Origin of the sequence: Algoriphagus yeomjeoni (assembly GCF_049821175.1) — a bacterium.
Lineage (GTDB): Bacteria > Bacteroidota > Bacteroidia > Cytophagales > Cyclobacteriaceae > Algoriphagus > Algoriphagus yeomjeoni_A.
The window spans coordinates 4163720-4221390 of sequence record NZ_CP187512.1; the positions used below are offsets into that span (position 1 = coordinate 4163720).

The 57671-nt window shown below is 42.4% G+C and carries 56 protein-coding genes and 1 tRNA gene (1 of these 57 cut by a window edge); 29 read left to right on the forward strand and 28 right to left on the reverse strand.

The features are described 5' to 3' along the window. Together nirB and ACPUEN_RS16980 are read right to left on the reverse strand one after the other, a co-directional pair. Window positions 1-2461: the 5' portion of a nitrite reductase large subunit NirB gene (nirB, locus tag ACPUEN_RS16975; RefSeq protein ID WP_425637109.1), read on the reverse strand. It extends 50 nt beyond the left edge of the window; the window shows 2461 of its 2511 coding nt (coding positions 1-2461); its start codon is at window positions 2459-2461; its stop codon lies off the left edge, out of view. Window positions 2462-3002: 541 nt separating this feature from the next. Further along, window positions 3003-3425, reverse strand: coding sequence for a nucleoside-diphosphate kinase (locus tag ACPUEN_RS16980; RefSeq protein ID WP_425637111.1), 423 nt, complete (start codon window positions 3423-3425; stop codon window positions 3003-3005). Between the two features lie 184 nt (window positions 3426-3609). Between ACPUEN_RS16980 and ACPUEN_RS16985 the strand changes: the two genes are divergently transcribed. From ACPUEN_RS16985 to ACPUEN_RS17000, 4 genes are all read left to right on the forward strand, one after another. Beyond that, on the forward strand, window positions 3610-4644 hold the full coding sequence (locus ACPUEN_RS16985) for a DHH family phosphoesterase (RefSeq protein ID WP_425637113.1): 1035 nt from the start codon (window positions 3610-3612) through the stop codon (window positions 4642-4644). Window positions 4645-4807: 163 nt separating this feature from the next. Continuing rightward, window positions 4808-5731 (forward strand): FKBP-type peptidyl-prolyl cis-trans isomerase, encoded by a 924-nt coding sequence (locus ACPUEN_RS16990; RefSeq protein ID WP_111610049.1) that lies wholly within the window; start codon window positions 4808-4810, stop codon window positions 5729-5731. 49 nt (window positions 5732-5780) lie between these two features. Then, entirely contained in the window at window positions 5781-6332 is a 552-nt protein-coding gene (locus tag ACPUEN_RS16995; RefSeq protein WP_425637115.1) for an FKBP-type peptidyl-prolyl cis-trans isomerase, read from the forward strand. A 5-nt stretch (window positions 6333-6337) separates the two neighbouring features. Next, a complete protein-coding gene (locus ACPUEN_RS17000) occupies window positions 6338-6895 on the forward strand; it encodes an FKBP-type peptidyl-prolyl cis-trans isomerase (RefSeq protein ID WP_425637117.1) in 558 nt (185 codons plus the stop codon). Window positions 6896-7052: 157 nt separating this feature from the next. On the opposite strand, the gene ACPUEN_RS17005 is transcribed toward ACPUEN_RS17000, so the two are convergent. The 5 genes from ACPUEN_RS17005 to ACPUEN_RS17025 all read right to left on the reverse strand — a co-directional run bounded on the left by ACPUEN_RS17005 (window position 7053) and on the right by ACPUEN_RS17025 (window position 9896). Next, entirely contained in the window at window positions 7053-7367 is a 315-nt protein-coding gene (locus tag ACPUEN_RS17005) for a hypothetical protein (RefSeq protein ID WP_425637118.1), read from the reverse strand. 201 nt (window positions 7368-7568) lie between these two features. Further along, window positions 7569-7934 carry a 50S ribosomal protein L19 gene (gene rplS / locus ACPUEN_RS17010; RefSeq protein ID WP_091692379.1) on the reverse strand — a complete coding sequence of 122 codons (366 nt, stop codon included), beginning with the start codon at window positions 7932-7934 and terminating at the stop codon, window positions 7569-7571. A gap of 49 nt (window positions 7935-7983) precedes the next feature. Continuing rightward, window positions 7984-8700: a tRNA (guanosine(37)-N1)-methyltransferase TrmD gene (gene trmD, locus ACPUEN_RS17015; RefSeq protein WP_425637121.1), complete on the reverse strand. Its 717-nt coding sequence runs from the start codon at window positions 8698-8700 to the stop codon at window positions 7984-7986. A 3-nt stretch (window positions 8701-8703) separates the two neighbouring features. Continuing rightward, window positions 8704-9234 carry a ribosome maturation factor RimM gene (gene rimM, locus ACPUEN_RS17020; protein ID WP_091692377.1) on the reverse strand — a complete coding sequence of 177 codons (531 nt, stop codon included), beginning with the start codon at window positions 9232-9234 and terminating at the stop codon, window positions 8704-8706. An 11-nt stretch (window positions 9235-9245) separates the two neighbouring features. After that, on the reverse strand, window positions 9246-9896 hold the full coding sequence (locus tag ACPUEN_RS17025; RefSeq protein WP_425637123.1) for a 30S ribosomal protein S16: 651 nt from the start codon (window positions 9894-9896) through the stop codon (window positions 9246-9248). A gap of 150 nt (window positions 9897-10046) precedes the next feature. Between ACPUEN_RS17025 and ACPUEN_RS17030 the strand changes: the two genes are divergently transcribed. Next, window positions 10047-10118, forward strand: a tRNA-Arg gene (locus ACPUEN_RS17030). 116 nt (window positions 10119-10234) lie between these two features. On the opposite strand, the gene ACPUEN_RS17035 is transcribed toward ACPUEN_RS17030, so the two are convergent. From ACPUEN_RS17035 to ACPUEN_RS17085, 11 genes are all read right to left on the reverse strand, one after another. Then, window positions 10235-11113, reverse strand: a complete 879-nt coding sequence (locus ACPUEN_RS17035; protein WP_425637125.1) for an SMP-30/gluconolactonase/LRE family protein — start codon at window positions 11111-11113, stop codon at window positions 10235-10237. Between the two features lie 106 nt (window positions 11114-11219). Continuing rightward, complete coding sequence (locus ACPUEN_RS17040) at window positions 11220-12107, reverse strand: sugar phosphate isomerase/epimerase family protein (protein ID WP_425637126.1); 888 nt, start codon at window positions 12105-12107, stop codon at window positions 11220-11222. Between the two features lie 18 nt (window positions 12108-12125). Beyond that, the gene (locus ACPUEN_RS17045) at window positions 12126-12923 is read right to left on the reverse strand and encodes an SDR family NAD(P)-dependent oxidoreductase (protein ID WP_425637128.1); all 798 of its coding nucleotides are present in this window, start codon (window positions 12921-12923) and stop codon (window positions 12126-12128) included. A 1-nt stretch (window position 12924) separates the two neighbouring features. Then, the gene (locus ACPUEN_RS17050; RefSeq protein ID WP_425637129.1) at window positions 12925-13959 is read right to left on the reverse strand and encodes a zinc-binding dehydrogenase; all 1035 of its coding nucleotides are present in this window, start codon (window positions 13957-13959) and stop codon (window positions 12925-12927) included. 3 nt (window positions 13960-13962) lie between these two features. Continuing rightward, window positions 13963-14670, reverse strand: coding sequence for an orotidine 5'-phosphate decarboxylase / HUMPS family protein (locus ACPUEN_RS17055; RefSeq protein ID WP_111610059.1), 708 nt, complete (start codon window positions 14668-14670; stop codon window positions 13963-13965). 242 nt (window positions 14671-14912) lie between these two features. Then, entirely contained in the window at window positions 14913-16250 is a 1338-nt protein-coding gene (locus ACPUEN_RS17060; RefSeq protein WP_425637130.1) for a PEGA domain-containing protein, read from the reverse strand. Between the two features lie 93 nt (window positions 16251-16343). Continuing rightward, complete coding sequence (locus tag ACPUEN_RS17065) at window positions 16344-17414, reverse strand: dipeptidase (protein ID WP_425637132.1); 1071 nt, start codon at window positions 17412-17414, stop codon at window positions 16344-16346. Between the two features lie 3 nt (window positions 17415-17417). Then, window positions 17418-18128 carry an SAM-dependent methyltransferase gene (locus ACPUEN_RS17070; protein WP_425637133.1) on the reverse strand — a complete coding sequence of 237 codons (711 nt, stop codon included), beginning with the start codon at window positions 18126-18128 and terminating at the stop codon, window positions 17418-17420. 102 nt (window positions 18129-18230) lie between these two features. After that, the gene (locus tag ACPUEN_RS17075) at window positions 18231-18989 is read right to left on the reverse strand and encodes an alpha/beta fold hydrolase (protein WP_425637134.1); all 759 of its coding nucleotides are present in this window, start codon (window positions 18987-18989) and stop codon (window positions 18231-18233) included. A 68-nt stretch (window positions 18990-19057) separates the two neighbouring features. Continuing rightward, on the reverse strand, window positions 19058-19306 hold the full coding sequence (locus ACPUEN_RS17080; protein ID WP_425637136.1) for a four helix bundle protein: 249 nt from the start codon (window positions 19304-19306) through the stop codon (window positions 19058-19060). Window positions 19307-19494: 188 nt separating this feature from the next. Continuing rightward, window positions 19495-20211 (reverse strand): pyridoxine 5'-phosphate synthase, encoded by a 717-nt coding sequence (locus ACPUEN_RS17085; protein ID WP_425637137.1) that lies wholly within the window; start codon window positions 20209-20211, stop codon window positions 19495-19497. A gap of 62 nt (window positions 20212-20273) precedes the next feature. On the opposite strand from ACPUEN_RS17085, the gene ACPUEN_RS17090 reads away from it, so the two are divergent. From ACPUEN_RS17090 to ACPUEN_RS17130, 9 genes are all read left to right on the forward strand, one after another. Then, window positions 20274-20726, forward strand: a complete 453-nt coding sequence (locus ACPUEN_RS17090) for a GatB/YqeY domain-containing protein (RefSeq protein WP_425637138.1) — start codon at window positions 20274-20276, stop codon at window positions 20724-20726. 1 nt (window position 20727) lies between these two features. Further along, window positions 20728-21273: a CvpA family protein gene (locus ACPUEN_RS17095; protein WP_425637139.1), complete on the forward strand. Its 546-nt coding sequence runs from the start codon at window positions 20728-20730 to the stop codon at window positions 21271-21273. Beyond that, entirely contained in the window at window positions 21257-21844 is a 588-nt protein-coding gene (locus ACPUEN_RS17100) for an anthranilate synthase component II (RefSeq protein ID WP_425637141.1), read from the forward strand. The genes ACPUEN_RS17095 and ACPUEN_RS17100 overlap by 17 nt, the downstream gene beginning before the upstream one ends. Window positions 21845-22045: 201 nt before the next feature. Continuing rightward, window positions 22046-22780 (forward strand): RluA family pseudouridine synthase, encoded by a 735-nt coding sequence (locus tag ACPUEN_RS17105; protein WP_425637143.1) that lies wholly within the window; start codon window positions 22046-22048, stop codon window positions 22778-22780. A 51-nt stretch (window positions 22781-22831) separates the two neighbouring features. Continuing rightward, window positions 22832-23332: a SixA phosphatase family protein gene (locus tag ACPUEN_RS17110; protein ID WP_425637144.1), complete on the forward strand. Its 501-nt coding sequence runs from the start codon at window positions 22832-22834 to the stop codon at window positions 23330-23332. Window positions 23333-23418: 86 nt separating this feature from the next. Further along, entirely contained in the window at window positions 23419-24981 is a 1563-nt protein-coding gene (locus ACPUEN_RS17115) for an FAD-dependent oxidoreductase (RefSeq protein ID WP_425637145.1), read from the forward strand. Window positions 24982-25001: 20 nt separating this feature from the next. Then, window positions 25002-26501, forward strand: coding sequence for a glycerol kinase GlpK (glpK, locus tag ACPUEN_RS17120; protein ID WP_425637146.1), 1500 nt, complete (start codon window positions 25002-25004; stop codon window positions 26499-26501). Further along, on the forward strand, window positions 26501-27235 hold the full coding sequence (locus ACPUEN_RS17125) for an MIP/aquaporin family protein (protein WP_425637148.1): 735 nt from the start codon (window positions 26501-26503) through the stop codon (window positions 27233-27235). Before glpK ends, ACPUEN_RS17125 begins: the two co-directional genes overlap by 1 nt. A gap of 95 nt (window positions 27236-27330) precedes the next feature. Further along, on the forward strand, window positions 27331-28479 hold the full coding sequence (locus tag ACPUEN_RS17130; protein WP_425637149.1) for an ATP-binding protein: 1149 nt from the start codon (window positions 27331-27333) through the stop codon (window positions 28477-28479). A 64-nt stretch (window positions 28480-28543) separates the two neighbouring features. On the opposite strand, the gene ACPUEN_RS17135 is transcribed toward ACPUEN_RS17130, so the two are convergent. After that, complete coding sequence (locus ACPUEN_RS17135; protein ID WP_425637150.1) at window positions 28544-29686, reverse strand: acyl-CoA dehydrogenase family protein; 1143 nt, start codon at window positions 29684-29686, stop codon at window positions 28544-28546. Between the two features lie 238 nt (window positions 29687-29924). On the opposite strand from ACPUEN_RS17135, the gene ACPUEN_RS17140 reads away from it, so the two are divergent. Continuing rightward, window positions 29925-31868 carry a tetratricopeptide repeat-containing sensor histidine kinase gene (locus ACPUEN_RS17140; protein ID WP_425637151.1) on the forward strand — a complete coding sequence of 648 codons (1944 nt, stop codon included), beginning with the start codon at window positions 29925-29927 and terminating at the stop codon, window positions 31866-31868. Window positions 31869-31981: 113 nt separating this feature from the next. Beyond that, window positions 31982-32281, forward strand: coding sequence for a hypothetical protein (locus tag ACPUEN_RS17145; protein ID WP_425637152.1), 300 nt, complete (start codon window positions 31982-31984; stop codon window positions 32279-32281). A 55-nt stretch (window positions 32282-32336) separates the two neighbouring features. On the opposite strand, the gene ACPUEN_RS17150 is transcribed toward ACPUEN_RS17145, so the two are convergent. Then, window positions 32337-33155 carry an inositol oxygenase family protein gene (locus tag ACPUEN_RS17150; protein WP_425637153.1) on the reverse strand — a complete coding sequence of 273 codons (819 nt, stop codon included), beginning with the start codon at window positions 33153-33155 and terminating at the stop codon, window positions 32337-32339. A gap of 4 nt (window positions 33156-33159) precedes the next feature. Continuing rightward, entirely contained in the window at window positions 33160-34764 is a 1605-nt protein-coding gene (locus ACPUEN_RS17155) for a solute:sodium symporter family transporter (RefSeq protein ID WP_425637155.1), read from the reverse strand. 175 nt (window positions 34765-34939) lie between these two features. Between ACPUEN_RS17155 and ACPUEN_RS17160 the strand changes: the two genes are divergently transcribed. Continuing rightward, window positions 34940-36340: an alpha/beta hydrolase family protein gene (locus ACPUEN_RS17160; RefSeq protein WP_425637156.1), complete on the forward strand. Its 1401-nt coding sequence runs from the start codon at window positions 34940-34942 to the stop codon at window positions 36338-36340. Between the two features lie 4 nt (window positions 36341-36344). Here ACPUEN_RS17160 and ACPUEN_RS17165 read toward each other — a convergent pair whose 3' ends face one another. Further along, window positions 36345-39308, reverse strand: coding sequence for a DNA polymerase III subunit alpha (locus ACPUEN_RS17165; RefSeq protein ID WP_425637157.1), 2964 nt, complete (start codon window positions 39306-39308; stop codon window positions 36345-36347). 1 nt (window position 39309) lies between these two features. After that, window positions 39310-40458 carry a DNA polymerase IV gene (gene dinB / locus ACPUEN_RS17170; protein WP_425637159.1) on the reverse strand — a complete coding sequence of 383 codons (1149 nt, stop codon included), beginning with the start codon at window positions 40456-40458 and terminating at the stop codon, window positions 39310-39312. A gap of 69 nt (window positions 40459-40527) precedes the next feature. Here dinB and ACPUEN_RS17175 point away from each other — a divergent pair, with 69 nt between their 5' ends. The 4 genes from ACPUEN_RS17175 (at window position 40528) to ACPUEN_RS17190 (ending at window position 44491) form a co-directional block, all read left to right on the forward strand. Further along, a complete protein-coding gene (locus tag ACPUEN_RS17175; RefSeq protein ID WP_425637160.1) occupies window positions 40528-41337 on the forward strand; it encodes an XRE family transcriptional regulator in 810 nt (269 codons plus the stop codon). A 601-nt stretch (window positions 41338-41938) separates the two neighbouring features. Continuing rightward, window positions 41939-43105 (forward strand): CynX/NimT family MFS transporter, encoded by a 1167-nt coding sequence (locus ACPUEN_RS17180; protein ID WP_425637162.1) that lies wholly within the window; start codon window positions 41939-41941, stop codon window positions 43103-43105. 70 nt (window positions 43106-43175) lie between these two features. Further along, window positions 43176-43778 (forward strand): DUF2179 domain-containing protein, encoded by a 603-nt coding sequence (locus ACPUEN_RS17185; RefSeq protein ID WP_425637163.1) that lies wholly within the window; start codon window positions 43176-43178, stop codon window positions 43776-43778. Next, a complete protein-coding gene (locus ACPUEN_RS17190; protein WP_425637164.1) occupies window positions 43778-44491 on the forward strand; it encodes a tRNA1(Val) (adenine(37)-N6)-methyltransferase in 714 nt (237 codons plus the stop codon). Before ACPUEN_RS17185 ends, ACPUEN_RS17190 begins: the two co-directional genes overlap by 1 nt. On the opposite strand, the gene ACPUEN_RS17195 is transcribed toward ACPUEN_RS17190, so the two are convergent. Then, window positions 44488-45819, reverse strand: a complete 1332-nt coding sequence (locus tag ACPUEN_RS17195) for a saccharopine dehydrogenase family protein (RefSeq protein ID WP_425637165.1) — start codon at window positions 45817-45819, stop codon at window positions 44488-44490. The two genes, ACPUEN_RS17190 and ACPUEN_RS17195, sit on opposite strands and share 4 nt — an antisense overlap. A 120-nt stretch (window positions 45820-45939) precedes the next feature. Between ACPUEN_RS17195 and ACPUEN_RS17200 the strand changes: the two genes are divergently transcribed. From ACPUEN_RS17200 to ACPUEN_RS17225, 6 genes are all read left to right on the forward strand, one after another. Then, complete coding sequence (locus tag ACPUEN_RS17200) at window positions 45940-46422, forward strand: cytidine deaminase (RefSeq protein ID WP_425637166.1); 483 nt, start codon at window positions 45940-45942, stop codon at window positions 46420-46422. A 172-nt stretch (window positions 46423-46594) separates the two neighbouring features. Further along, window positions 46595-47242: an alpha/beta hydrolase gene (locus ACPUEN_RS17205; RefSeq protein ID WP_425637167.1), complete on the forward strand. Its 648-nt coding sequence runs from the start codon at window positions 46595-46597 to the stop codon at window positions 47240-47242. A gap of 95 nt (window positions 47243-47337) precedes the next feature. Then, the gene (locus ACPUEN_RS17210) at window positions 47338-47775 is read left to right on the forward strand and encodes a UPF0158 family protein (RefSeq protein ID WP_425637168.1); all 438 of its coding nucleotides are present in this window, start codon (window positions 47338-47340) and stop codon (window positions 47773-47775) included. A gap of 357 nt (window positions 47776-48132) precedes the next feature. Then, window positions 48133-48372 (forward strand): hypothetical protein, encoded by a 240-nt coding sequence (locus ACPUEN_RS17215; protein ID WP_425637169.1) that lies wholly within the window; start codon window positions 48133-48135, stop codon window positions 48370-48372. An 85-nt stretch (window positions 48373-48457) separates the two neighbouring features. Beyond that, entirely contained in the window at window positions 48458-49552 is a 1095-nt protein-coding gene (locus tag ACPUEN_RS17220; protein WP_425637170.1) for a BF3164 family lipoprotein, read from the forward strand. A 99-nt stretch (window positions 49553-49651) separates the two neighbouring features. Continuing rightward, window positions 49652-50158 (forward strand): GNAT family N-acetyltransferase, encoded by a 507-nt coding sequence (locus ACPUEN_RS17225; RefSeq protein WP_425637171.1) that lies wholly within the window; start codon window positions 49652-49654, stop codon window positions 50156-50158. A gap of 50 nt (window positions 50159-50208) precedes the next feature. Here ACPUEN_RS17225 and ACPUEN_RS17230 read toward each other — a convergent pair whose 3' ends face one another. Together ACPUEN_RS17230 and ACPUEN_RS17235 are read right to left on the reverse strand one after the other, a co-directional pair. Then, window positions 50209-50868 carry a bifunctional 4-hydroxy-2-oxoglutarate aldolase/2-dehydro-3-deoxy-phosphogluconate aldolase gene (locus tag ACPUEN_RS17230; protein WP_425637172.1) on the reverse strand — a complete coding sequence of 220 codons (660 nt, stop codon included), beginning with the start codon at window positions 50866-50868 and terminating at the stop codon, window positions 50209-50211. A 7-nt stretch (window positions 50869-50875) separates the two neighbouring features. After that, window positions 50876-51871, reverse strand: a complete 996-nt coding sequence (locus ACPUEN_RS17235; RefSeq protein WP_425637173.1) for a PfkB family carbohydrate kinase — start codon at window positions 51869-51871, stop codon at window positions 50876-50878. A gap of 280 nt (window positions 51872-52151) precedes the next feature. On the opposite strand from ACPUEN_RS17235, the gene carB reads away from it, so the two are divergent. After that, window positions 52152-54971, forward strand: coding sequence for a carbamoyl-phosphate synthase large subunit (gene carB / locus ACPUEN_RS17240; RefSeq protein ID WP_425637174.1), 2820 nt, complete (start codon window positions 52152-52154; stop codon window positions 54969-54971). A 25-nt stretch (window positions 54972-54996) separates the two neighbouring features. Beyond that, window positions 54997-55254, forward strand: a complete 258-nt coding sequence (locus ACPUEN_RS17245; protein ID WP_425637175.1) for a DUF4834 family protein — start codon at window positions 54997-54999, stop codon at window positions 55252-55254. 107 nt (window positions 55255-55361) lie between these two features. Here ACPUEN_RS17245 and ACPUEN_RS17250 read toward each other — a convergent pair whose 3' ends face one another. Then, window positions 55362-56555, reverse strand: a complete 1194-nt coding sequence (locus ACPUEN_RS17250; RefSeq protein ID WP_425637176.1) for a THUMP-like domain-containing protein — start codon at window positions 56553-56555, stop codon at window positions 55362-55364. Then, the gene (locus ACPUEN_RS17255) at window positions 56555-57544 is read right to left on the reverse strand and encodes an aspartate-semialdehyde dehydrogenase (RefSeq protein WP_425637177.1); all 990 of its coding nucleotides are present in this window, start codon (window positions 57542-57544) and stop codon (window positions 56555-56557) included. The genes ACPUEN_RS17250 and ACPUEN_RS17255 overlap by 1 nt, the downstream gene beginning before the upstream one ends. Window positions 57545-57671 lie beyond the last annotated feature (127 nt).

Here is a 57671-nt window from a genome sequence, read left to right on the forward strand (position 1 = left end):
TTTCGTCAGTCTCTTCAGAATTCACAAATGGCTTAAACCGCTTCATCATCTGTGGGTCTTCGATAGCTTCTTTCCACTCACATGCATAGCGCTGCACCAATTCTTCCATTTCAGCTTCCAGTTCTGCACCAATTCCTAAACTGTCTTCGACAATTACCTTTTTCAAATAGTCGATTCCGCCTTCTAGTTTGTCCAGCCAAGGAGCCGTGCGTTGCAAAGGAGCAGCAGTTCTGATGTAGTAAACCAAGAATCTATCGAGGTATTTGATGCAGGTTTCGTCGTCTAGCTTTTCTGCCAAAAGAATTGCGTGCTTCGGTGTCGCTCCACCGTTTCCACAGACGAAGAGGTTCCAGCCGCCTTCAACTGCGATCACTCCAAAGTCTTTTCCTCTGGCTTCAGCGCATTCACGGATACAGCCAGATACGCCACCTTTAAGTTTGTGAGGGGAGCGAAGACCTTTATATCTGTCTTCAATTCTGATTGCAAAACTTACACTGTCGTGGAGGCCGAATCGACACCAAGTCGATCCTACGCAGCTTTTTACGGTTCTTAGTGATTTGCCATAGGCGTGGCCACTTTCAAAACCCGCGTCGATTAACTCTTTCCAGATCATAGGGAGCTCATGAAGTTGGGCACCGAAAAGATCAATACGTTGACCGCCTGTGATTTTGGTATAGAGATCGTATTTCTTAGCGACCTGTCCCAGCACCATCAATTTCTCAGGGGTGATCTCACCGCCTGGTACTCTTGGTACCACCGAGTACGTACCGTTTCGCTGAATATTGGCAAGGAATCTATCATTTGAATCCTGGATAGGAGCCTGACGATTGGCTGTTTCCATATAGATACTTGCAAAAATCGAGGCCAAAACCGGCTTGCATGTTTCACATCCGTGTCCTTTGCCATGACGATCCAATGCTTCGTCAAAATCCATGATGCTGTGCAACTTCACTAAATCGTACATTTCTTGACGGCTGTACTCGAAGTGCTCGCAGATGGTTTCCTTCACTTCCTGACCCATAGACTTCAGTGTGGCAGTGACCAAATCAGTAACCATAGGCTTACATCCTCCACAGGAGCTAGAAGCTTTCGTGCTCTTTACTACATCGGAGAAAGTGCAGCAAGTCCCACTCGTAATGGAATCACAAATCTTGCCTTTGCTTACTGCTTCACAGGAGCAGATTTGAGCTGTGTCAGGCAAATCAAGTACAGAGCCCAAAGCACTTTTGCTTTCTCCTCCTCTTGAGCCCAAAATCAAATCCTCTGGATTTTCGGGCAGCTTCATCGCATTGATGTAAAGCTGGAAAAGCGTATTATAATCCGAAGAATCGCCAACCATAATTCCACCCAGGAGCTTCGAGCCATCTTTGGCGATGTTGATTCTTTTATAAACCCCGCGTTGCTTGTTTTCATAAGCGATTGCAGTTACCTCATCATTTTCGATAAACGGATCTCCGAAGGAAGCTACTTCCGTTCCCACCAACTTAAGCTGAGTGGACATGTCGATGGAAGGGCTCATGACTTTCTCACCGCCTGTGATTTGATCAACAGCGACACCTGCCATCTCGTATCCCGGTGCGACCAATCCGTAGATACCATTATTATAAAGTGCAACTTCCCCGATGGCGTAGATCGCTGGGTCGGAAGTTTCCATTTTGTTATTTACATAGACTCCACCACGTTCACCTGTTCTGAGGCCACATTTCACAGCCAATTCATCTCTTGGACGAATTCCTGCGGAAATGATCAGCATATCTATTGGTAGCGAAGTCTCATCAGTAAAGTCGATTTTCTCAATTGCTTCCTCGCCGACAATTTCCTTTGAGTTTTTTCCCAAGTGAACCTTAATGTCCAAGCTTTCGATTTTCGCTTGAAGCATATCGCTGGCTGCTTTGTCTAGCTGACGCGGCATCAATCTCGGAGCAAACTCGATCACGTGTGTTTCTAAACCGAGCTCTTTTGAAGCATTTGCAGCTTCTAGTCCAAGTAGTCCTCCGCCAAGAATTACAGACTGGATATTTCCACCTTGCTTTAGTTTCTGTGCGTAGTCTTTTATAGCGTCGAGATCTTCGATAGTCCGATAGATGAAAACACCTGGCTTGTCTACCCCTGGAATATTTGGTACAAAACAGGATGATCCCGTGGCCAAAATGAGGTAGTCATACTCAAAATAATCATGTTTATGGGTTAAAACTCGCTTGGTCTCAGTTTCGATATCCGTGATCATCTCACCTGTTCTAAGCGTGATGTTATTCTCAGCATACCAATCACGCGGTGCCAAAAGTAGCTTATCAGCATCCTCTGAGGAGAAATACTCACTCAGGTGAACCCGGTCGTAGGCTGGTCTTGCTTCCTCGCCAAAAACTAGGATCTCAAATTGATCTCTAAGTGGGTGATCGGCTAGTTTTTCGCAAAACTTATACCCTACCATTCCATTTCCTATGACAATAATTTTCTTCATGGCTACGTAATTTAGAGCTCAAATATAAGTATAAATACGTAATCAAAAATAGAAATGTAAAAAAATACTTACGTATAATAAGTATTGGTAAAGGCCTTGAAAAGATTCTAATCCTTGTTTTTTAGAATTAAACGAGGTTTTTTTTGTGTATATGTATCCAGGTACGTGTTTTTAGTTTTTCTAAGAGGTAGGGTGTACTTAAGTGATTACGTAAGAAAAGTTGGCGGTGTATAGGTTTGGGAGACTGCAATGGGAGGGATTCTAAGCTTTTCTGGTATCTCGCTCTTTCAGAGCTTTTTGATTTGTATAAATTAAAAATTCCCAGCCCTCTAGGCTGGGCTATGATATTTTGGGCTTTTAGCCCAATGCTTATTAATTTATTTCCAATAAGCTGATAGAATTTTTTTTGGATAATGAACATGAGTCTCTTTAACAACTGACTCGTGGCCTCCGTGTTAAACTCTGCGTTCTCCTGCGGTTAAATACAAACAAAAAAAGCACCCCAAATTGAGGTGCTTTCAAATTTATTTGTGAGATGGAATTAACCTACTCTTTCGGTTATTGAGAAGTAGAAAGCTCCTTCGATCGCTGCGTTCTCGTCAGAGTCAGAACCGTGAACCGCATTCGCTTCGATAGACTTAGCGAAGATCTTACGGATAGTTCCATCAGCAGCATCTGCAGGGTTGGTGGCACCGATCAATTTTCTGAAATCTTCTACTGCATTTTCTTTTTCCAAGATAGCCGCGATAATAGGGCCAGAGGACATATAAGCGCATAAGTCTGCGTAGAATGGTCTTGCTGAATGAACTTCGTAGAATTTACCCGCGATTTCTTTGGTCAATTGGGTAGCTTTCATGGCTACGATTTTGAAGCCTGCTTCTTCGATCATTTTCAAAATTGCTCCTGAGTTTCCTTCTGCAAAAGCATCAGGCTTGATCATGGTGAATGTTCTGTTAGTTGCCATGTTATTGGTATTTCATTGGTTTAAATCGGGCGCAAAAATAGGCTTTTTCGCTTCATTCTCCATAAAAACTTTTGTATTTATCCTTTACTTCCTTCATTATCAGTATGCTACTATAATTGGGAATTGTCAAAAAATTCCTGACCTTTGCGAACTACAAGAGCCAAAAAGCAGCTAAATGTATAAAATGGAAGCTTTAGCCTCGTTTAAGAGAGAGATATCTTCACCCAAAAAAATATTCATCACTACTCACGTCAAACCCGATGCCGATGCATTGGGTTCTTCATTGGGATTGGCTAACTACCTACTCAAGAAAGGACATGAAGTAACTGTGGTGACTCCATCGGATTATCCTTCATTTCTGAATTGGATGAAAGGCAATGATTCTGTGTTGGATTTTAGTAATCCCCTGCACACTGAACTTGCTACCAAAAAGTTAACTGAAGCTGATATAATCTTCTGTTTGGATTTCTCGGTCTTAAATAGGGTAAATGAATTGGGCGAAATGATCCGAAATTCGGATGCATATACCGTCAATATAGATCATCATCAAGATCCCGAGCATTTTGCTGATTTCCGTATTTGGAGTACAAAGGCAGCAGCTACCTGTGAATTGGTCTATGAACTAGTAGTTCAGCTCGGTGATGAAGATCTCCTAGACAAAGATATCGCAGAGTGTTTGTATGCAGGTATAATGACTGATACGGGCGGATTTAGGCACCCTAATACCACCAAAAATGTCCACTTGGTAGTGGCAGAGTTGTTGGATTTGGGAGCCGATAGTTCCCAGATTGCCAACTGGATATATGATTCCAATTCTGTCAACAGATTGAAATTTATAGGTTTTGCGATCAGCAGACGTCTGGTAGTTCATGAAGAACTTCATATGGCCTATTTTGCGATCAGCAAAAAAGATCTTAAAAAATATCAAAGCCGTACAGGTGATACAGAAGGTTTGGTCAATTATGCATTATCTTTGGACGGGATAAAGCTGGCTGCCCTATTTTCGGAACGCGAAGATGGCATCAAAATTTCCTTTAGGTCATCCAGTGAAGTAGCTGTTAATAAGTTTGCAGCAGAATATTTCGATGGGGGTGGACATAAAAATGCCTCAGGTGGCAAGTCTACATTGAGCCTAAAAGAAACAGTTGAGCGATTTGAGTCTTTAGTAGAGGAGCATCAGGAAGATTTATTCCGTGTTATTCCAGCTGCGGTAGATTAAATGGCTTGCAGCCCTCCTTAATAATTTGAAAAATCACTCATCCTTTATGAAATCTAGCATGACTCAAGAGTCCCATTCAGGGATAATATAATGTATGCGAGATTCCATCCCGTTTCCTTCGTCACGGGACAAGTTATGATCTTAGAAAAACAATTATAAATAAATGAAAAATTCAAAAAGCCTTTTGGCAATTCTAGCTCTTTTGATTGGAGCAAGCAGCTTGACTTCATGCAATAAAACTAAAGTCACTGAAAAAGATGGTATCGAATATACCTACATAAAAGAAGGAAATGAAAAGGCTCCAAATGGAGAGTATTTACTTTATAACCTTGAAGTACTGACCGCAACTGATTCTGTAATTATATCTACGCTTGAACAACCATTCCCAGGTTATGTACAAGCTAATGATTCTATGGAGGTAACAAATGGGATGGATGAGATCTTCCTAAACCTTAAAAAAGGGGATAGCATCGCTTTTGAATCTACTGCAAAAACCATTTTTGGTGGCAATTATCCTCCATTCATGAAAGAAGATGATTTGGTTAAAGTAAGACTAGGCGCCTTTGAAATTATGAATCAAGAAGGTATTCAGGCATACTATGAGAAAGTAATGGCTGCAGAGGAAGTAAAAAGAACTGAAAGAGCAGCAGAGAGAATCATCGAGGAAGATAAGATCATCCAAGATTACCTCAAAGAAAAAGGTCTTGAAGCCCAGAAAACTGAGAGCGGACTTTATTATATAATTGAAGAAGAAGGTACGGGTGATCCTGTAACTCCAGGCACTTCCATGTCTGTCAATTATGCAGGGTATCTACTTGACGGTAGCTTGTTTGATACTTCTATCGAGGCAATAGCGAAGGAAAATGGAATCTTCAACGAAGGAAGACCATATGAGCCTCTACCTGTAGCTGTCGGTATGGGTCAAGTTATTCCAGGTTGGGATGAAGGACTACTATTATTGAAAAAAGGCTCAAAGGGTAAATTCCTTATCCCTTCGCCACTTGGATATGGTGAGAACGCAATGGGAGAGCGAATTCCAGCAAACTCAATACTTGTTTTTGACGTAGATGTAGCGGATGTAAAGTAACATTCGTACCATAGCTAGAATTAGCTGTTAAAAAACAAAACCAACTATTATGAAATTTAGAATATTTGCCATTTTAAGCCTGATTGCAGGAAGTTTTGCATTTGCATCTTGCATTGATGATGAGGCTACTGACGCTACCATCCTTGCAAACGATAAGGCTGCAATACTTGCTTATGTGGATACCACTACTATTGTTAATGTGAAGGAATTTCACGACGAGGAGTCAGGTATAAGAATGATTTGGCAGTTAGAAGCTCAGCCAGATACTATTACTGAATTTTATTCCACAGATACGGTTACTGTAAATTACACAGGTAAATTTTTGACTGATCAAGTATTTGAAACAACTCTGGAGTCTGTTGCCAGAGCTAATCAGATCTATAATCAAAACAAAACGTACGAGCCAGTTCAGTTTATTTTAGGAAGTGTTATTGCAGGATTTCAGTTTGGGATTTCTCAAATGGAGACCGGTGAAAAAGCAACAGTATTTGTTCCTTCCCGGTACGCCTATGGAAGAAACGGTCAAGGTAACATAGGAGCAAATACACCTTTAATATTCGAGCTCGAGCTAGTAAAAGTGAATCCTGGACCGAGAAACTAATTAATATGAATTTACAACGAGTTAGTATTTTCTTTTTTCTTGTACTATCAATTGCATTTGTAGGCTGCGATGCGCAGAATCCTTTTGATACAGGCCCCGTCTACGATGTAGCAGGGAACCTTGAGAGAGATAGCCTATTAATTGTGGATTACCTAGATACGGCTGATATCGATAGCCTTTATCGTATTCATGATCCTAGTGGTGTAGTTATTATCGTACAAGAAGAAGGGACAGCGTCACGCCCCAATGGTGGAAATGTTATTTATACTAATTATACAGGATCTTTAATGAGTGATGGGTCTGTTTTTGATACAAATATTGAGAATGTAGCTAGAGATAATAATATCTATGTGGAAACTCGTAATTATAATATTTTCAGCTTTCAGCTCGGTTCTGGTAATGTGATTCAAGGTTGGGATATTGCTTTCAGAAGATTAAGGTCTGGCGCAAAGGCTAAACTTATTATTCCATCTCCCTACGCTTATCGGGATTCGGAAACAAATGAAAAAATTCCCGCTAATTCAATTTTGATCTTCGATGTGGAGTTCAAAGGGATGGACTAGAATTGTAGAGAGGGCTTCGGCCCTCTTTTTTTTTTACTTTAGTGCAGAGTACAATCTTACCTTGGCTTAATGCCTAAACTGTTTAGGGTTGAGTTCACTTAGGCGTGGAAATTAGAGGTTACTATATGAACAACTTTAAGTAGGGAAGAAAGTGTACTTAACTAGCTAATTGAGACACTTCGCTTTCTTGCTGAATTTTTTTACCCAACCAGCCCAAAACAAAAAAGCTAATTAAAAAGCCAATAGCTGGCATAGAAAAGAACACCATATGCCAAAATTTAGAATTGGCAGGTGGATAATAATCGTAAAACTCAGTCTGGATTGATAGATCCCAATCTGTCAAGATGCCGAGTGAAGCCAGATAAATCATGTAGATAAAAACGGCTACCATCACTGCTGAAAAAATCATCCCGAGGCGTATGAAAACTTTGGCAAGTTGATAGCTTGGGTCGAATGAAATGGAAGTGGTCATAATGGAAAAGTTTATTAAAAATGAGTTTCAAATTGCTGTTAACCAATTTTTTAACGTTAAATCCTTTTAAAAATATCTTCACAGATGGGTTTTTATTTTTTAAAAAGACTTCATTGAATGGACAATGACCTATGTTTTCCGAACAAAACAAAAAAAGGAACCCATTGCTAGGTTCCTTTTTGATTTCAATCGTGTGATATCTTACTTTCTCACTCTGATTTTTTCCTTGATACGTGCAGCTTTACCCTGACGTCCTCTTAGGTAGAATAGACGAGCTCTTCTTACTTTACCTTGTCTCAATAGATCGATTTGCTCGATCGCAGGAGAGATGATAGGGAAGATTCTTTCTACACCGATACCATTGGATATTTTTCTTACAGTGAAAGTCTCACCGTTAGAGTTAGGGTTTCTACGCTGGATCACAGTTCCTTGGAACTGCTGGATACGCTCCTTGCTACCTTCTTTGATACGTACGTGTACGTTGATGGTATCGCCAGCTTTGAAAGAAGGGAATTTAGCTCTTACCTCGCTGTATTCCGCTTCTACTATTTTCATTAGATCGCTCATAGCTTTATATTTTTATGCTTTCGCTGTTTGCCAACGCGTGGCTTATTAATTATTTCTTATACGATTCTGCATCGCTTTTCCCGATTTGGTTGTCCCTGAGCAAGTCAGGTCTTCTTTCTTGGGTTCGGCGAACCGATGCTTCAAATCTCCATTCGTTTATCTTGGCTTCATGTCCTGATAGCAATACTTCCGGTACTTTCATCCCATTATATTCGGCGGGGCGAGTGTACACTGGTGGTGCTAGCAGTCCATCCTGGAAAGAATCTGTCAATGCTGAGGTCTCATCATTGAGCACTCCCGGAATCAGGCGAATCAGTGCGTCAGCCACTACAGCTGCTGCCAATTCTCCTCCGGAAAGTACGTAATCACCAATGCTAATTTCCTTGGTGATGAATCGCTCTCTTACTCGCTCATCCACTCCCTTGTAATGCCCGCAAAGGATCAAGAGGTTTTGGTTGAGCGAAAGTGCATTTGCCATAGGCTGATCGAAACGAGCTCCGTCAGGCGTCATGTAGATGATCTCATCGTACGTGCGTTCCTTCTGAAGTGCTTCTATGCATCGTGCGATGGGCTCGATAGACATTACCATCCCGGCTCCCCCTCCAAATGCGTAGTCATCGACCTGCTTTTGCTTGCTCGTTGAATAATCCCGTAGGTTGATTACGCGAATACTGGCTAGTCCTTTGTCCTCCGCTCTTTTCAGAATGGAGTGTGCAAATGGCCCTTCCAATAATCCCGGTACTACAGTGATGATATCAATGTGCATGGGTTAGTCTTCCAGATAAATTTCAAGTAAACCTTCGGGTAATCGGCAGTAAACTTTTTTAGCTGCCTTGTCCACTTTTTGGATAATTCCGTCCTGAATTGGTATCAGTACTTCTTTTTCCTTATGTGTTACCCCGAGGAGATTCTGTGTCTCCAGATCATAAACGATCTGAATAGGTCCGATCAGGCCTTCCGTCTCGTCAAAGACTTCGAATCCGATCAACTCATGGAAGAAATACTGATCATCTTTCAGTTCAGGCAGTGCTGTCAGGGGAAGATAAACTCCCAATCCAACCAAATCTTCTACCTGATCCAGCGAGTTCAAATCCTCGAATTTTGCCAATGCTTTATTTCCGGGTTGGAGTACAAAGTGCTCCAGGAAAAACGGTACCAGCCGGGATTTTTGCTCTAAGAATAAGTGCTCTAGTGTCTCATAATCCTCAGGATAATCGACGTCCAGCACAATCATTACTTCTCCACGAAGTCCATGAACTTTAGACACGTAGCCCAACTGAAAGCTTTGGTCCTTATTCATGGGGATTTATATTATGCTTTTGCTTCGTCTTCGCCAGCTTCAGGAGCCTTAGCTTCAGGAGCTTCTTCCTTTGCAGGAGTTTCCTCTTTAGCTACAGGAGCTTCAGCCTCATCAACAGGTGCTTCTTCTTCAGCAGCAACTTCCTCTTCCACTACTGGAGCAGGATTGTTAGCGGCTTCAGCAGCAGCTAGAAGAGCTTTTTGCTCATCTTCTCTTGCTTTGATAGCATCAAGTCTAGCCTGGTTCTTAGCAGTTTCAGCATCAAGTGCCTTCTTACGTAGATCAGCTTTAGCTGCAGTGATACCTTCTGCCTTACCAGCAATCTTCGTGTCTTTCTCGCTCAACCATGCTTCGAATTTAGCGTCTGCTTGTTCTTGCGTGATTGCACCTTTCAATACACCAATCTGAAGGTGTTTTTTCAGCATAACTCCTCTGTAAGAAAGCATAGCTTTTACAGTGTCTGTTGGCTGTGCTCCGTTCAACAACCATTTAAGAGCGCGCTCATTGTTGATGTTGATAGAAGCAGGGTTCGTGTTTGGATTGTAAGATCCGATTTTTTCGATGAAGCGTCCATCACGTGGAGCTCTTGCATCAGCTACAACCACGTCGTAGATAGCCATTTTTCTTCTACCTCTTCGTGCTAATCTGATTTTTACTGACATAAATTATAATGTATTTAGTGAGTGGATGGAACCCGTCCATCCTAATTTTGGAGTGCAAAGATAGTGTAAATACTTGTAAAGCCATAAGTTGGCTAAAGAATATTTGCCTGAAAGCGGGCTTTTCTTTTATCTTGCGAGACGATTTGCTTTGGCCCCGTAGTTCAATGGATAGAACAAGCGTTTCCTAAACGCTAGATCTAAGTTCGATTCTTAGCGGGGCTACTATAAACGCTGTTATTGCACTCCCTTGATCAGTATTTTGAAATGGGGTCGGTTTGGGGGTAGAAAAATCACTAAGAGGCGAAGTCGGACAAATGTTTATTTCTAATGATATCCACTTACTGCAAAAACCGTATGGCCCTAAATCCTTTGCTCCCCGTCTTCACTAAAAACACATCACCGCTTAGGGGATATTCTTTGAGCTGGGCCTCACTGAGATTTTCTTGCGCCGTGGTAATCAAAAGCGTATCCAGATCTTTTCCACCAAATGTGCATGAAGTAACGTGTGGAACAGGAAGTTCAATTTTATCTAATAACTCGCCTGAAAATGGATTCCAGCGATAAACTCCAGAACCACCATAATGCGCCACCCAAAGCATTCCTTCTTGATCGATACACATCCCATCAGGGAAACCAAGTTCTTCTGGAATCTCTACCGCAATTCGGTTAAATCTTATATCTCCAGTTTCTAAGTCAAAGTGGTATGCCTTGATCTGCCTGGTTGGGGTGTCGATAAAGTAAAAGGTTTGGTTGTCCGCAGTCCAAGCCATTCCGTTGGAAATGGTCAAATCTCCAAGCATTTTCTTGGGCTGAAGATCCTGACCAACCCGATAAAGTGACCCTGCACCTTGAGTAAACAGGATGCTCAAAGTCCCAATCCAAATCCTTCCTTTTGGATCTACTTTTCCGTCATTGAAGCGATGCAAAGGGATGTCCGGCTCCACTCCAGTAAGCCATTTCAATTCCTGGGTATTCAAATCAAAACTTGCAATTTTTCTATCTAAGCCAAGTATCAACTGATCACCTTTCCCTTCCAAAACGACTGCAAGACGATGCGGGAAAGAATAGGTTCGGGTTTGCCCACTATCCAAGTGGTGCTGAAAGAGCTTTCCTTTTTCTATATCTACCCAAAAGAAGCATTGCAAATCTGAATGCCAATAGGGGCCTTCGCCTAGGAAGCATTGAGAGGGGATGGAAGTGTATTCGTAGTTTTTCAAGGTTTGCTATTTGTTGAAGTGGTAATTAAAACCTTCGAAGTTTAAATAAACCTTAAAGGTTAAAAAGAGGGGCGTAAATCGTAAATCTGATATCATAAATCCAAAATCATTGGTGCCAATACTGAGAGATTTTCTTTTTCAAAAATGCCACTGATCGCTCCAATTGATCCATGCCATCTACGCCATCTTCTATGCTGATCCAATTGTCAAATCCCACACGTTTCAATTCCGTGAAAATCGCATCGTAGTCATTTAATCCTTTGCCTACCTCTCCATGACTCAATCTTGCTGCATATCCTTGGACACCACTTTCCTCATTTTTCAAGTCTTCAATTGTCCCATACTTCAAAAACCGGTCACTGGCATGCATGGTTACAATCCGATCTGATACTTCATACAATAAATCGAGCGGATCTTCTCCCGCCAAAAAAGCATTGCTAGGATCGTAATTCACTCCGAAATTTGGGTGCTTGATACTATTGACCAGTTGGGTGAAAAGGCTTCTTTTCTGGGCAAACTCAGGATATTCCCAAAAGTCATCTTTGTAGTGATTTTCCAAAATCAGGGTAATTCCAAGTGATTGAGCATAAGGCAAACAGGCTTGAATCGATTCTGAAGCGTATTTGATCCCTTCTTCGATAGAGAGTTCGGGTCGGTATTGACCAGAGAGAACCCGGCAATATTTGCCGCCTAGCTCATCTGTCATCTCTAACCAGCGCCTTTGTTTCTGGATTTCTTTTTCCCGAAATGCTTTATCTGGATGCGTAAAATCCGGTGAGCAACACATCATGGGAATGACCATCCCTTTATCTTCAACCATTTTCCGGAATAGCCGCCAGTTTTCCTCTTTTTCCATTTCCAGAAAACCAGCATACCACTCCAATCCGTCAATTTCCAGGGGAGCAGCTAGTTTGATCCATTCGGAGATCTTCATTCTTCCGTCCTTGCAGAGGGCATGCATAAAAGCTTTGGGGAAGGCGGCAATTTTGGGCATGTTAGTCTAGTGTTTGGTTTACTTGTGAGGAATTGTAGTTGAGTCTTTAGGGATATTTCTGCCTATCATAGGGAATTGTTCTAAATCAACTACCTGCCCGCTAATCGGTCCGCTTTCATCGGAAAGCCAATAAATGGTCGCCGCTGCGATTTCTTCAGGCCAAATAATTCTTCCCGCCGGAGCATACATTTTAGATAATTCTTTATACCAATTGTCAGCAAGTCCATGCTCTTTTTTTCTCTCAACTTCTTTTTCGGTGAGTACCCAGCCTGGATTTATCTGATTGACCCGGACGCCATATTCGCGAAATAGAGAATCGCCCAGGTTTCTGGTCATAGTCATTATTGCTCCTTTGGTAATACTGTAGGCCAATAAGTTATGCTCACCACTCCATGCATTGATGGAACCGATGTTGAGCACTGCGCCGTGACTTTCAATCAAATGTGGTAATGCAGATTTTATTAGGAATAAAGGGGCATAGGTATTTACCTCCATGAGTTTGTTTAAAAATGCTTTATCAGTAGTGTGAATATCTGACGCGGCCACGATTGCAGCATTATTCACAATTGAATCGAGCTGTCCAAAGGACTCCAAAGCGAGGTCAACCAGCCTTTGTGGAGCTCCTTCAATGGCTAGGTCTTCTATGTGTAGTCTGGCATTTTCACGACCCAACTCAGAAACAAACTGAGCTCCAAGATCTTCTTCTAAGCCATGAATAATGACCTTTGCACCTTCTGATGTAGCCTTTTTGGCAATTGCTCTTCCGATTCCCATCGTGCTTCCTGTGACGATGATTACTTTGTCTTTTAACCGCATCTTAAACTGGTTTTAGTATACTTTTTACAACTTCTCCACTATGCATTTTTTCAAAGGCTTCATGCCATTCTGTAATAGGCCAGATGCCACCGATAATAGGTTTTACATCCAATGTCCCGCTTGAAAGTAAGCCGAGAACTTTTTCCCAGATTGGCCAATTGTGGCTAAAGCTACCTTGAAGCCTCACGTTTTTTTGTACCAGAGGGTCCAGGGAAAAATTGCAGGGCGTGGGCCCCCAGCCTACCTTGGTGATTTGTCCATTGGGGCGCACGAGATCCATTGCGATTTTCAAAGTTGCGCTGATTCCTGCTGCATCGATAATCAAATCTGCACCTAAGCCATCTGTTTTTCTAGCCCATTCTGAAGCATCGTTGATGAGAGGAGTGACACCGTAGCTTTTGGCGATTTCCAGTCTTCCCCGATCTTTTTCCAGTCCCAAAATTGCTACATCTCCACCACAGATTTTTGCCACTGCTGCGCAAAGAATCCCGATGGTGCCGGGGCCGATTACAATCACCCGATCTCCAGGTTTGATGTGCGAATTTACTGCAACGGCATTATAAGCAACGGAGCATGGTTCGGTCAGGCAGGCTTCTTCAAATGATAGACCTTCGGGCACCCGGTGCAAACATCTCGCAGGAACTCTCACAAATCTCGTCATGGCTCCATTTACTCCGTAGCCAAACCCTTTTCTTGTTGGATCTAGGTTGTATAAGCCAGATTTGCTCATAGGGTTTTGAGGATCGATTACGGCGGCGGTTTCACTCACCACTCGATCACCAACTTTCCATCCACTTACTCGATCTCCGACAACTGCTATTTTCCCTCCGAACTCGTGCCCCAAAACAACAGGATAGTTCACCGGCCAAGAATGATCTGAAGTCCATTGATGGAGATCACTCCCGCAAACTCCTACATTTTCTACTTCTAAAAGAATTTCATCTTCACCAATCTCCGGGACAGGAATCTCTCTGATTTCTACAGAATGTTTTTTCTCAGCGTAGTTGACTACTGCTGCATTTTTAGCGCTGGACATGATTTAGGATCTTTTGGGTAAACTGGTGGTTTGACTATGAATTGCTTCGCAAATCATCCGCAGAGAGCTTTCCAGATCTCCGCTTGCCGTTTTGAAAGAATCGGCGTCTATGGTTAAAGGTGCGCCCAACACAACCAATGGTGCGCCGTATTGTGGACATTGAATGGCTTGCTCCAAGGATAACCCTCCCACAGCCTGAACAGGAATATTTACAGCAGATACGACCTCCCTAAGTTGGTCCAACGGACTGGGCATTCTGTGACCCGCTGCTGCAATCCCCCTTCTTTCATCATAGCCTATGTGGTGAATGACATAATCGCAGCCCAAATCTTCCAGGAATTTTGCCCCATCGATCATGCTTTCGCAGACCATATTGTCTCCCATGACTTTTACCCCAAAATCCTTACCTGCCTGTACCACACATTTGATCGTTTCCGCATGCGCTCTGGCCATTACGACCACGTGTGTGGCACCGGCTTTGGCCATCATTTCTGCTTCGAGATAGCCTCCATCCATGGTTTTGAGATCTGCTACAATTGGGATTCCTGGGAAAGCTTCTCGTAGTTTTCTTACTCCGTGGAGGCCTTCTGCGAGAATTAAGGGCGTTCCCGCTTCTAGCCAATCGACTCCTGCTCGCATGGCCAAGGCTGCCGTTTCCAGAGCCTCATCAATATCAGTCAGATCTAAAGAGATTTGTACTATAGGTTTCATTTTGGGTTGGGATAAAAATAGTAATATGAAAAAAGCGCCCCGAGCTATCGGGACATATTAAGATTTTTAAGATAAGGAAAAATGGAAAAGATACTTCCCTGCTTTGGGATAAAAGGGGGGATTATATTTTGAAAAATAGTCTAAAACCAATTAGTGGGTCTGAGTATTTCTATCATCCTTGAACCATAAAAAAAGCTCCATCTGAATTACAAATGGAGCTTTTTATAAAATTAAGTTGCGACTTATTGTTGAAGTCTAGCTTGGACTTCTTCGATCAAGCCTTCATATTTTTTCAGGATACGTGCCCAGTCTTCAAATTTCTCATCGTCTTTTACCGTCACTTGATTTTGACCATCTAGGTAAGCTTCTTGGCTGATTAGCTTGATAGCGTATGCTAATTGATCTGAATTACCACCACTACTTACGATTACTCGAGTACGGATAATGCTTGACTGGAAATTTTCAACTTGCCAAGAGGTAGTCAAATAGCCAGTGTTGAAATCCACTGTTTCCAAAATGTCAAAATATCTTGTGATAATGGAGCTCAGTATTCTCCAGGCTTCTTCAGGTGTAAGAGCAGTATTCACAGGTACTGTGATTCTCACATTTGCCAAGTCGGATGAAACAGAAGAAGTATAAGCTTCATCTACATTCATTTCTATGAAGTCGGTAACTGGAGGTTCTTGCATGTTTGCCTGATTGTAATAGTTTTTCACATAGCGCACATAACCATCCTTCTTCACCCGGATTTCAACGTTTCCATTTTTAGGAACTTTCAAATCATAACTTCCCGTACCCACTGTTTTTCCGCCAATCTCAATGATAGCATCATTTGGGTTTGTGGTGATTTTAACAAGCCTATCCTCCAATTGAGCCTTTTCTCTTACAGGAGGCTCTGGATCAGTATCTGGTTTATTACAGAATACTTTGGTGTATTCCACATAGCCATCTTTGTTTACTGTCACAGTTACGCAATCATTCAAAGGTACTTTGATGTCCTGATTTCCTCTTCCGATGCTAACTCCATTAGCTTTAACATTGCCGTCAGCTGGTATCACTTCCAATCGAACCTGTCTGTCTTTCAATTCGAAATAATCTTTCAAAGGAGGTGTTTCGCGATCAGGGGAATTGTAATAGCTTTTAGTGATTGGAGCAAATCCTGGTTTTTTAATCTCCACAGTATGGAATCTGTCTTTTTGGATGATTAAGTAGATTGCTTTGGAGCCAATCACTCTTCCGTCCACAAGGATTTCGGCGTCGTAAGGTTCTGCTGTGATTTCAACTCTTCTAGCGTCCAAGGCAACGTATTGATCCTTGTCCCATTTCAAATCCCGGTTGAATTCCTTGATTATGGGGTCATAACCCGGCTTGGTAATCTTGATCCTATTACGGCTATCTTTTTCTAATTTGTATTCAATAGCTCCTGTTCCCAATTCCTGCTTGTCAGAATCATCGTAATCATTCAGCAAAATAAATTTTGCATCAGTATGATTTGCTGTTATCTGTAGTTTTTGAGAAAATGAAAGAGAAGCTGAAAAAAGGAAAATTAAGGTAAGAGTGAGTAATTGTTTATACTTCATAAATTGGTGGTTTGCGTTAAGCTGTCGCTAAATAATTCAATATGAAGTATTAATGCAATTATTTCAACAAGGAATTGTCCAGATATTCCTCATTTATCCCCATGCTTTCTTTAAAAAATTTAACCAATTCCCATAAAGTATCTTTTTGATCTCTTGATTGGAGTAGCCTCTATTTGACAGTAAATCAGCGATTTTATCTAAGTCTTTTATGGATGTTAGGTCTGCAGGACACTGTTCAGTGCCAAAAGCGCCATCTAAATCCGAGCCAATTCCAATATGATTTGCATTTCCTGCGATCTGACATATATGATCCATGTGATCCAAAACCGTATTTAAGGTCACACCTCTTCCTTCTGGACTTGATTTTCCTCTTTCCCAATCTGGACTAAGCATCCATGCATCCATCGCAGCACCAATTACTGCTCCCCGATCTACCAGTGCCTTAATCATTTCATCAGAAAACTGGCGGTTGTGATCCACCAAGGCTCGGCAGTTATTATGACTTGCCCATACTGGACCTTGAAAAATATCCAATGCTTCCCAAAAAGCTAAATCGCATAAATGAGTTGTGTCAAGAATAATTCCCAACTCGTCCATTTTGCGAAGTAAGGCTTTGCCTTGTTCGTTCAAAGGAGCAGAAGCATCAGTACCATGAGCATATCTTCCGGGGCCATAATGTGCAGGACCAAGCGCCCGAAGTCCATTTTCATAGGCTTTTTCCAAATAATCTACAGTCACTATGGAATCAGCTCCTTCAAGCGAAAGTATAAAGCCCACAGGTTTGCTGGAATTATCTTCGCCATTATCCCAAAGTGCTAGGTGAGCATCTAATTCGGAAAGATTTCTGATTTGTGCCATTTCACCTTTTTCCACCATGGCCTGATACCAAGCCAACTGACCTTGCGTCTGAGCCCAAGCTTGTTCTGCAGAATTCCATCCAGGCAATGAATTTCCCGGTGCTACATAGCGGGCAATTTGCGTAGCGACGACCAACCCAATGTTTCCTTCGCGAAGTGCAGGAAGAGAAACCACCGAATTTCCACGATCCGGCTTATCAGTAAGACCCTTTTCCCTTGCATTTATATCTGAGACTGGAAGTGTGAGATCACGATTCCATTCCAGCGCATTCATACTGAGATCAAGGTGGGCGTCGATTGTAAACATGGATTAAAAGCTTTGCAGTACGAAAACAGTTGGAATTTTATGTAGGTCGAGCGGAAGTTGTTTCCATTCTTGCGCCGTTTTGGTCAAAATCATTTCATCAGATCCGGTGATATTTTTTGCAATACAAATCTTGGTCTGAGGAGCCAGGACTCGCAGTAAATCTTCTAACAATTGATTGTTGCGGAAAGGGGTCTCCATAAAAATCTGAGCTCTTTTTTCCCGAAGTGATTCAGCTTCCAGCTTTTTGATCGCAGCAGCTTTTTCTTTTTTGTCTATGGGTAAATAGCCATGAAAAGCGAAGGACTGACCAGAAAACCCTGATCCCATCAATGCCATAAACATGGAACTTGGCCCAGAAAGTGGTACAACCTGAATACCTTTTTTGTGCGCATGCTCCACAGCCAATGCTCCTGGATCGGCAATACCAGGACATCCAGCTTCAGAAATCACTCCCATATCAGCTCCGTTCATTAAAGGCTGCATGAGTCTATTAATGAATTCTGGAGATGTGCCTTTGTCCAAAATCTCCATATGAACCTGCTCCAGATTCACTCCGAGCTTCAGACTGCTGATATAGCGTCTAGCAGTTCGCATGTTTTCTACTAGATAAACTTTTGTGTTCGCTATCACCTCTTTTACCTGAGGAGTAATGACGGCATCTTGCGTATTATCCGCGAGTACATTGGGTATTAGGAAGAGTTTTCCTTTGGGCATCTTATATTTGTCGTTTAAAAAAGAACGGAAAGTTAGGTAGAATTGCCTTTTTGAGGGCAGAAACTTTTCACTTTGCTTCTGAAGAAGTAGCTGAGATCATGCCTATTTCAAAAATCTTCTTATTTCTTCCACCACAGCGTCTGGCTGCTCGGCATGAAGCCAATGTCCCGCATCAGCGATGAACTCTACCTCATTGTTGGGGAAAAAAGTATCAATGTCATCCAGGTCGGATTGTTGAATATAGCTTGAATTAGATCCAGCCAAAAAGAGTGTCGGTCCTGAGAAACTTTGGCCGTCAGGTAAAGCTTTTCCCACTTCATTGATATTCTCCGTAATTACAGGAAGATTGATTTTCCACATAAATCCATCAGAATCTCTACCTAGACTTTTCAATAAGAACTGTCGAACTCCGATTTCAGGAATGTATTTAGCCAATTCATCATCAGCTTCTTTTCTAGATTGAATCTCCGCAAGATCCAAAGAATTCAATCCCTCCAAAATGCTCTGATGATGCACGGCGTAAAAACGCGGAGCAATATCCGCGACAATCAATTTCTCCACTTTCTTAGGATACTTCAGTGCAAAATTCATCACCGTTTTTCCTCCCATCGAGTGTCCCATAAGGAAAGCTTTTTCCAATCCTTCACTATCCATGAGTTCTTTCAAGTCCTCGACCATCACCTCATAATTCCACTCGTCAGCATGCGGTGAATCCCCGTGATTACGCTGATCGATGAGGTATAATGTGAAGTTATCTTTCAGCTCTTTGGAAATGCTAAACCAGTTATCTGCAGAACCAAAAAGTCCATGAAGTATGATTAGTGGTTTTCCGTTGCCTAGTTTTTTAAAGTTTAACTGCATTGCTTTTTTTGTCAACTGTCCATAGTCCACCGACGACAGCACGATAGGGTTATAAACTAATTATGAATTTAAATTGAATTTTTGAGTGCTTGAATATTAATCACTAAGCCTTCATATGCTTTATATAATCTTGAGAAATCATCCTCATTTATTATGTTTCTTTTCTTACCCAAATATAAACAGCTAACTACTTCGATTGCTGATCGAATAGAATAACCTAAGAATCTTTTAAACTCCGGTGTTGACTGCCCAGTGGATCCTTCCGCAATATTTAATGCTATAGAGTCGGCCGCTCGTTGTATTTGAGAACTAAGCACATATTTTTCTTCCTAGGGGAAAGATTTAATCAACAAGCTTATCTCTGCTGAAAGGTTAATTGATAATTCCCAAACTCTTAATTCTTCAAACTTGAATGCCATAATTCTGAGATTTAGTGGATATAATTCCGAAAAGGGGATTGTAGTTCTTTTAAACGGGCCGTGGACTGATGACTGTGGACCGTTGACTAAATCTCCAGCTTCCTCCTGTACATCTGAATTGTATTTTCCAATCCATAATATAAGGCATCACAAACCAATGCGTGGCCGATGGAAACTTCAGCTAGGTAAGGAATGCTTTGCTTCAAAAAGGCCAAATTATGCAGATCTAGGTCGTGTCCTGCGTTTATCCCAAGTCCTAAAGCTTTTGCGATTTCAGCTACTTCCACATAAGGTTTCACGGCTGCGTCCCGATCCTTATGATAGTTGGAAGCATAGGGTTCGGTGTAAAGCTCTACCCGATCCGTGCCTGTGAGTTTTGCAGGTTCGAAGTATTTGATCTCTGGATTGATGAAAATCGAGACACGCACACCAGACTCATGAAGTTCTGCCACGATGTCTTTCAACATCCCCTGATTTGAAATCGTATCCCAGCCATTATTAGAAGTAATGGCCGTCGGTGGATCGGGAACGAGGGTAGCCTGAGCAGGTTTTACCAAGCGAACCATCTCCATAAATCGCTTATCGGGATAGCCTTCAATGTTGAATTCGGTAGTTACTACTTTCGCCAGATCAAGTACATCCTGATAGCGAATGTGGCGCTCATCAGGCCTTGGGTGGACTGTAATCCCTTGTGATCCAAAGCGCTCTGCGTCCAGCGCCACTTTCACTACATTAGGATTATCCGCTCCACGGGCATTGCGAAGAGTGGCGATCTTGTTAATATTTACGCTTAGCTTGGTCATATCCGAGTCGAAAAAGGTATTTTTGTCAGTATTATTAGAAGTGTAACACAAACTTAGGACTAATGAGTTTAAAGCAGAAAATAGAAAGTGAAATTAAATCAGCAATGATCGCAAAAGACAAAATCCGTTTGGGAGCTTTGAGATCTATAAAGTCGCTGATTCTTTTGGAAGAAACTAAAAGCGGTGCAAAAGCTGAAATCACGGAAGAGGATGAATTGAAGTTGTTGACCAAAGCAGCAAAACAGCGAAAGGATTCTGCTGATATCTACCAGCAACAAAATAGATCTGACTTGTATGAGGTGGAAATGGCCGAGCTCGAAGTACTTCAGGAATTCCTTCCAAAAGCACTGACTGATGAGGAAATCACCGCTGTGGTTAGAGCTATTATTGCGCAAACCGGGGCATCAGGTCCGAAAGATATGGGAAAAGTGATGGGGGTTGCGAGCAAGGAATTAGCAGGAAAAGCTGATGGAAAAGTGATTTCTGAGAAAGTGAAAGCTATACTGAACAGTTAAGTTGAGTACGGTAGACATCATCATCGTAATACTTCTTGGTTTAGGAACCTATGAAGGATACCGGAAAGGTTTCCTTCTCGGGGTTCTAGGCCTTTTTGGTTTTGTGATCGCAGTGATCTTAGGTCTTTATTTTATGGATCCAATGAATGACTGGCTGGCTGAAAATGTCACTGAATTCAATCTTGGATTTCCAATTTTTGGCTTTATCGTTGTTTTTGTACTCACGCTTCTATTTATCAAAGTAGCTGGCTGGATATTGAAACAGGTGATGGACATGGTCTTGCTTGGGCCCTTGGATGCAATTGTTGGAGGTCTTTTTGGCGCAGTAAAAGCTGCATTTTTTATCAGTTTGTTTTTCTGGCAAGCCAGTTTGTTCAAATTGGAGATGCCTAAGAAATGGACCAATGATTCCGAAATGTTATATTTCATAGAGCCAATAGCACCGGCAATTGTAGCTGCCATTGAGCCATTTTTCCCAAGTATTGAAGAGAGTTTGGAGAAGTTGGAAGAGGTAGTGGAGAAAATCAAGGATGCTACTACTGATTGATAATTTCGATTCCTTTAGCCACATGTTGGCTGATTTGCTGAGACAAACAGGAGAAGATTTACTTGTGCTTCGAAATGATGTCTCATTGGAGGAAATTAAAAAGCTAGAATTTGATGGGTTGATCCTTTCTCCAGGGCCAGGGATTCCTCAAAATGCTGGAAATCTCAATAAAATCTTTGCAGAATATTACGATAAAGTCCCCGTGCTGGGAGTCTGCCTTGGGCATCAGGCAATCGGTGAATTTTTTGGAGCAAGGCTGAAAAAGAATGCTGTTCCTACCCATGGGAAAGTGCATCAAGTCAGAAAGAATAGTGCTCATCCATATACTAAAGAACTACCTGAATCCTTCAAGGTAACCCGTTATCACTCGCTTCAATTGCAGGATTTGCCCGATGAGCTAGAAGTGATTTTGGAGACAGAATCTGGTGAAATTATGGGAATTGCGCATTGGACTCTACCTATTCTTGGGATTCAATACCATCCAGAAGCACACCTGACGGAGTATGGTTTGGAGCTGGTGAAAAGTTGGGTTCAGCAAATCAACCATCGGAAAGAACCTGATTTTTCTTAAAGCGAAAACGTATTAGAAGCTTTGCTGAAAATCGAAAATTCTTCTTTTTCCAAACTCTTGAAAAATCAATTATTCAACTCCTGCGAAATCCTTACCTTTGTAGCTGATTATGAAATCGAGCAATATTCTGAAAGTGACAAAGAGAAATGATTAAGTGCGCTGCGAGATTCCATCTGACAATTGAAAAACAATTATAAACAGATGAAAAAGAAGCCATTCACAGTTGTCTATGAAGACAACCACCTTTTGATAGTAAATAAGGCTGCCGGGATATTAGTGCAGGGAGATAAGACTGGGGATAAGACCTTGACGGATTACCTCAAAGATTACATTGCAAAGAAATACGACAAGCCTGGAGCTGTTTTTCTCCATCCTATTCACCGACTGGATCGCCCGGTAAGTGGGTTGGTCGCTTTTGCCCGAACTTCAAAGGGGCTGGAGCGCATGATGGAGCTTTTCCGTAAAAGAGAAATTCATAAAGTTTACTGGGCTCTGGTAAAGAGAAAGCCAAGGGAAGAAACCGGGAAATTGACTCATTACCTCGTAAAAGACGAACAGAAAAATGTGGTAACGGCACACGATCGTGAAGTTCCGGGTTCCCAAAAAGCTGAGTTGAATTACAAAACTTTGGGCTTTATGAATGACCACTGGTTGATCGAGGTGCGTCCAGTTTCAGGCCGCCCGCACCAGATCAGAGTGCAACTTGCATCTATGGGCTGCCCGATTCGTGGTGATATCAAGTATGGCTTTGCGAAGCCAAATCCAGATGCGAGCATCAACCTGCATGCTTTCAATTTGGTATTCGTACATCCAATCAAAAAGGAGAAGCTTTACTTAAGAGCCGCTGTGCCGGAGGAGGAATTCTGGGAGCAGTTCTTAGAATTCGAAAGCATCAAGACAAAAGATCAGCATTTGGATAATTCCTTTAGCGGATAAATACTTAACCTTCGAGATTTCATTAATCTCGAAGGTTTTTTACTTTTAGACATGAAACAAATCCTATTTGTCATCGCTTTTGCATTTTTAATAGCTGCCTGCTCCAGTAAGCAAGAACCAAAAACCATTTACATCGTCCGCCATGCTGAAAAGCAGTTGACTGGAAATGACCCTGAACTAACAGTTGCAGGTAATGCGCGTGCTAAGAAACTTGCACAGATTTTAGTTGATGAAGGCATTACTCATGTTTTTAGCACAGATTATAAAAGGACACGATTGACTGCTGCACCAACTGCCAGTGAAGCGGGGATTGAAATAGAAACCTATGATCCAAGAAATCATGATGCTTTGGTCGATCAACTTCGAAGTGTGGAAGGAAACAGCTTGGTTGTAGGTCATAGTAATACGGTAGGCCAGGTTGCCAACTATTTTATAGGGGATGGTGATAAATTCCAAGATCTAGAAGATTCTGAATACAATTTTATCTATGTAGTAACATTAGAGAAAGACGGTAGTTCTACTGTTGTAAGAAAGACCTATAAGGATTACTGATTGATAAGGACAAGGTAGATTCCAAGTCCTTTCAACCTGCTCTTTCCAGATTTTTACCTACCTTAAAATCCTATATTTTAATCTCTATGAATCGCCCAGAAAACCTCAGTCAGCTAAAAGATGAAACAAAAATTTGGGATATCGCCGTAATTGGTGGTGGATCTTCAGGCCTAGGAGTAGCTCTCGACGCTATATCCAGAGGACTTTCAGTAGTGCTTTTTGATAAATCTGATTTTGCCAAAGGCACCTCCAGCCGCAGCACCAAGCTTGTGCATGGAGGAGTAAGGTACCTTGCCCAAGGTGATGTGGGGCTGGTGTTCGAAGCGCTCAAGGAGCGTGGTAAACTTTTGCAAAATGCGCCTCATTTAGCGCATAATCAGCCATTTATTATCCCGATTTATACCTGGAAAGATCGCATGATGTATAGTGTAGGCTTGAAAGTCTATGACTGGATGTCTGGCAGGTTGAGCCTTGGTAAGTCAGAGTTTATATCCGTGGAAGAAACACTCAAGCGCCTTCCGGGACTTAAGCCTGATGGGCTTTATGGTGGAGTCGTTTATCATGACGGGCAGTTTGATGATGCAAGACTTGCTTTGAACCTCGCCCAGTCGGCAGATGAGGCGGGCACTTGTGTGTTGAATTACGTTAGCGTGAATGGTTTGGTGAAAAACGAGAATGGAAAGATTACCGGGTTGCATGTTTCTGATAAACTTTCCAGAGAAAAATATTTGGTCAATGCCAAAATGGTGGTGAATGCTACCGGAGTTTTTGCGGATAAAATTTTACAGATGGATAATCCTGAGGCTCCAAAAATGATTCAGCCAAGCCAAGGAATTCACTTGGTATTGGATTTAGATTTTTTGGGTGGAAAAGACGCCTTGATGATTCCGGAAACAAGAGATGGGAGAGTGCTTTTCGCTGTTCCGTGGCATGGCAAGCTTGTGGTGGGTACTACTGATACACTTCGGGAAAAGCCTAAATTGGAACCAGAAGCTCTGAAAAAGGAAATAGATTTTGTGCTTGAGACGGCTGCTGGCTACTTAGCTAAAGTACCTACTAGGGCAGATGTGAGATCTGTCTTCGCAGGACTTAGACCACTTGCCAGACCCAAGGAAGGAAGCACCAAAACCAAAGAGATTTCGCGCTCACACAAGGTGATTTTATCCGACTCTGGCTTGGTCACCTTGACGGGAGGAAAGTGGACTACATTCAGAAAAATGGGAGAGGATACTGTGGAATATTTCACCAAAGTCACAGGTGAAAAGTTGAGGGCCAGTAAATCTCTGGATATGAAAATTCACGGTGCTACCAATTATGTTCCAGCCGGGCACTGGGGGATTTACGGTTTTGATGCCAAACCTATCCAAGATCTTATCAAGGCTAACAAAGCTTGGGAGTCGAAATTGCATTCTGACTTCCCGAATATAGAAGCTGAGGTAATCTGGTCTGTACGTGAAGAAATGGCGGTGAAAGTTGAAGATGTTTTAGCAAGAAGAATCCGAATGTTATTCTTGGATGCCCAAGCTGCTATTGATACAGCTCCAAAAGTTGCAAAACTGATGGCCGATGAAATGGGAAAAGATGAGGAGTGGATAGAGACCGAACTGGCTGACTTTAACAGGACAGCTTCGAAATATTTGATTAAATAATAACCCACAAATAACCCAAAATGAGTCAAAATAAAACTTATATAATGGCTCTAGACCAAGGTACCACGAGTTCTAGAGCTATTCTTTTTGATAAAAAGGGCAAGATTCTTTCCGTCGCTCAAAAAGATTTCAAGCAATATTTTCCCAAAGCAGGTTGGGTAGAGCATGATCCTGAAGAAATCTGGACTTCACAATCATCTGTGATGATAGAAAGTCTAGTCAATAAAAAAATCAAAGCAAATCAGGTGGCTGCGATAGGCATCACCAACCAGCGGGAAACGACAATAGTTTGGGATAGAAAAACCGGGAAGGCCATCTATAATGCCATTGTCTGGCAGGATCGCCGAACGGCCAATTACTGCAATGAGCTGAAGGATAAGGGCCATTCTGAAATGGTAGTTTCAAAGACAGGTTTGATCATTGATGCCTACTTTTCAGCAACCAAAATCAAATGGATTCTTGACAATGTAGATGGTGCAAGAAAAAGAGCAGAAGCAGGAGAACTTGCTTTTGGAACGGTAGATTCCTGGTTGATTTGGAACCTCACATCAGGGAAAACGCATATCACAGATATCACAAATGCGAGCCGTACGATGCTTTTCAATATTCATTCGCAGGAATGGGATCAGGAGTTACTGGATTTGTTTGATATTCCTGCTTCACTTTTGCCAGAAGTAAAATCATGTAGCGAAGTTTATTGTGAGACGGCAGGTGACGTATTAAGTGTAAAAATCCCAATTGCGGGAATTGCTGGAGATCAGCAGGCTGCACTTTTCGGACAACTTTGTACTGAGCCAGGAATGGCTAAAACTACTTATGGCACCGGTTGCTTTTTGGTCATGAATACCGGGAAGGAAGCTGTCAGGTCAAAAAATCAATTGCTAACAACAATCGCTTGGAAAATCGGAGATGAAATCAATTATGCACTGGAAGGTTCTGTCTTTATAGGTGGGGCCGCAATTCAGTGGTTGCGGGACGGGATAGGACTCTTCGGCCATGCTAGAGAAAGTGAACGCTTAGCAGAAAGCATAGATGGTAATGATGGGGTTTATTTCGTGCCAGCGCTTTCAGGCCTTGGAGCTCCGCATTGGGATCAAAATGCAAGAGGAGCTTTCTTTGGAATCACCCGAGGAACAGAGAAGGCGCACATGGCTAGAGCTGCCCTTGAAGCGATTGCCTACCAAGTTCATGATGTGCTAAAAGCTATGGAAAAAGACGCTGGTAAGCCAACCAAGGAGCTACGCGTGGACGGTGGTGCTACAGCCAATAATTTCCTGATGCAGTTTCAGGCAAATCTGTTGGATTGTGAAATCAAAAGGCCAGAAATTATTGAAACGACTGCGATTGGTGCAGCGTTTTTAGCGGGACTTGCAATTGGTTTCTGGGAAAACAGAGAGGAAATCCAAGCTCTATGGAACGCTGATAAGAGCTTCACTCCAAGTATGGAGAAAGAGGATCGGGAAAAGTTGATACATTTTTGGCACAAAGCGGTAGAACGCTCTAAAAACTGGGTTGAATAATGAATGTATATCTAGCAGAATTAATAGGAACAGGTCTGTTGCTATTGTTAGGTTCAGGAGTCGTAGCGAACATGCTTTTGCCAAAAACCAAAGGAAACGGTGGAGGCATCATGGAGATCAGTACTGCGTGGGCTTTGGCAGTATTTGTAGGAGTAGTAGTCGCTGGACCATATAGTGGGGCACATCTAAACCCTGCAGTAACGATTGGGCTGGCTTTGACGGGTCAATTTGAATGGGCAATGGTACCTGGGTATATTCTTGCTCAGGTACTAGGAGCAATGATTGGAGTAGGAATAGCTTGGCTGGTCTATAAAGATCACTACGACGCTACAGATGATGTTGGTTTAAAAGCTGCACCATTTGGCACTTCGCCAGCGATCAGAAATCTTTCTTTAAATTTCTTTTCAGAGTTAATGGGGACTTTTGTCTTGATCTTGGTGATTCTCTATAACGATGGAGTAGAGATTGGAGACAGCAATAAAACACCTATAGGAATGGGTTCGCTTGGGGCAATCCCGGTAGCATTTTTGGTTTGGGTAATCGGTTTAGGTCTAGGAGGGACGACTGGCTATGCGATCAATCCAGCCCGTGATTTCGGCCCAAGACTGATGCACTCAATTTTACCGATTAAAGGCAAGGGAAGCTCAGATTGGGGATATGCTTGGGTTCCTGTGTTAGGGCCAATTGTTGGGGCGGCATTGGCAGCGGGACTGTATTTGGTGGCCGGGGCATAAATTCATGCTATCGAAGCTCTTTTAATAGCAAAAATGTAAGTTTGGTGATCGTAATCACCAATTATACGTATATTTGGTGATTACGATCACTGAAAATGCATATTTCACGAATTCTATTCGAAGTATTAAACGCTAAAATTGACTTCAAAAAAGCAATTTTATTGCTTGGGCCAAGGCAAGTTGGGAAGACCACCCTTGTTAAAAAATTAGCAGAATCTCTCTCATCAAACTTCCTGTACTTAAATGGGGATGAGACTGGAGTCCAAAGCTCCCTTGCTGAGCCTAGCATTTCGTTTCTCAAATCCTATCTAGGACAGAGTAAAGTAGTGGTAATAGATGAAGCACAACGCATTCCGTCAATTGGCCTAACTCTTAAACTTATCGTGGATAACTTCAATGGTCTTCAACTTCTCGTAACAGGATCTTCTGCATTGGAGCTTTCCAGCACAATCAATGAGCCTCTGACAGGAAGAAAGTGGGAGTATAAAATGTATCCCTTAAGTTGGAAGGAAATAAGTCATTCTTTAGGGATGCCGGAAGCATTAGGGAGCTTGGAAACCAACTTGGTTTTTGGAACTTATCCAGAAGTTGTTACTCAAAAAGGCAATGAAATTCCAGTGTTAACTAATCTTGCAACGAGTTATTTATATAAAGATTTACTGAATTTTCAGGGAATTAGAAAGCCTGAACTTTTAAACAAAATTTTGCAAGCATTGGCTTGGCAGGTCGGCTCAGAAGTTAGTTTTAATGAATTGAGCAGAACGGTTCAAGCAGATAAGGTTACTGTTTCCAGCTATATAGATCTTCTGGAGAAAGCATTTATTATAACAAGGCTTAATCCATTTTCAAGAAACCTTAGATCTGAAATTAGCTCGAGTAGAAAAATATACTTTATCGATAATGGGATAAGAAATGCCATTATAGGTAATTATGCCCCTGTTTCAGGTAGAAATGATATTGGAGCACTTTGGGAAAATTACCTGATTTCGGAGAGACAAAAGTTGCTGGCATATCATGGGTTTTATGGACAAACCTATTTCTGGAGGACAACCCGAGGTCAGGAAATAGATTATATAGAGGAAATTGATGGTAAAATTTACCCTTTTGAGTTCAAATGGAATGCAATGGCTAAAGCGAAGTTTCCCAAAACGTTTCTAGAGAATTATTCTTCTGAAAAGCCAAAAGTTATACACAGAGAAAATTTTTGGGAATGGTTAAATTTCTACCCATACACAAAAGCCTGAAATCTCAGCAGATCTCAGGCTTTATTGGTTTTTTTCTACCTCCAGCTTCCAGCTTCCAATCTTCCTACTTCAATATCTCTCTCGCAATCACCATTTTCTGTATTTCCGATGTCCCTTCGCCAATGGTACAAAGCTTGGAGTCTCGATAGAACTTTTCAACAGGATAATCCTTGGTGAAGCCATATCCGCCAAAAATCTGCACTGCTTCGTTAGACACAGAAACGGCAACTTCAGAAGAATAGTACTTGGCTTGGGCTCCAGCTAGTGTCACTTTTTCTCCACGGTTTTTGAGGTTCGCAGCTTTAAAAATCAACAAACCGGAGGCTTCTACCTGAGTAGCCATGTCGGCAAGTTTGAAGGAAATTCCCTGAAAGGAACTGATCGGTTTATTGAATTGATGTCTTTCTTTGGAATATTGAATAGAGGCCTCCAGTGCTCCTTCAGCGATTCCTTGTCCGAGTGCTGCAATGGAAATTCTACCGCCATCTAAGATTTTCATGGATTGGATAAAGCCGTCTCCAACTTCGCCTAATACTTGACTCTCGTGGACAATGCAATCATCGAAAAGCATCTCGGCAGTTTCCGAAGCTCGCATTCCGAGTTTGTCTTCTTTTCTTCCACCCTTAAATCCAGGAGTGCCTCGCTCTACTATAAAAGCAGTCATACCATGAGAATCACCGATTTCACCTGTTCTTGCAATAACGACAGCCACATCGCCGGATACGCCATGTGTGATGAAGTTTTTCGCTCCATTGATGATCCAAGTGTCTCCTTCTTTTTTGGCGACGGTTCGCATATTTCCTGCATCGGAGCCTGTATTTGGCTCAGTCAATCCCCAGGCTCCCAGCCATTCGCAGGTAGCCAGTTTAGGTAGGTATTTTTTCTTTTGCTCCTCATTACCAAACATCATGATATGTCCTGAGCAAAGGGAATTGTGCGCTGCCATAGAAAGTCCTACAGAAGGGTCAAGCTTAGAAAGCTCTACGATCGCTGTGACGTATTCCATATAGCCAAATCCTGAGCCTCCATATTCGGTGGGGATCAAAACACCCATCAGCCCTAGCTCACCAAGTTTTTTGAAAAGTTCTAGCGGAAAATGGGATCTATCATCCCAATCTTTCCGGAATGGAGTAATTTCCTTAGCTCCAAAATCACGAATCATCTGAGCGATCATCCGCTGATTTTCATTTTGATTAAAATCTAACATGTTTATGTATTTGGGTTTATCGTCTACTATAAGAACCCTAAGATTCAGAAATAGTTTGGTATCAACAAATCGAAGGATTCCATAGTATATTTTATTTTTAACTCTTTCTCAATCAAATAAATATGTATTCTGAAGATTGATATGGATATTCTGGAATTCTAAATAATCTTTGCCAACAGATAATTGCTTCTTGCTAGAGCAAGATTTTTTCATTTATTTCCCAACAAATCAATTGTTTATGTATTCTTTTTACCGATTCTTAGGAATTTGTTTATTCGTCCTATCTACACAAGATCTTTCTGCACAGACCACTTCCGAACTACTTGATAGTCTTAAAACCGAACTTTCTAAAGCTAAAACGGCTAATGATCGCTCCTTGATTCTTTCAGAATTGACATGGTATTACGTGCCAGTTTCGCAGGATACGGCGATCCTATTTGGAGAAGAAAATATAGAAGTTGCAAAATCAATTGATGACCCTGTGATGCTAGCTCAAGCATACAGCGATTTGGGCTATGCAAATATGGAAAAAGGGGACCTGATAGAAGCTAGAAAAAACTATCAGCAAGCTTTGAAACTACGGTATCAGACAGGGGATTCAACAAAGATTTACGGCACCATCACCAACCTAGGATCTGTGTATCAGCGGGATTTTCAGTCTGATTCTGCCATGGTCAATTACCTTAAAGCCTTGGGTTTTTTCGAGCGGACAGGAAACGATAGGAATGCTGACTTTGTGCGAAATAATATTGGGGTGATTTATTTGGAAATGAGAAATTATGCAAAGGCTTTGGAAATAATGCAGGAAGTAGCAGAATACCGAAAGGCGCAGAATGATGACTTCAATTTGGCTCATACCTTGGTGAATATTGGCAATATCAATAAGAACCTGAAAGAATTCGAAAATGCAGAAAAAAACTACTTGGATGCCCTTCAGATTTTTCAAGCAGAAGGGGGAAGTGATTATTACACGGCCACAACTTATAACAACCTAGCTACCCTTTATAACGCTCAAAAGAAAAGTGATCTCGCTATTTCTTATGCAGAAAAAGGGTTGGCGCTAGCTGAGCAGGTTGGGGCTGACTATGATTATGCGTTGATCGAGTCAAATCTAGCTCAATCCTACCACGACCTAAAGAATTATCCGAAATCCAGAGAATATTACTTGCTTGCCGTGGAGCATTTCAAAGCGCAAAATGCCGAGGACGATATTGCATCTATGTACCTTCTCATGTCTCCAGTGTATGCAGCTTTAAACATGCCTGATAGCTCTGCATATTACACATCAGCTTATGCAGATCTGAATAAGAAATTGATTGAGCAGGACATACAGCAGCTCACTACAGATCTGGAAACGCGCTACCAATCTGAGCAAAAAGACGCTGCTATTGCTCGTCAACAACTTGAACTTAGAGCCAAGAATTTTCAAGTGTATGGTTCATTGGTATTGGCATTAGTCCTAGGCTTGGTGGGATATCTTCTATACTCTCAGCAAAAGCTGAAAAACCGTCAACTCACTCAGGAAGGTGAATTGAAAGTAGCTTTGGCACAAATCGATACTCAAAACAAGCTTCAGGAACAACGGGTATTGATTTCTCGTGATCTTCATGATAATATCGGGGCACAGCTCACATTTATCATTTCTGCGATAGAAAACCTCAAGTATTTTGACCCGATCAAGGATACGCTCACGCATCGGTATGACTCCATCTCCAATTTCACCAAGCAAACCATTACCGAGCTTCGCGATACTATCTGGGCAATGAATTCAGGCCAAATCACCTTAGGCCAACTGTCTGCCAGAATTTCTGATTACCTGGAGAGAGCAGGGATTTCCACACTAGGTATCAACTTTGAATTTGATGTGGATAAAAGTTTGGACCCAAACTTTAGTATAGTTTCATCTGAGGGAATACAGATTTACAGAATAGTGCAGGAGGCGATTCAAAATGCCATCAAATACGCTTATCCAAGCCAAATTCTGGTTAGCGTCTCTAAAATCGACGATGAGTTTCAGCTGGAAATAAAAGATGACGGGACGGGGTTTGACGAGTCAACCATTAAACCTGGGAATGGCTTGTATAATATGCGCAAACGTGCTGAGGAGCTTGGCGGAAAGTTAGAAATAGCCTCAGAAACAGGCAAAGGCACATCCGTTACACTTTTAATTCCGAAAACTTAAATCCGACAGGTGAATAGGTTGAGGTGATAAAGAAGGGTAAATAGTCCATTTGCCGTATTATTTCTGGCCATTGGTTTACCTAGTTTTGAAAGACTACATCTTTTCATCTTTTAATGGTCCTATCCATTTTTGAAAATCACTTATTAGGCATTTTAGTCTTATTGGTTTTGGGCAGTATTGCACTGCTTCATTACCTGTTGTTTCGGGAATACGTCCGCCAGGATAAGATTCAAAGCAAACGACTTGTTGAAATGGAAGGATTGGTGAGAAATGAGATAAAGCGTTCCCAAGGATTGAGTAATCAAATAGGCGAGCTTTCGAAAATCAAAGAAAAAACACAAACACAGCTGGACCTAATCAAGCTGCAAGTCAAGTCTATAGATATAGCAGCGAGCAGTAAAAAAAATAGGTAGTAATTATCGTTGGATAAACTACTACCTATTCAGGATCAAAAGTTATGAGCTTGTTTTACCAGAAGATTGGACCTTTACCCAGATACTTCTCGGCAATCGGTAAGTAATAATCCTTCACATCCTCCAAATCATAGATTTTTGGAGACTTGGTATATAGGTCATACTGATTGAAATCCAGTATCCACTCCTTATACTTCGCATCCTGAGGGGCTTCAAACTGCGAATAACTTCCGCCATTGTGCCAAGGATAAAACGAATGATAGCGTACCATAACCATTCCCGCTTCAGGAATTGTGTTTGTTGGATGATTTTTCAATACCTGATAAAAGTACTCATCGTGTCCCCAAGCAAGCTCCAGATTATCCAAGCCACAACCTCTTTCATAAATTCCTAATTCCGTATTGTAGCGAGGATCTTTCATGTCAGGATTTAGCGCATTGAACTCAGGGTAAACGCAGGTATCAGGCAGTTTTGCACCAACCACAAACACATCACCAACCAAGCCCCATTGCTCGTCCTGGCTCGTGCCGTCCTCGTCAGAACCGAATAAATACATCACCTTGCCAAGGTCGTGGATCAATCCGACCAACTGCATCCAATCAGGACGGTTGTCAGCACGTAAAGCTTCTGCTGACTGAATCAAGTGCTGTACATTCGGCAAATCCAGATCAGGATCACTCACATCGATTAGCGCATTGAGTTTTTCCATGGCATCCCACAGATTCATCGGCTTGTCAAACTTCAAATATTTTGACTTCATCCGCTCTACATAATCGTAGGTCTGATACATGCGCATTTTTCGATAATGCTCCTTTACGGCAGCCTTGATATCGACATGATCGTAATTTCTGAATTCTTTTTCTGTAGTTTCCATAGCCTTAAGCGATTGTACCCAAAATTACATAAATAATTACTGTGATTGCAATCAAAATCCATCCTAGAGTTGTGGCATATTTCCAAGGAACTATGCTCAATTTGCCTGAATCCACCATTACAAACGGAGTTTTTACAGGGAATTGTGCAGACACTAAATGCATCACAATCAGATTGAGGACAAACTCAATGCCCCAAATATGAACGAAGTGGAGGTTGACTTGAAGTATCAAATCCATCAAAATGTAGAATCCAAGCCCGAATGCCAGTCCTGCTTTGGCCCCAGCGGCAGATACTTTCGGGAAAAAGAATCCCGCGATAATCACCGTTGCCATCGGGATAAAGAAGATACCATTCAACTGCTGTAAAAGCTGGTAAAGTCCAGCCGGAGCATTGGCCACAAATGGAGCAACAAGAATAGAGACAATCGCTAAAATAGCTGAAACCCACTTTCCGATTCGGACGAGTTGACCTTCTTTAGCCGATTTTCTTATATATACTTTGAAAATATCCAGACTGAAAATAGTCGCTGCGCTATTCAAGGCACTATTAAATGTGCTCAAGATTGCTCCCATGATCACGGCCACGAAGAAACCAGTCATCCAAGGAGGAAGCACACGCTTTACCAGTTCGGGATAAACGCTATCCTGAGAATCAAAAAGAGTGTCTCCGAAATAATAGAAACCAATAATCCCAGGCAGCACAATCACCAGTGGAATCAGAATTTTTAAAATACCTGTGAACAACAAACCCTTTTGTGCTTCTTTTAGACTTACGGCTCCCAAAGCTCGCTGCACTATGGATTGGTGCATGGTCCAGAAGTAAAGTTGATTAATAATCAATCCTGTGAAAAGTACTTCGAATGGCAAAATAGAATCTCTCGAACCAGGACCAATCGAGGGCCCCTTGCTGACCACATTGAATTTCTCCGGAGCGTTGTTGAATACCTTAGTAATGCCTGTTATAATATTTCCATCTCCAATATCCCAAAGTGCAAAAATAGGTACCAGCAAACCTGCGATGAGTAAACCAAAACCGTTAATTGTGTCTGTGTAAGCGACCATTTTCAATCCTCCAAAAATCGCATAAACCGCCCCAATCACGCCCACAACGATCACGGTAAGCCAAATTCCTTCTGCCTGAGTAATATTCAAAGTTTCTGAAATCCCAAAAATTGACTCAATATTGATCGCTCCGGTGTAAAGAACTATAGGCAAAAGTGTAACGACAAAAGAGATGATCAGCAAGAGGGAAATCAGTGCCTGAGTCATTTTATCATACCTTTTCTCCAAAAACTCAGGAATGGTAGTCAGTCCCATTCTCAGGTATTTTGGGATAAAATACAGCGCGCCAATCACCAGGGCGATGGCAGAAGTGACTTCCCAAGCAATAATGATTGCTCCATTTTTATAGGCCGACCCATTCATTCCTACCAGATGCTCTGTGGAAATATTGGTAAGCAACATGGATCCGGCGATGACTACGCCAGTAAGGCTGCGGCCGCCTAGGAAATAACCGTCTTGAGTAGCAAGGTTTTGTTTGCGTAGCATCCAAGTGGAATAGATTGCTACAAAACCAGTAAAGGCTAGGAAACTAAAAAGTGTGAGCACTGAGTTAGGGTTTGGGTGGGTTTGTTAATTGTATGTTGGAAAATAGGGAATTAGGATGGATGGGACAATTTTCTCTTTCAAATGATACCCATCCTTCAAATATTTTTTCATTAATTTCCCGAACAAGTTTAGTTGGATTGATTTTTATCATCATCCCAAGTATTAAAAAACCGCTATGAAAAGATTTGCACTACTTGCTATATCAGTATTGATCACGCTGACAGGTTTTTCCCAAGAAATCACCGGCCAGTGGAATGGCGCTCTGAAAGTGCAGGGGATTCAGCTTCGTTTAGTATTCAATGTGAAGAAAACTGATACTGGCTACAGCGCCACGATGGATAGTCCAGATCAAGGAGCATTCGGGATTCCGGTGTCTTCCACCAGTTTTGAAAATAATACACTTAAAATTGCCATTACCAACGCGAATATTAAATACGAAGGGACGCTGGGAGATGACAATATTATCATTGGTGTTTTCAATCAGGCAGGTCAGTCATTCCCAATGAATCTATCCAGAGAGGAGATTGAGAAATTAGGTTCCAATAGACCTCAGGAGCCTAAAAAGCCCTTTCCTTACCGTTCTGAAGAAGTGATTTTTGAAAATAAGCAGGCAGAAATATTGCTGGCTGGTACGCTCACGATTCCTGAGCAGGAGGGGATATACCCAGCGGTGGTGCTGATCTCAGGATCTGGTCCGCAAAATCGAAATGAGGAATTGATGGGGCATAAGCCATTTCTGGTTTTGTCAGATTATCTGACTAGAAATGGGATAGCGGTTTTGCGTTTTGATGATCGCGGGACAGCAGCCTCCACGGGTGATTTCAGTGCAGCTACTTCGGTCGATTTTGCTACCGATGTAGCTTCTGCAGTGCAGTATTTGCAGGCAAGACCAGAGATCGATAAAAGTAAAATCGGCCTGATGGGTCATAGCGAAGGTGGAATTATTGCGCCTATGGTTGCTGCAGATTCAGATGACATTGACTTTATCGTGTTGCTAGCGGGTACCGGAATTCGTGGAGACAAACTCCTTCTGGCACAGCAAGAGCTGATCGGCAAAGCATCCGGTATGACTCCCAATCAGCTGGCAGAGAATGAAATGCTCAGTAAGAAGGTGTTTGAAATCATCCTCAAAGAACAGGGAGAAGAAGAAATGAAGGGAGAAATCAGAAATCACATGACGCAGGTATTCCGAAATATTCCAGCGGCGAGCGTGCCAAGTGGAATGACTGAGGATGAATTTGTCAATGCTCAGATGGCTCAAATGACTAACCCTTGGATGCAGTATTTCATCAGGTATGATCCTGCCCCGATATTGCAGAAAGTAAGCTGTCCGGTGCTGGCAATCAATGGAGAGAAGGATCTCCAAGTTCCGCCAAAAGAGAACCTGGAAGCTATAAAAGCAGGTTTGGCCAAAGGAGGAAACACGAATGTGACCACTGTGGTATTGCCAGGACTGAATCACTTATTTCAGGAAGCTGAGACTGGTTTGATTGGCGAATATGTGGAGATAGAGCAAACCATTTCACCTAAAGCGCTTGAACTCGTCACCAGTTGGATTAAGGAGCAGGTGAAGTAATATACTATAGATTTGCTGCGTAGTCTTTGACTCCCACCACCTCCTTCTTTCCCTTTAATCCCACTTTCCACATGCCCTGTACATCCACGGCAAACGTGCCAAATTCCTCTACGACCTTGCCACGCATTTTGTAAAATCCTTTGCCCTGAAAAGGAAATCGCTTCAGGGAAGGGGGAAAGTGAACGGTATCCAGCCAGTCGCCTTGAGGATCCAGAAAAGTCCCAAAAGCCATGTGCTCCCTATGGATGGTTCGCACATCTTTGGTGACTACAAGTTGTCCGAGAACTTCTACATTTTTTCCGAGCAACTCAGGGAGCTGGGCTGCCAGCACGGTTCCTTTGCCATCATGGGCACAAAGCCGGAACATATCCGTAAGCGCAAAACCCAGCACATTGATCTCGTCCAGCGCATCTTCCAGTGGGTAATCCGGAAAATCAGGAAGTGTGAAATTCATGGCAGGTTCCTTGAAAAGCGCAGGGGAATCAGGAATAGTAGTCAGATGCTTTTGGGCGAAATTGGCTTTCCAAAGGAGTTTCTTTTTTCCCAAACCTGTAAATCCAAAAGCTCCCACGCTGATCAGAATATTCAGTTGCTCCGGTCCGGCATGCGTACGCTCGATGAAGTCTTCCAAACTCAGGTAATCGCCATTGAGCTGCTTTTCCTGCAGGATTAAATCGCAAAGCTTCTTCTCCAGTTGTTGCACGTGGATCAGGCCGACAAAAACCTCTTCGCCCCGGATATTGGTGAGGTATTCACTGCGGTTTACGCAAGGGGGATTGACCTTAGCTCCGGTGCGCTTGAGCTCGTGGAAATAGAATTCGGTGGCATAGAATCCTCCGAAATTATTGATCACTGCGACCATGAATTCCATGGGGAAATAGGTCTTCAGGTAAAGACTCTGATAGCTTTCCACAGCGAAAGAAGCCGAGTGTGCCTTTGAAAAGGAATAGCCGCCGAAAGATTCCATCTGCCTCCAAATTTCCGCCGCGGCAGTATCATCGTGGCCAAGTTTCTTGCAGTTTGCAAAATATTTTTCCCGGATCTCATTGAAGCGATTGTGTGATCTGTACTTGCCGGACATGGCTCTGCGCAGAATGTCCGCTTCACCCATATCCAGCCCCGCAAAGTGATGGGCGACCTTGATCACATCTTCCTGATACACCATCACACCGAAGGTTTCCTCCAGCAATTCCTTCATTTTGGGATGGAGGTAGATGATTTTGTTGGGGTCGTGAAAGCGCTCGATATACTGCTTCATCATGCCCGACTGAGACACCCCGGGCCGGATAATGGAGCTCGCGGCTACCAGCGTGAGGTAATCGTCACATTTCAGTTTTGTGAGGAGTTGACGCATCGCCGGACTCTCGATGTAAAAGCAGCCGATGGTATCTGCTTTTCGGATTTGCTCGGCAACTTTCGGGTCGCTCATAAACTGCTCCACCCGATGGATATCGATGTCAATTCCCCGATTGCGCTTCACTAGCGCGATGGCTTCTTTGATATGACCCAATCCCCGCTGACTGAGAATATCGAGTTTGAATAAGCCGATTTTCTCTGCCAAAAACATGTCGATCTGCGCCGTGCAAAACCCCTTTGGAGGAAGTTCATTCACGGTGTATTGATAGATGGGTTTTTCGGAAATCAACATTCCTCCCGGGTGAATGGAAAGATGATTTGGGAAATTTTCCAGCAGTTGGCCGTATTTAAGAATGGTACGCTGGATTTTGTCCTCATTCATCGGCTGATCCTTGCCACGGACGAGCTGGTCGATTTCTTCTTTTGGCAGGCCAAAAACCTTCCCGAGTTCACGGATAACGGCTCTTCGCTGAAAGGTGCTGTACATTCCCAACAGGGAAACATGATCCTTGCCGTAGCGCTTGAAAATGTAATCTATGACTTCGTCCCGGTCTTTCCAGGAGAAATCTATGTCAAAATCCGGAGGTGAAGTTCGGTGTGGATTGAGAAATCGCTCGAAATACAAGTCGAGTTTGATGGGGTCCACGTCAGTGATCTTGAGACAGTAGGCCACGATGGAATTGGCGCCGCTCCCTCTGCCTACGTAGTAAAAGCCTCGGTTTTGAGCGTAGCGGATCACGTCCCAGACGATCAGGAAATAGGCGTTGAAATTCAGGTCGTTGATGATTTTCAGTTCTTTGATCACCCGTGCTTTGGCGACGGGATTATTACCATAGCGGTACTGGAAGCCTTCCATAGCCAGCTTTTCCAGTAAAATCCTGTCGTCTTCCCCGCTGGCGCTGTAGTGCTTTTTATTTTTGTCGGTGTGGAGTTGGGTTTTTATTTCACAGGAATCGATAAGCTGCAGCGTGTTGCTGATCATGCCGGGGAAATTCCGAAAAGCACTCATCAGTGCTGCTTCTGAGACGAACATTTCTTCCGGTGAGGCAAAGTCTTTTTCTCCCAACTTACTGATCAAAGTGTTTTTGCCGATGGCCCGGAGCAGACGATGAATATTGAACGCCGTTTTGTCCTGAAAAGTCACCGGATGCCGGATGATATATTTCTTGGGGAAAGCTTCTACTTCCTGCTTTTTGATACGATTCAGTTCGCTCGCCAATACACCAATAAATTCATGTTCTTTTAGCTTTTGCGCAGCAAAGCTTCCAGAAGGATAAATAATCAAAACTTCCAAAAAGCACTCGGGACGCTCTGGAAAAGCCTGCTCAGCCTGTAAATGCTGAGACAAAAAACGATTGATCTCAAGTAAGCCGATATCGTTTTTTGCTAAAAGCAAGTAGCAAAATTTATCCTCATTTCGGATCTCGGTTCCGACGATAGGTTTGATGTTTTTCACCCTACAGAAATCCACAAAATCCCAGAGATCCGCGGTGCTGTTGATATTGGTGAGGCCAAGGGAGGATAGGCCGCGTTCGGCTGCAGCGGTCACGAGCTTCTCGGTGCTGAAGGTGCCGTAGCGGTAGCTAAACCAGGTTTTACAATTGATAAACATCTTAGGCGCGGGTTAGGGTGATGGCTCGGGTCAGGCTTTTTTCGCCATAGCGGTTTTTGATCCAGTCGATAGCTTGATAAAGGCTCACGCCTTCTTCGGTGTCCTGGAAAAGGTCGATTTGCTGGCAGCCTTGCACGAGATGACTGACCTTCACGCCGACCAGACGCACGAGCATTCTCTTTTCATAGAGCTTCGCAAAGAGTTCTTTTGCCCGCTCCAAAAGCACTTCGTCCGAACTGGTATAAGAGATAATGCACTGCCGGCTGACGGTATCGAAGTTGGCGTAGCGGAGCTTCACCGTGATGCAGCCGCAGAGCTTCTGCTTTTGGCGCAGTTCAAAACCGACCTTCTCTGTCATTCGTACCAGTTGACTGTTCAGAAAAGCCATATCGATGGTGTCCGATTCGAAGGTGTTTTCGGTACCAATACTCTTTTGCTCTGTGTAAGGAATGACCGGCGACTCGTCAATTCCGTTGGCTTTTCGGGAAAGGTCGATTCCCCATTTCCCCAGGAGATTTTGCATCATTCGGGGTGGGATTTCGCTGAGTAAGCGGATGTTTTCCACGCCCATTCGCTCCAATAATGTGGAGGTTTTTTCACCTATTCCCGGCATTCTTCGAATGGGAAGTGGTGCGAGGTAAGGCTTTTCTGTGCCAAAAGGAATCGTGGTCTGCCCATTGGGTTTGGCATCATGCGTGGCAACTTTGGATACCAGTTTGTTCACTGCCAAAGCACAGGAAATCGGTAAGCCGGATTCCTTGACGATCTTTTCACGTAGCTCTTTGGTGAATTTTTCGCAGCCAAAAAACCGGTCCATTCCCGTCATATCGATGTAAAACTCATCAATCGAAGCTTTTTCCATCAGCGGAACCTGCTCCTGAATTACTTCGGTGACCAAGCGCGACTGCTGGCTGTAGCTGTCGTGATCGCCTTTGATGTAGAATGCCGAAGGGCAAAGTCTCCGTGCCAGCTTCATAGGCATGGCGGAATGTACACCAAATTTCCGGGCCTCGTAACTGCACGACGCCACCACGCCACGGTCGGAACTGCCGCCGATGATGACGGGCTTTCCTCTTAGCGCTTCGTTTTTCAACCGCTCCACAGACACAAAAAACGTGTCCAGATCCAAATGCACGATATGCCTTTCCATTTCTCAGATTACTTGCTATATTTGATAGTATTAGTATCAATTTATTGTCATTAATTGTATCGAAATAAAATGGGAAGTCAAAGCTTTTTTTGGGCGGGCAATCTGAAATTTCTCAGAAAGCGACGCAAATTGAGTCAGGACATGCTGGCTGAAAATCTTGGCATGACTCGCGCCAAGTTGAACGCGCATGAAAATGGGCATAGTAAGTCGCCAGCAATCGAGGATTTGCTACTCTGTGCGGATTATTTTCGGATGAGTGTGGACACACTGCTGCGGGTGGATCTATCCAAACTGAGTGAGCTGAAAATCCGTGATCTGGAAGCTGGAAATGATGTGTTTCTGAGTGGTTCGAAAGTTCGGATTCTCGCCACCACCGTCAGCTCAAGTAATGAGGACAACATAGAACTCGTGCCGATCAAGGCGAAAGCGGGTTACTTGGGAGGTTTTGGAGATCCGGAGTATTTAAGTACCCTGCCCGTTTTCAATCTGCCAAATCTGTCAAAAGACAAAAAATACCGCATGTTCCAAACTGAGGGCGATAGCATGTTGCCGATTGCGGATGGAGCTTACGTGATCGGCTCGTACTTGTCTGAGTGGCGGCTTCCCAAAGAAATTCCATGCGTGGTGGTGACGGCAAGTGAAGGAGTCAGTTTTAAGATGCTGAGTTTTCAGGTCGAGGAGAGAAGCTTTTTGCTACGCTCGCTAAATCCAATTTACACGCCTTACAAAGTACCGGCTGAGGAAATCCGGGAGATCTGGAAGTTTGAATATTATATGAGTGATGAGTTTCCGCAGGAACCATTGACATTGCAGCAAGTCGGGATTGAGATCTCGGAGATTAATAGGAAGCTGGGGTTGATGCAGACAGGTAACCTTTGAGGTTTTTGGAACCTCGAAGGTTTTGGATAAGAGTCTCCCGCGAGGGCGCAAAGGCGCAGAGCATTTAAACCTTTGAGGTTTTTTTCAAACCTCGAAGGTTTTGGCAAAACATTAAATCTCCCGCTCCCGACAGCTATACGGGAGGTGCTAAGGCGCAATTTCTTTTCCATTCAGATCGTGCCGTTGGCACTCATGTTAGATCGTCTTGGTTTGGTTACCCCGAATTTTGCTGCGCTGTATTCGGGGCTGTTACCGGTTGTGCCGTTGGCACAAGGAATAGACCATAATTAATTCATCTGAATACTATTTGTCCAATATGACGAATTGCGGTTTACATTTAGTTTCACTGCGACAATTCTCACACTTCTTCACGTTTTTAGCTCCTTGCCAACGGCAAGGCCTATAAAAGCCCAGAATGCAATTCTGGGTTTAGGATGTAGATTGTAAGCGCGAGTGCCAACGGCACGATCCGTGAAATCATCCTAGTTTCAGTCCAGATAAGAAAAACTGATGCAATATCCAGATCAAATTTCCCTAGTTTTGCCAAGCTTAATTACTCAGCAGTTTATTCTTAGTAACCCTTAATTTTTATACCTCAGTCTTGACTAAATCATTTTCCTCCCAATCACTTCTTATTACTGGAATTATCCTGATTTCGATCAATTTGCGGACTTCGATTGCGTCGGTGGGCCCGTTGATTCCATTTATCCGGGAGGACTTAGGTTTGTCCAATGGCTTGGCAGGATTTCTTACTACGCTTCCTTTGTTGACATTTGCCACATTTTCACTTTTTGCCCCTGGGATAGGAAAGCGATTGGGGATGGGGAGAGCAGTCTTCTTGGGAGTTGCTATCCTCACCACTGGGGTGATACTCCGTGTGCTAGGAGGAATTGAGTTGATGCTGTTTGGTACAGCGCTGACTGGAATAGGTATCGTGATCGCCAATGTGTTGCTTATTCCTTTGATCAAAGTGAGATTGCCGGAGAAGCTAGGCTTGATGACAGCCTTGCTTGCAACCATGATGTCGCTTTTTGCGGCAATTGCTGTGGGAATGAGTGTGCCGATTGCGGTGGATTGGGATTTTGGCTGGCGAGGATCATTGGCTTTCTGGGCTGTGTTTATGGTGTTGGCGATGATCCTATGGATTCCACAGCTGCAGCGTCCCAAGGCAAGTCTCCACCAAGTCACTGATCCTGCAAAAAACGTGTGGAAATCGAAGTTGGCTTGGCAGATTACTATTTTCATGGGTTGCCAGTCTGTGATGTATTTTACCATGGTGACCTGGCTTCCGGATATGTTGATTTCCCGAGGTTGGACTCCTGCTCAGGCTGGTTTTGTGTCTTCCATGATGCAGGTGGTTTCTCTAGTAGGGTCTTATTTTGCTCCTAATTTTCTCATCAAACTCAGAGAACAAAGCGGAGTAGTACTGGCTGTGGGAGTAGCTTATGTGTTTGGTTATTTGGGTCTTTTTGTTGAGAACGAGCTGGTGACTTACGCTTCGCTGGGAATTGTGGGGCTCTGTATGGGGTCGAGTTTGAGTATCGCATATACCTTGATCGCTTTGCGTACTGCTGAGGATCAGACTACTGCCAAACTTTCGGCAATGGTGCAGTCCTCGGGGTATTATCTGGCGGCGCTTGGACCTCTTCTTTTTGGGGTGTCACTGGATCTTTTTGATAACTGGAATGTGCTGATATTCTTCCTGTTATTCTTTGCATTGGCTTTTACCTTTTTTGGCATGTCAGCAGGCAGAGATCGTAAAATCTAATTCCAAATATTATTTCGTCCTTGATGGAATAGGGTGTAATTTTGCGGATTCAACCTGAATCCAAAATCTCATGCAAGAATTCTTTCAAACCTTCGGAATTTCTGAACAATTGTTCGATTATCTGATCATGCCCTTGCTCATATTTTGTGCAAGAGTAGGTGATGTCTCTATCAATACCCTGAGAATCATGTTTATGATGAATGGGAAAAAGAATATTGCTCCGGTTTTGGGCTTTTTTGAGGCCTTGATCTGGCTCCTTGCTATTGGTCAGATTTTTCAAAACATAGATAACCCTATGTCCTATATAGCCTATGCTGGTGGATTTGGCATGGGAACTTATGTGGGGATGTATTTTGAGGAGAAATTGGCTTTTGGTAGAGTGTTGGTTCGTGTTATCACACCAGAACCACTTCCGGAATTGATTGAATACATGAAAAACCGTGATTTCCGATTTACAAATGTGGGTGGAGAAGGTAGATTTGGAAAGGTAAACCTGCTTTTTACCGTGATGAAAAGAGAGAGTCTGACTGAATATATCACCAAAGTACAAAGCATTGATTCCAAGGCATTCTACACGATAGAAAGTGTGAAGCGTGTATCTGAAGAGGATGTAAATGTGATGGACGATAAACCACGATTCAACCTGAGTTTCTTCAGTAAGCCTCGTACTTAATGGCCAATTCCTGGTTCCAGTTTCAGCAGTTCCGAGTTAATCAAGATCGCTGTGCAATGAAAATAAGCACTGATGCGGTGATGCTTGGAACCTTGGCAGAAGTCGAATCACCGAGACAAATATTGGATGTAGGAACCGGTACTGGAGTGATTGCCTTGATGCTTGCTCAGCGATTTCCAGAAGCAAAAGTCCAAGCCGTTGAGATCGATGCAGAAGCTGCTTCTCAGGCTTTGGAGAATTTCCGTATAAATTCCTTTTCGGATCGTATGCAGCTTTGGGAGGGGAGATTTCAGGAATTTGAATCTCAGCAGAAATACGATCTGATCGTCAGTAATCCACCTTATTTTCCTGATCATCTGAAATCATCCGATGCACAGCGCAATAGGGCTTTGCATACAGACGAACTTTCCTTTCAGGATTTATTGGGAAAAGTGAATGTGCTTTTGAAAGAAGATGGGCGATTCTGGCTTATTCTTCCGCCCAGGCAAATGCAGGATTTTCAGGAAGAAGCTGGAGAAAAAGGATTGTTTGCCGAAATAAAATACACACTTCAAGACAAGCCTGGAAAGAGAATACAACGGGAAATTTGTGCTTTTTCCAGAACTCAGGAAGAGGTTGAATCTTCAGCCATTTTCTTTAAAAATGAAGATGGAACACCACATGAAAGCTATGCTAGATTAGTCTCCGGCTTTTTGCTTGGCTTCAAAGCTTAAAGTAAACGCTCTTCTTCCTTAAATCTAATTCCTCTTCTGGCTAACTCCTCTAAAATAGGGGTGTAAATTTCTGGAAGCACAGGTCTATGTAGACCTTTTAGATCCATTTTTCCATCCAGAAATAAATCTACGGCAATGGCCAGCGGAAGTCCCACCGTCTTTGCCATAGCGGTGTAAGTAGCATCTTCCCCGTAGCATACCAAACTTGATCGGATCTCTTTGATACCTTCTTCAGTTTTGATTTGGAAGAGGTGCTGCATCACGATCATGTCCTTATCTTCTGGATAGAGCTTCCAGTTTTTCTCTAAAATCGCCTGTAAAATTGCTGCAGGAGAGCCGGTTGTTTTAGGTAGTAAATCGTTGCCCAAAAATCCCAGCCACTGGATTTTTTCCCAAGTGGGAAAATCAAAATCCGGGATTAGGTTACCGAGTTTTTCTTCTACTGATAGCTCTTTGTCGTATGGTAAAAAAGAGTTGAGAAACTGCTTCATCGTGATGCTTTCAGGCAAATTCATCTGAAAACTATCATCGCACATTCCCAGCTGAACGAATACATTCCAAGCTTTGCAGAAGCCATCTCTGCGCAGCGTGCCGCGGAGCATGGTGTCAATATTTTCTAAGCCATATACCTTTCTGTAGCTCAGGGAATCCCGATTGGGATAGCCATCAAAATCTCCAAGTTCTGGAAATTGGATTGTCTCGAGCCGATTGAAAAGCTGATGATAAGGAACAAACTTTAAATCCCCTTTTTCTAGGTATCTGGATGTGCCTTGGCCGGCAAGCACCACATTTCTTGGGTTCCAGGTGAATTTGTATTTCCAGGGATTGTCTTCTGATTCCGGTGCTAGAAGCCCACCACAATAGGATTTGAAAGAGATGATTTCCTCGCCTTTTGATTTTGCAAAGTTGATGATTTGCATGGCAGACATGTGATCAATGCCTGGGTCAAGGCCACATTCGTTCAGGAAAAACAAGCCTTTTGCTTCGATGGCAGACTTCATTTCATGCATCGCATCAGATTCGTAAGAGGCGGAAAAAAAGTGCTTGTCGAAATCCAGACAATCCTTGGCCACTAGAGGATGCATAAAAGCAGGAAGCATAGAAATCACGACGTCAGCTTCTTTGATCAGAGACTGTCTGGCTCCAGTGTTCTCAATGTCCAGCTGACGGGCTTCAGTATTTGGCTGATTTTTAAGTTTTTCCTGAGCAGAAGCTAGATCGATATCTGCCAAAATCAATTTGCGGTCTTTAGCTTGGCAACTTTCCGCCAGGAAATCAATCAGAAAAATGGCAGATTTCCCGCCTCCTAAAATCAGAATGGTATGCATGGGTTGTTGAGTTACTTGGACTAAAATGGAAAATATATTTAAGGGTAAAAAATTGGAGTGAGAATATTAAAAGGAACAATTTCTTACCTTAATCGTTAGGAAAACTCCAATTAGGGAACGATGAGCAAGAAAATAAAAATAGAAGCCGAGTTTGAAGAGCTGGCTTGGGAGGAACTAAATATCGAAGAGCAGCAACTGATGATGCGTGCAAGAAAAGTGTCTGAAAGCGCCTACGCGCCTTATTCGGATTTCCATGTTGGCGCGGCTGTCCGGCTTGAGTCCGGAGAGATTCTTCAATCGAGCAATCAGGAGAACGTAAGTTTTCCTGTTGGAGTTTGTGCCGAGCGATTGGTACTTGGATACGCAGGAGCCAATTTTCCGGATCTGGCTGTGAAGGAAATAGCAATTGTAGCAAGAAGAAAAGGGGAAGAGATCTGGGCGGGAGTATCGCCTTGCGGGCTTTGTCGTCAAACGATCAATGAAACGGAAATGCGATTTAACCAGCCAATTTCTATTTTGATTCAAAATCCTGATGGAAGTGTTCTTCGTTTTCCTGGAATTCAGACGCTTTTGCCTTTTAAATTTGACGATCTGAACGCATAGAGTTTTGGTAGTTTCTTGTGGAGTATCTAGGCTTTTTTTAATTGACGTTTGTCAGATTGAGCGAAGTCGAAATCCCCCCAGCCTCCTTTGAAAGGCGGAGTTGCCTCAGATTGATCATCATTTATAGCTTCCTTGAGCTTATCTTGGATCTATTTAACATTCATATATAGTTTTGAAGAAAAGTATCAATTTTCAGTTTCAAGCACAGTATTCCATCTCCCATGAACCAACTTTTCAGGAGAAGGAAATCTGGTTGGTGTTACATGGATATGGGCAGTTGGCTGAATTTTTCATCCGAAAGTTTCAAGGTTTTGATTCTCCTGATTGGCTATTTATAGCGCCAGAAGGCACGAATTACGGCTATCTCAATGGCTTTTCCGGAAGAGTTGGGGCGAATTGGATGACTAGGCATGAACGGGAAATAGCTATTCAAAACAACCATAATTACCTGGATCTGTTGATGGAGAACCTGCTTTCGCGGTACGCTGAAACTCCAATAATTAACGTGTTGGGATTCTCTCAGGGTGCGGCAACTGCCACACGTTGGGCAAGTCGCTGGACAGGTGAGGTGGATCAATTGGTGCTATGGGCAGGCGGGTTTGCTGAAGATTTGATTTTGGGAGGGGTACGCGAGAAATTTTCAAAGACTAAACTGACGATGGTTCTCGGGGATCAGGATGAATTTATTACCCTGGAAAGCATTGATAAACAGCAGGATTTGATCAAAAATCTGGGCAAGGAAGTGAAAAAGCTTACTTTTTCCGGAGGTCACGAGATTGATATTGAAATGCTTTCAAAAATTCTTGATTCAAGTAATTAAATCCCATTATATTGGTGCTTCAATTGCTTAATTAATAATAGAATTTGATCAGAATTCGACTTTCACTATTTTTCTGAAAATTTTGTAAACCATCAATGCTTTCGCTTACTGAAAAGGAGATAGACCTTATCTCAACCCAATTACTCAAAGGAATGATCTGTTTCTATCAGATCGACAAGAAAAGAATTCATCAGATGCCGGATGACGAAGATTATTACAATTATGATCTGACTGAGGCGGAAGAGGATGTACTGGATGAGATCGAGGAAAACCCGGAGAATTATGCCGAGTTTACTCAGATGGAGCCAGCTCAGGAGCATCAGATGATGCAGGATTTTATTGACCGCCGTGTCAAAGAAAAGAACCTAGCGGATGATTTGGTAAGCTCACTGACCAAGCCAAAAGCAAATACAGCTTTTAAGTTTTTGATCGAGGATTCCAAATACAAAAAGGAATGGGCAGATTTCCGAAAGGAAAAATACTACGACTGGATCAAAGAACAAGTTGATAGTTTCAACTATACCGAAGATTAAGACATTCATAGCCGTTCAATTTTGGGCGGCTATTTTTTTGGGTTTTAACCGCAGTGGACACGGAGGGTTTCGCAGAGGGCACAGCTTGAGGCTGAGTGTCTCGCAAACTACCGAGATTCGCGGAGTATGCGGCTATCAGGCTGAGCGAAGTCGAAGCCTATGGAACACCCGTCATTAGACTTTGAAAAGAAGATTCTCTTTGAAGTAATCGTTCAGCGCTAGTATTTAGTTGATAGATTAATAGCTTAATATCAACTATTTACCGTTTGCAAAAAAAACGCCACTTTTGTAATTAACAACCTTAGTTAATTGGTTATTGTTTAGTTTAAACTATGATTTTAACCAAACAATTGTATTATGAAAAACAAAATTAAAGTATTCGGTCTAAGTTTGGGGATGACGGCAATGTCATTCGCCTTCTTTGCGGGAAATCCTACATATGCTAAAGAGGTATTGCCAGGAGAAGGAGAAGATGATTGGATTTGCTGTCAACATCCTTGGGGTACAGGCTGTACTGACAAAGACGGGTATTCATGGCCAGACGATATTAGGATTGATGGTTCTCAGCCTACTTGTACAGGCATTAGCCCAGCTTAAATATTTAGTAAATGCCAATAGACTATCTATTGGCATTTACTATTTTTTCACAATGAGAATTATTTAAATTCACATTCCTTGCTTAATGAAAAGATCAGCTATTGTCATTTTTGTTTTATCTATAGTCTCTCTAGCTTGTACAAGCTCAGGTAAAAAGGATCCCTTTGATATTGCTCCTGAAAACATATATACACTGGAGGGCGAAAAGGTAAACTATCCAAACCTAATGTCGCCTCGCAGATTGAATATAGTTGGTGAATATTTGATCATTTCGGAGAATTCTAGGGTATCTCCAAATTTACCGCTTATTCATGTTATAGATAAGAGAACATTACAATATAAATTTCCAAAGGGAATTACGGGCTTTGGACCTTTAGAAATTTCAGATGCTACACTTGTTGAGCCTGGTTTTTCAGACAGCACATTTTTAGTATATAGTAGTATAGAAAAAAAAATTACAGGATTTTTGCTGAATGACACTTCACGATTGGGGATCTCTCAAATTAGACAGCCTGAACCCATGTTTGGAATGTATAGTATGTTCCATGCAACTGATTCCACAGTGATAGGAATTATGGCGAATGACCCAAATCGTTTGGTTGAATTTTCTATTAAGGACGGAAAAAGAATTGCTGGTTACGGGAATTGGGAAAAAATTCCAAATGCTGATCACCTTATTGACTATACTGATCCTGATATAAACTATCACATGGGTGAAATCAACAAAGGCAGGTTTAAAGCGAATAGGGAATTAGGACTATTTGTAAAAGCAAACGCTTATAGAGATCGTATAGAGATATTTCATTATGGCACCAAGACTTTTGATATAGTAGAGGGACCAAGATTGGAAGTGCCAGACTTTAAGGTCAATTATTCAGGAGGCAGATCAGCAGTGATTTTTGACCCTAACTATCCTTTCGGCTATGGAGACGTTGCTATTACTCCATCTTACATTTTTGCATTATATGGAGGGTTAAGTTCAATGGAAATGAGAAGAACAAATGAAATTGCAAAGACTATTTATATTCTTACTCATTCTGGTGAAGTACTTGGGAAAATTAATTTGGATATTTCTGTAGTTGATATGGTTGTTGATGAAAAATTAGGTAAAATCTACGGCATCACTACAGATGAGGATCCTGGGATTGCTGTTTTTGATATTCCAGAGAAGTTTTTGTAAGGATATATAGCCGATTCTAATTAGGAAGGAACTCAGCGAGGGGTTCTTTTTTATTGCTCTTGAGATTAAGTTTCCGCCATTATTTCATATTTTAATTGCATGCAAAAGCTGCCTGAATTTTTTATCCGAAATACGCTTGAGCCAGGTGACCTTGGACAGGTTGCGGCATTGCATGGCAAAGTCTATTCAGAAGAGCATGATCTTGGGATAGGTTTCGAAGCCTATGTGATGGAAAGTCTGCTGGAGTTTTATCGTGCATATAATCTGAAAAGAGACAAAGTTTGGGTGGTAGAAAGTGAAGGCAAATTGGTTGGTTTTGTGCTGCTGATGCATCGACCCGCAAACCGGGCTCAGCTAAGGTATTTTATCTTGGCGAAGGAATTCCGTGGGTTTGGAATCGGCAGCAAGCTGATGAAAGAATGGATGGAGTTCTATCTAGATCGGAACTATGACGCGGCTTATTTGTACACTACGGCAGGCTTAGATGCAGCTGCTAGTCTGTATGAAAAAATGGGCTTCCGAAAGATCAGTGAAATGAAATCAAGGAATTTTGGATTGCCTTTGCTAGAGCAGTATTATGAGCTGATTACTCATCCGAAAAAGTAGAGAGTGTAAGTGGCAAGAAGTGTACTATGGCTACTTACCACTTACAATTTTTACCGAATGCTTTTAATCACTTGAAGTGTATCTGCTATTTTATTTTCCAAGAGATCGTATTGCTGATTCTTAATCCAATCTTTTTTGAAAAGCTGAGATCCCATGCCCACACAGTACACCCCAGCATCAAACCATTCTTTCAGATTTTCCTCAGTTGGCTCTACACCACCGGTTGGCATGACATGAAGCTCAGGATAGACGGACTTAGCCGCAGCCACAAAAGCCGAACCCACCACATTTCCCGGAAATGCTTTCACTAAGGTAGCGCCAAGCTTTTTAGCCTGAAAAATCTCAGACATGGTCGCGCAGCCCGGGATCCAAAAGACATCCTTTGAATTGCAAAAAACAGCTAGCTCTGGGATCAACGCTGGCGATACGATGAAATCTGCGCCAGCCTCTATGAAGGCATTTGCATCTTCAGTCGTGAAAATGGTACCAATTCCCATCACCATATCCGAATATTTGCCCGCATACTCATAAAGCTCCCTGAAAACTTCGAGTGAGTTTGATGCCCTATTGGTGAATTCAAAAACTCGAATTCCAGCTTTATAAGATGCATCAAGTACACCTTTGGCTACTTCTATATCTACATGGTTGAAAACAGGAATCATTCCTGTATCCGCCATTGCTTTTAACATTTCATTATTTGAAAATCGCATACTTATTTTATCGTAAAAGTTTACCAACATTTTTTCCTTCCACCAGCTGATTTACTTCGTCAATGGAGACGAAATTGGCATCTCCAGGAATAGAGTGCTTCAGTACGGAAGCTGCCACTGCAAAATCCAGTGCATTCTGATCGTCTGAATTGAGTAAGCCATAAATCAAGCCAGCCATATAAGCATCTCCGCCTCCGATTCTATCTACGATATGCGTCATTTCGTAGGTTTTGGATTCGAGGAGAGATTCTCCGTTCCACAGTACTCCGCTAAGGTTATTTTCAGAAGCACTTATAGAATCCCGATGCGTGGTTGACACATATTTTAAAGAGGGACACATTGACTTGGCTTTTTCACAGGCTTGCAAATAGTCGGTGTCGGTGATTCCCATGCAGTTTTCGAAGTCTGTCAAACCTGCAATAATTAAATGTGAAGGTTTGATCAAGTCAGGCATGATATCCATCGGACCCTTGCCATATTGCCAAAGGTTTCTGCGATAGTTGATGTCTGCACTGATTTTCACTCCGAGTCTTGAAGCGGCTTGTACGGCAGCTTTGCAAAGGTCAGCTGCTGCTTGCGAAACCGCAGGTGTGATGCCCGTCCAATGAAACCAATCGGCACCTTCAAATATTTTTTCCCAGTCAAAATCCTCCACATTCACCTGGGCAAAAGCAGAGTCAAAGCGGTCATAAATGATTTTTGAGGAGCGCTGCATTGCACCATTTTCTACAAAATAAACGCCCATTCTTCCTTCGTTGAATCGAATGAAAGAAGTGTCTACTCCCGAAAATCTCAAGGTGTTTACTGCTGCTTTTCCAATATCATGATCTGGAAATGAAGTGACGTGAGCTGCTGATAACCCCCAGTAGGCAAGAGAAACAGCTACATTTGCTTCTGCTCCTCCATAATTCACTTCGTAGGATTGAGAATTAACAAAGCGCTCATAACCTGGAGTAGAAAGCCTAAGCATGATTTCGCCAAGCGTAATTATTCTTTTATGCATCTGTAGGATGTTTTACAAATTTGGATTTATCAGAAAATTGAGATCAATAATTAAATTCCTCATGATCTTAATGATTAGACAATAATAAATGCCATTTATTGGTTTACCAATAAATCCGATTCAATTCTTTGCCAAAAACGAAATAATTGTAAGTGAAATTTGCAGTAAATTCAATGGTGTTTTTGGATTTCTTTCTGATTTTACCGTGCCCCTTCAGAATATTTTTCTAATTTTGCCCCAATTTGGACTTAAGCAAAACTTTCTCATCAATCCCTCTCTAATGCCTAAAGATAGCAGTATAAAGCACGTTCTCATCATTGGTTCAGGTCCCATCGTCATAGGTCAAGCTTGCGAATTTGATTACGCAGGTTCGCAGGCAGCTAGGTCTCTTCGTGAAGAAGGGATCATTGTTACCCTGATCAACTCGAATCCGGCGACTATCATGACTGATCCTGTCACGGCCGACAATGTTTATTTGCTTCCTTTGGAAAAGAAATCCATCGTACAAATCCTCAAAGATCATCCAGACATCGATGCTGTTCTTCCTACTATGGGAGGGCAAACTGCATTGAACCTGGCTATAGACTGCGAAAAAGGCGGTGTATGGGCGAAATACGGGGTCAATATGATCGGAGTAGATATCGATGCGATTGACACTGCCGAGAACCGTGAGAAATTCAAAGCGTTGATGGAAAAAATCGGCGTGGGCGTTTGTAAAGGTGCAACGGCTACTTCCTTTCTTCAAGGAAAAGAAATCGCCCAAGAAATAGGCTTTCCACTGATAATCAGAGCCTCCTATACTCTAGGTGGAGCTGGTGGAGCATTTGTGGAAAAGGAAGAAGATTTTGAAGGGGCACTAGTAGCAGGTCTTCAAGCCTCTCCAGTTCACGAAGTGCTGATTGAGCAAAGTATTCTTGGCTGGAAAGAATACGAGCTGGAAGTGATGCGTGATAATATCGGCAACATGATCGTGATCTGTTCTATTGAGAACTTTGATCCGATGGGTGTGCATACTGGTGATTCTATCACGGTGGCACCTGCGATGACCTTGCCTGATACGACCTTTCAGCGTATGAGAAACTATGCGATCACGATGATGAATAGCATCGGGAATTTTGCAGGTGGCTGTAATGTGCAGTTTGCTGTAAGCCCGGACAATTCTGAAATCATAGGTATCGAGATCAACCCACGAGTTTCCCGATCTTCTGCTTTGGCTTCGAAAGCAACTGGATACCCAATTGCGAAAGTAGCGGCAAAACTAGCAATCGGTTATAACTTGGATGAGTTGAAAAACTCCATTACCGGAACCACCTCAGCATTTTTTGAGCCTTCCATAGATTATGTAATTGTGAAAGTTCCTCGTTGGAACTTCGATAAATTCAAAGGTTCCGACAGAAGACTAGGCCTTTCTATGAAGTCTGTAGGTGAAGTGATGGGCATAGGAAGAAACTTCCAAGAAGCCCTTCAGAAAGCCTGTCAGTCCCTTGAAATCAAAAGAAATGGTCTAGGCGCAGATGGCAAAGAACTTCGTAATCAAGAAGAGATACTTTACTCTCTTGCTAATCCTAGCTGGAACAGATTGTTTCACATCTACGACGCATTCAAACTTGGAATCTCTTTCCGTACCATTCAGGATCTGACTAAGATCGATAAGTGGTTCTTGAAGCAGATCGAAGAATTGATTCACTTGGAAAAGGAAATTGAGAAATATAAACTAGATACAATCCCTCTTGATTTGATGGATCTAGCTAAGCGTAAAGGCTATGCAGATCGTCAAATCGCTCACTTACTTGATTGCTTGGAAAGCGAAGTTTTTGACAAGCGCTACACAGAAATGGGTATTAAGAGAGTTTATAAATTAGTTGATACTTGCTCCGCAGAATTTGAGGCGAAGACTCCATATTATTACTCTTCTTTCGGTACTGAAAATGAGTCTATCAAATCAGATCGTAAAAAAGTAGTCGTTCTTGGATCTGGGCCAAATAGAGTAGGTCAAGGAATCGAGTTTGATTACTCTTGTGTTCACGGCGTCTTGGCAGCCAAAGAATGTGGCTACGAAACAATCATGATCAACTGTAACCCTGAGACCGTTTCAACTGATTTTGATATCGCCGATAAGTTATACTTCGAACCAGTATTCTGGGAGCATATTTACGAAATCATTCTTCACGAGCAGCCTGAGGGTGTGATCGTCCAATTGGGTGGTCAAACAGCCCTGAAGCTTGCTGAGAAAATGGATAAATACGGAATCAAGATCATCGGAACTAGCTTTGAAGCCTTGGATTTGGCAGAAGATAGAGGAAGATTCTCCAGTTTATTGAAAGATCTTGATGTTCCTTATCCTGAGTTTGGAACGATTCATAATACAGACGAAGCCCTTGAGCTTTGCAAGACAATTGGTTTCCCGCTTTTGGTTCGCCCGAGCTACGTGCTAGGTGGACAGGGTATGAAAATCGTGATCAACGAAAAAGAACTTGAGCAGCATGTAGTGGATGTCTTGAGAGATATTCCGAATAATGAGATCCTGCTAGATCACTTCCTGGAAGGTGCAATTGAAGCTGAAGCTGATGCGATCTGTGATGGTGAGAATGTGTACATCATCGGGATCATGCAGCACATCGAGCCTGCTGGAATTCACTCCGGTGATTCATATGCGGTGCTTCCTCCATACAACTTGGGGGATTTGGTGATTCGTCAGATCGAAACTTATACTGAGAAAATTGCCCTTGCACTGAAAACTGTAGGGTTGATCAACATCCAGTTTGCAATCAAAAATGACAAGGTTTATATCATCGAAGCAAACCCAAGAGCTTCCCGTACAGTGCCATTCATTTGCAAGGCATACAGAGAACCTTATGTTAACTATGCCGTAAAGGTGATGTTGGGAGAGAAAAAAGTAACTGATTTTGAATTCAAGCCTTACAAAAAGGGTTATGCTATCAAGGAACCAGTTTTCTCTTTCCATAAATTCCCGAAAGTGAACAAAGAATTGGGTCCTGAAATGAAGTCTACTGGTGAAGCGATCTACTTTATCGACGATCTGATGGATGATTATTTCTTGAAAATCTACGCAGAGAGAAATCTCTACTTGAGTAGATAAACAACTAATAAAACCGTATAGTATTGTGTGGAAATTTCTTGTAATAGTTCTCGGAGTTGGTTGGCTGCTTGGCCAACTAATCCGATATTTTCTTAGAAGCAAATTGGCCAAATTTGCGCAACATGTAAACGAAGTCGCAAAAGAAGAACAGCGAGCTAAACGACATGCTTCTGCTGCAAAGGATGAAATCATCGTAGATTACGTTCCTCAGAAACAGAAAGAAAAAAAGAGTCATGATATTAAAGGCGGAGAATACGTCGATTATGAAGAAGTGAAGGAGTAATCCTTCACTTTTTTTATTTTTAATAGCATAGTCCACTAAGGTTTCGCAAAGTTCGCAATCCTAAGAGTTATTGAGGGTTTGACATCCCTATGCTAATCAAAAGGTTCTTATTCAGGCATAGCAATTTTACACCAAAAAACCTTAAAACCACTTTGGGTTTTGGTCCCAATTAAAAAGTCATTTCCTCCATCTTTTACGCCAAGTTTTTTTTTCAACTCTTCCGAGCCACTGGCATAATTCCGTGTGATCACATTTATCTTTCCCGAAGTAAATAGCTTTTTGATCTCCCCTTTCTTGGGCTGTACTTCTTGAACTACTTCGAATACTCTTGCAGGGATATCGACCTGAAAATCAGCGGAGGTGTACAAATGGCTATTTGAGTCCAGCTTTTTCAATCCGAATCGAGCTCCAAAAGTCTTAAATGCTCCTGCTTTCAGTACTCCAGAAAAAGGCTCAATTAAATACTTTTCTACTTCTCCATATTCAGACTGGCTGTTCTCTTCTTCAGTTGGCTCAAAAGAAAAACTGCTTTCTTTAGCTCCCAAGTCATTAGCTTCAATTGTTAAAGGAACTTCAGGTGCTTCCTTCTTCCAATGTAAAAGCAATTCTTTCACTTCATTTTTTACAGATAGTACCTGAACTTTTTGAATATCAGGGAGCTCAGAAAGTGCCTGCGTAATATCCAGCATCGGTGACACTTTCAGCAAAATCGAATCTGCCTTACTTTTCATCATTTCCCAAGAACTGACCACATCAGGCTCGCACTCCTGAAGTTTGTAGAGCTTCTGATTCCCTTTTCCCCTACGCGCAGGATCGGCATAGATAAGATCAAAGTGTGTATCCGTCTTCGCTAAAAAAGCTAATCCATCACCTTTTACAATTTCAAATTTCTTTGGTGCTAAAACTTCTAGGTTGTGCTCTACTAGTTCTGCCAGCTCCTCCTGCTGTTCACAGTAAATGGCTTTTTCGAAGGCTTTATTTAAATAGTAACTATCCACACCAAAACCACCAGTGAGGTCAATCATCAGTTGACCGCTTTTATTTCTAGCTTTGAATTCGGCAGTTTGTTCGGAGGAACTTTGCTCCAGAGATATTGAAGCGGGGAAAATTATCCTCGAGTTCGCAGACCAAGAGGGAAGTTTCTTGGTTGCTTTTTGTCGTGCGGAGATTTGCTGCACGGCAGCTCTGAGGTCAAAGTCTGTTTTTTCCTGATATCTAAAAAGCAAAAATGCAGGATCTTCCCTAAGATGATCCTGCACAAATTGTTGGAAGTCGGCCCGATGATATTGGGTCAAATCCATTAAATCAAGCCGTTTGCGAGCGCGTATTCAGCGATTTGCACGGCGTTGGTTGCAGCGCCTTTTCTAAGGTTATCCGCCACAATCCACATATTTAACGTATTAGCCTGAGATTCATCTCTTCTCAATCGGCCTACAAATACCTCGTCTTTTTTATGCGCTGTGATCGGCATAGGATAAATGAAGTTTGCCGGATCGTCCTGTACGATTACGCCAGGCGCTGCAGCAAGTAGTTCACGAACTTCCGCCAAATCAAAGTCTTCTTTGAACTCCACGTTTACTGATTCAGAGTGGCCTCCCATGGTTGGGATTCTTACTGTTGTTGCAGTTACTTGTATAGTATCGTCACTGAAGATTTTCTTGGTTTCCTTGATCATCTTCATCTCTTCCTTCGTGTAGCCATTTTCTTGGAACACATCAATGTGAGGAAGTACGTTCATGTCAATCTTATGCGGATAGACCATTTCAGCTTTTTTACCAGCACGTTCAGCCATCATCTGTTCCACCGCTGCTATGCCGGTACCTGTCACAGACTGGTAAGTAGACACTACGATTCTCTTGATGCCGTAGCGTTCACGCAAAGGCGCAAGTGCTAATACCATTTGAATGGTAGAGCAATTCGGGTTAGCTATGATCTTATCTGTTTTGCTTAATTCGTTCGCGTTGATTTCAGGAACAATCAGTTTTTTAGTAGGATCCATTCTCCACGCAGAAGAATTGTCAATCACGATCGTACCAACTTCAGCGAATTTTGGCGCCCACTCAGTAGAAGTGCTTCCACCAGCAGAAAATATAGCTACTTCAGGTTTCAATGAAACAGCTTCAGCAAGACCGATGACAGTGTAAGGTTTACCCTTATATGGAATCTGTTTACCTACTGATCGCTCGCTGGCGACTAATAGAAGTTCGTCAAAAGGGAAGTTGTGCTCTGCGAGCACCTCTAGGATTTCTGAGCCTACCAAGCCGGTAGCTCCTACCACTGCTAATTTCATCTGCTTCTGCTTAAAAGTAGTTGTTGAAAATTTTTGAAGCACAAAAGTAAGGGCTACTAATTCATTTTCAGGCCTGTATTCCAAAAATTTTAATCAAAATCGAATAAATTCCAACAAAGCCTGTAGT

Coding starts and splice junctions, on each gene's coding strand:
- ACPUEN_RS16995 (WP_425637115.1), top strand. CDS start 5,781: ATGAAATTTAGAATATTTGCCATTTTAAGCCTGATTGCAGGAAGTTTT.
- ACPUEN_RS17145 (WP_425637152.1), top strand. CDS start 31,982: ATGGTCCTATCCATTTTTGAAAATCACTTATTAGGCATTTTAGTCTTA.
- trmD (WP_425637121.1), bottom strand. CDS start 8,700: ATGCACATTGATATCATCACTGTAGTACCGGGATTATTGGAAGGGCCA.
- ACPUEN_RS17085 (WP_425637137.1), bottom strand. CDS start 20,211: ATGACCAAGCTAAGCGTAAATATTAACAAGATCGCCACTCTTCGCAAT.
- ACPUEN_RS17235 (WP_425637173.1), bottom strand. CDS start 51,871: ATGCATAAAAGAATAATTACGCTTGGCGAAATCATGCTTAGGCTTTCT.
- carB (WP_425637174.1), top strand. CDS start 52,152: ATGCCTAAAGATAGCAGTATAAAGCACGTTCTCATCATTGGTTCAGGT.
- glpK (WP_425637146.1), top strand. CDS start 25,002: ATGAGTCAAAATAAAACTTATATAATGGCTCTAGACCAAGGTACCACG.
- ACPUEN_RS17045 (WP_425637128.1), bottom strand. CDS start 12,923: ATGCGGTTAAAAGACAAAGTAATCATCGTCACAGGAAGCACGATGGGA.
- ACPUEN_RS17060 (WP_425637130.1), bottom strand. CDS start 16,250: ATGAAGTATAAACAATTACTCACTCTTACCTTAATTTTCCTTTTTTCA.
- ACPUEN_RS17140 (WP_425637151.1), top strand. CDS start 29,925: ATGTATTCTTTTTACCGATTCTTAGGAATTTGTTTATTCGTCCTATCT.
- ACPUEN_RS17000 (WP_425637117.1), top strand. CDS start 6,338: ATGAATTTACAACGAGTTAGTATTTTCTTTTTTCTTGTACTATCAATT.
- ACPUEN_RS17255 (WP_425637177.1), bottom strand. CDS start 57,544: ATGAAATTAGCAGTGGTAGGAGCTACCGGCTTGGTAGGCTCAGAAATC.
- rimM (WP_091692377.1), bottom strand. CDS start 9,234: ATGAATAAGGACCAAAGCTTTCAGTTGGGCTACGTGTCTAAAGTTCAT.
- ACPUEN_RS17090 (WP_425637138.1), top strand. CDS start 20,274: ATGAGTTTAAAGCAGAAAATAGAAAGTGAAATTAAATCAGCAATGATC.
- ACPUEN_RS17050 (WP_425637129.1), bottom strand. CDS start 13,959: ATGTCCAGCGCTAAAAATGCAGCAGTAGTCAACTACGCTGAGAAAAAA.
- ACPUEN_RS17025 (WP_425637123.1), bottom strand. CDS start 9,896: ATGTCAGTAAAAATCAGATTAGCACGAAGAGGTAGAAGAAAAATGGCT.
- ACPUEN_RS17200 (WP_425637166.1), top strand. CDS start 45,940: ATGAGCAAGAAAATAAAAATAGAAGCCGAGTTTGAAGAGCTGGCTTGG.
- ACPUEN_RS17130 (WP_425637149.1), top strand. CDS start 27,331: ATGCATATTTCACGAATTCTATTCGAAGTATTAAACGCTAAAATTGAC.
- ACPUEN_RS17165 (WP_425637157.1), bottom strand. CDS start 39,308: ATGTTTATCAATTGTAAAACCTGGTTTAGCTACCGCTACGGCACCTTC.
- ACPUEN_RS16990 (WP_111610049.1), top strand. CDS start 4,808: ATGAAAAATTCAAAAAGCCTTTTGGCAATTCTAGCTCTTTTGATTGGA.
- ACPUEN_RS17110 (WP_425637144.1), top strand. CDS start 22,832: ATGAAACAAATCCTATTTGTCATCGCTTTTGCATTTTTAATAGCTGCC.
- ACPUEN_RS17125 (WP_425637148.1), top strand. CDS start 26,501: ATGAATGTATATCTAGCAGAATTAATAGGAACAGGTCTGTTGCTATTG.
- ACPUEN_RS17160 (WP_425637156.1), top strand. CDS start 34,940: ATGAAAAGATTTGCACTACTTGCTATATCAGTATTGATCACGCTGACA.
- ACPUEN_RS17100 (WP_425637141.1), top strand. CDS start 21,257: ATGCTACTACTGATTGATAATTTCGATTCCTTTAGCCACATGTTGGCT.
- ACPUEN_RS16985 (WP_425637113.1), top strand. CDS start 3,610: ATGGAAGCTTTAGCCTCGTTTAAGAGAGAGATATCTTCACCCAAAAAA.
- ACPUEN_RS17005 (WP_425637118.1), bottom strand. CDS start 7,367: ATGACCACTTCCATTTCATTCGACCCAAGCTATCAACTTGCCAAAGTT.
- ACPUEN_RS17195 (WP_425637165.1), bottom strand. CDS start 45,819: ATGCATACCATTCTGATTTTAGGAGGCGGGAAATCTGCCATTTTTCTG.
- ACPUEN_RS17040 (WP_425637126.1), bottom strand. CDS start 12,107: ATGCCCAAAATTGCCGCCTTCCCCAAAGCTTTTATGCATGCCCTCTGC.
- ACPUEN_RS17250 (WP_425637176.1), bottom strand. CDS start 56,555: ATGGATTTGACCCAATATCATCGGGCCGACTTCCAACAATTTGTGCAG.
- ACPUEN_RS17055 (WP_111610059.1), bottom strand. CDS start 14,670: ATGAAACCTATAGTACAAATCTCTTTAGATCTGACTGATATTGATGAG.
- ACPUEN_RS17150 (WP_425637153.1), bottom strand. CDS start 33,155: ATGGAAACTACAGAAAAAGAATTCAGAAATTACGATCATGTCGATATC.
- ACPUEN_RS17070 (WP_425637133.1), bottom strand. CDS start 18,128: ATGCCCAAAGGAAAACTCTTCCTAATACCCAATGTACTCGCGGATAAT.
- ACPUEN_RS16980 (WP_425637111.1), bottom strand. CDS start 3,425: ATGGCAACTAACAGAACATTCACCATGATCAAGCCTGATGCTTTTGCA.
- ACPUEN_RS17075 (WP_425637134.1), bottom strand. CDS start 18,989: ATGCAGTTAAACTTTAAAAAACTAGGCAACGGAAAACCACTAATCATA.
- ACPUEN_RS17210 (WP_425637168.1), top strand. CDS start 47,338: ATGCTTTCGCTTACTGAAAAGGAGATAGACCTTATCTCAACCCAATTA.
- ACPUEN_RS17185 (WP_425637163.1), top strand. CDS start 43,176: ATGCAAGAATTCTTTCAAACCTTCGGAATTTCTGAACAATTGTTCGAT.
- ACPUEN_RS17220 (WP_425637170.1), top strand. CDS start 48,458: ATGAAAAGATCAGCTATTGTCATTTTTGTTTTATCTATAGTCTCTCTA.
- ACPUEN_RS17230 (WP_425637172.1), bottom strand. CDS start 50,868: ATGCGATTTTCAAATAATGAAATGTTAAAAGCAATGGCGGATACAGGA.
- ACPUEN_RS17175 (WP_425637160.1), top strand. CDS start 40,528: ATGGGAAGTCAAAGCTTTTTTTGGGCGGGCAATCTGAAATTTCTCAGA.
- ACPUEN_RS17225 (WP_425637171.1), top strand. CDS start 49,652: ATGCAAAAGCTGCCTGAATTTTTTATCCGAAATACGCTTGAGCCAGGT.
- ACPUEN_RS17190 (WP_425637164.1), top strand. CDS start 43,778: ATGGCCAATTCCTGGTTCCAGTTTCAGCAGTTCCGAGTTAATCAAGAT.
- ACPUEN_RS17215 (WP_425637169.1), top strand. CDS start 48,133: ATGAAAAACAAAATTAAAGTATTCGGTCTAAGTTTGGGGATGACGGCA.
- ACPUEN_RS17065 (WP_425637132.1), bottom strand. CDS start 17,414: ATGTTTACAATCGACGCCCACCTTGATCTCAGTATGAATGCGCTGGAA.
- ACPUEN_RS17105 (WP_425637143.1), top strand. CDS start 22,046: ATGAAAAAGAAGCCATTCACAGTTGTCTATGAAGACAACCACCTTTTG.
- ACPUEN_RS17135 (WP_425637150.1), bottom strand. CDS start 29,686: ATGTTAGATTTTAATCAAAATGAAAATCAGCGGATGATCGCTCAGATG.
- rplS (WP_091692379.1), bottom strand. CDS start 7,934: ATGAGCGATCTAATGAAAATAGTAGAAGCGGAATACAGCGAGGTAAGA.
- ACPUEN_RS17115 (WP_425637145.1), top strand. CDS start 23,419: ATGAATCGCCCAGAAAACCTCAGTCAGCTAAAAGATGAAACAAAAATT.
- dinB (WP_425637159.1), bottom strand. CDS start 40,458: ATGGAAAGGCATATCGTGCATTTGGATCTGGACACGTTTTTTGTGTCT.